A 57,671-nucleotide genomic window follows, 5' to 3' on the forward strand; every position below is an offset into this window, starting at 1 on the left:
GTGGAGGTGCTGGAGGAGATCAGCGCGCGCGGCCTGGTGAGCGCGGGGCCCGCGGGCGCGCTGCGCGTCTACGAGTCCTGGGTGCGCACGGGCAACGACAAGCTGGAGCGCGTGCTGGTGGACGCGGGCTGGATTCCGCGCAAGGGGCCGCTTGCCAACTGACGCCGGGGACTTCCCGCTCGTGGGGCGCCTCCAGGCCCACCTGGAGGCCATCTACGGCTTCCAGTGCGAGGCCCGCGCGGAGGCCTTCGTGGTGGTGGACGCACAGGTCGCCGCGCTCCTGGGCGGCACCGGGCGCGCGCCGGAGGAGCTGCTCGTCATGGAGGCCCGGGGCGATCTGGAGGTGGCGCTCTACCTGGACCCCGGCCTGCGCGAGCGGATGGAGCGCTACGCGGGCAGCCCGCTGGCTTCCGTGCTGGAGGGCGACCTGGACGGCTACTGCCAGGTGACCGAGGGCGTCAGCCACTTCCTCTACGTCGCGCACACGGCGCACTACGAGCGCACGGTGTCGCTCTTGGAGCTGGAGGCCCAGGCGGAGGTGGACAAGTTCGTCGTGTGCCTCATGCACCGCTGGGGCGAGGGCGTGGCCGGGTGGGCGCGGGAGCTGTTGGGGCGCCTCTTCGACCGCGTGGCGTACCAGCCGCTGCTGTCCGTGGAGGAGCGCTGGCGCTACGAGGAGGCGAACCGGCTGTCCCGGCGCTTCTGCGCGCGGCTCATGGGGCACGTCCTGAGCCGGCGGTTGGACCGGCTCCTCGGCGACCTGCGTTATGCCTACCGGTTGGGGGCGGAGGCCAAGCTGCGCCACTTCGCGCACGGCGGTTGAGGGTCCCGGCCGCCGCCTGCATCGGGTAGGGTGGGGGCATGCCGCGCGAGGCGTCCTCAGGAGGCATCGTCATCCGCTTCCAGGACGGGGCCTGGGAGGTCGCCGTCATCCGTCCGCACGGGCGTCACCTCTGGGCGCTGCCCAAGGGCCACGTGGACCCTGGCGAGACGCCGGAGCAGACCGCGCGGCGCGAGGTGAAGGAGGAGACGGGCCTCACCGCCGTGGCGCTGCTCGCGCCCCTGGGGGAGATCCGCTACGTCTACCAGTTCCGGGGGCAGCGCATCTTCAAGCGCGTCCACTTCTTCCTCTTCCGCTACGAGGCGGGGGAATTGGGGCCGCTGCCGGGGCCGCGCGTGGAGGTGGACGAGGTGCGCTGGATGCCGCTCGAGGGGCTGATTCCGGCGCTGGGCTACAAGGGTGAGAAGGCCGTCGCCGGCCGGGCGCTGCGGTGGATGCGCGCCCAGGGCCTGGCGTCCGGGACTCCTCCCCCCGTGGAGGGGAAGGAGCCGGGGTAGAGGCAGAAGGCTACTTCTTGGCTTCCTCGCCCACGTACTTGCCGGACAGCGCCTCGCGCACGTCGCGGTCGAACTTCACGCGCTGGGTGGCGACCTCGCGCAGGGCGAGCACGGGCGGCTTGTTCTTCGAGGTCTCGATGATGGGCCGGGCGCCGGCCATCAGCTGGCGCGCGCGCTTGGCGCCCAGGAGCACCAGCGCGAACCGGTTGTCCACGTAGGGAAGGCAGTCTTCAACGGTAACGCGGGCCATGGAACATCCTTCTTGGCTCTGATGTGAGCCGGTGGAAGCCTCTCAACCTAAAGAGCGGGTCTGGATCAGTCAAGGAAGGATGGCGGGCCGGAAGAGTGCTCGGCAGCCGACCCTCCCACACGCAGGGTGTTGGCTGACGGACGCTCCATTCTCAACTTCCGGAATTCGAGACCGAAGGCCTCAACGGATCAGAAGGGGTGCGTTTTTTCGCGTAGGGAATGGGACGCCAGGGTGGGTCCGAATCGCCCCGTCGCCGGCCGGTTTCCGGGGTAACGGGTTCGCGGGAGGAGGTTCCTCATGAGCGCGGGAGCGTCGTCTGTCACCGGCCGTATCGGGTGGGTAGGGGAGGGGTGGCCGTGGTGAGTGGGCCGGTGCTCGTCACGGGTCCCACGGGCAACGTGGGGCGCGCGGTGGTTCGCGCGCTCCTGGCCGAGGGGGTGGCGGTGCGCGCGGCGGTGAAGTCGCCGGAGCACACGGTGTCACTGCTCAAGGAGATGGACGGGGACGTGATGCCCATGCCGCTGGACTTCCTGCGGCCGGAGACGTTCCTCCCCGCGCTGGAGGGCGTGCGGGGCGTGTTCCTGATGCATCCGCCGGCCATCGCCCACGCGGAAGGCATGCTCAACGCGTTCATCGACGCCGCCGCCACGCAGGGCGTGAAGCAGGTTGTGTTCCTGTCCATGGCGGGCGCGGAGACGCGGGCGTGGGCGCCGCACCACGCGGTGGAGGCGCACCTGATGCGCTCCAACGTCGGGTGGACGCTGCTGCGCCCGGCGTTCTTCGCGCAGAACCTGGGGGACGCGTACCGCGAGGACATCCGTCAGGACGGCCGGCTCTACATGCCCGCGGGCCACGGCAAGGTGGCCTTCGTGGACGTGCGCGACGTGGGCGAGGTGGCGGCGCGGGCGCTGCTGGACACGTCGCTGCGCAACCGCGCCTTCACGCTCACCGGCCTGGAGGCGGTGACGTTCGAGGAGGTCGCGTCCGTTCTATCGGAGGTGCTGGGCCGGCCCATCCGCTACGTGCCCGCGTCGGTGCCCGGCTACGTGCGCCACCTGCACCAGCGCCGGCTGTCCTGGGGCCAGTTGGGCATGCAGACGCTGATGCACGTGGGGCTTCGCTTCGGGAAGGCGGAGCAGGTGGACCCCACGCTCACCAACCTGCTGGGCCGCCCCACGCGCACGGTGCGCCAGTACATCGAGGACCACGCGCCGCTCTGGCGCTGAAGCGCCTCAGGCGTACCAGAGCGCCCAGGCGATGAGCACGACCTGGAGCGGCAGCCGCGCCCAGAGCAGGGCCCGGGGAATCTTCCGGAACTGCTCCGGGTGCTGGGCCATGTACAGGTTCGCGGGGAACACCGCCACGAACAGCGCGACCAGGCCCCAGGCCGCGAGCCGCGTGGTGGCGGGTACCAGCAGGAAGATGCCCAGCAGCACCTCCGCCACGCCGCTGATGAGCACCAGCTCCCGGGGCCGGGGCAGGTACGGCGGCATGATGCGCATGTACATGCGGGGCTTGAGGAAGTGGTTCACCCCCGCGGCGACCATGAACAGCGCGAGCACGTACTGCAGGATGGTTTTGACGTCCATGGCCGGTGGGGCTCCTCGCGCGGCATCGAAGCCCGCGCGAGGCGCCGGAGTCCACGCCTACTTTCCGGCGAACGCCTCTCCGACGATGGCGCGCGCCTCCTGGACGATGGCGTCCAGGTGCGCCTGGTCGCGGAAGCTCTCCGCGTAGATTTTATACACGTCCTCCGTGCCGGACGGACGCGCGGCGAACCAGCCGTTCTCCGTCGTCACCTTGAGGCCGCCCAGGTCCGCGTTGTTGCCCGGCGCGCGCGTGAGGCGCTGGAGGATGGGCTCGCCCGCGAGCGACGTGGCCTTCACCGCGTCCGGCGACAGCTTCTTCAGCGCGGCCTTCTGCGCGGACGTGGCCGGCTGATCGATGCGCGTGTACAGCGGCGCGCCGAACTTCCTGGCCAGGTCCTGGTAGTGCTCGCCGGGGTCCTTGCCCGTGCGCGCCAGGATCTCCGCCGCGAGCAGGTCCAGGATGATGCCGTCCTTGTCCGTGGTCCACACGGTGCCGTCCTTGCGCAGGAAGGACGCGCCCGCGCTCTCCTCGCCGCCGAAGCCCAGCGACCCGTCCAGCAGCCCGTCCACGAACCACTTGAAGCCCACCGGCACCTCCACCACGCGGCGGCCCAGGTCCTTGCCCACGCGGTCGATGAGGCTGCTGCTCACCAGCGTCTTGCCCACCGCCGCGTCCGCCTTCCAGCCCGGGCGGTTGCGGAAGAGGTAGTGGATGGCGACCGCGAGGTAGTGGTTCGGGTTCATCAACCCCATGCTGCGGGTGACGATGCCGTGGCGGTCGGAGTCCGTGTCGTTGCCGAACGCGAGCGCGTACTGGTCCTTGAGCTTCACCAGGTTCGCCATCGCGTACGGCGACGAGCAGTCCATGCGGATCTTCCCGTCATGGTCCGCGGGCATGAAGCCGAAGGTGGGGTCCACGGTGGGGTTCACCACCGTGAGGTCCAGGCCGTACTTCTGGGCAATCGGCGCCCAGTAGTGCAGGTTGGAGCCGCCCAGCGGATCCGCGCCCAGCTTCAGCTTCGCGCCCCGGATGACGTCCAGGTCCACCACGTTCGCCAGGTCCGCCACGTACGGGGTGATGAAGTCATACGCCTTCACCGAGCCGCTCGCGCGCGCCTTCTCGTAGGGGACGCGCTGCACGCCCTTGTTGCCCGCGGCCATCAGTTCATTGGCGCGCTTCTCCACCAGCGACGTGACGTTGGTGTCGGCGGGGCCGCCGTTGGGCGGGTTGTACTTGATGCCGCCGTCCTCCGGCGGGTTGTGGGACGGGGTGATGACGATGCCGTCCGCGAGCCCGCTCGTGCGGCCCCGGTTGTACGTGAGGATGGCGTGGGAGATGACCGGCGTGGGCGTGGCACCGTCCGTGTAGCGGACCTCCACGCCGTGCGCGGCCAGCACCTCCAGCGTGGTGCGCTGGGCGGGCTCGGAGAGGGCGTGCGTGTCCATGCCCAGGAAGAGCGGACCGTCATATCCCTGCTGCTTGCGGTACTCGCACAGGGCCTGCGCCACCGCGAGGATGTGCGCCTCGTTGAAGCTGCGGCGCGCGGCGCTCCCCCGGTGACCGGAGGTGCCGAAGGCCACGCGCTGCTCGGCCACGGACGCGTCGGGCGTGTCGTCGTAGTACTGCGCGCGCAGCTTGTCGGGGTTGATCAGCAGGTCGCGCGAAAGGGGCTTGCCAGCGGAAGGGTGTGCCATGACGGAGGCAACCCTAGCCGCGCGCGCCTTCAGAGGGGAGCCGAAGTCGCGGCCCTGTCGCGCGCCTCACCCGTCCTGACGCGCTCCGTCCAGTAGCGGGCGGGACGCGGGCTGCCGGGATGGGGGCGCGTGTCCGGAAGCCGTCAGCGCGCCACGGCGACGGAGGCCGCGGAGGACGACGCGGGCGGGAGGGCCTCGGGCGCGGGGGGCTCGTTCTCCTGCGGCTGGGCGGCGTGCTCCGGCAGGAACATCAGCAGCACCAGCGCGGGGATGGCCGCCGCGGCGGTGAAGGCGAAGAAGGTGGGCCAGCCCATCCACTCGGCCAGGTAGCCGGACACGGAGCCGATGAGCCGGTTGGCGATGGTGCCCAGCGCGGACAGCAGCGCGTACTGCGTGGCGCTGAAGCTCTTGTGGCACAGCGACATCACGAAGGCCGCGAACGCGGTGACGCCCAGTCCCGTGCACACGTTGTCCACGGCGATGGTGCCCGCGAGCATCGCGTCGTTCTTGCCCACCAGCGCCAGGGCCATGAAGGCCAGGTTGGTGAGGCCCTGCGCGGCGCCGAAGATGAACAGCGCGCGGCGCATGCTGAGCTTCACCATCAGCACGCCGCCCAGCAGGCCACCGCCGATGGTGGCCACCATGCCCAGCGTCTTGCTGAGCGTGCCAATCTCCGTGTTGGAGAAGCCGAGCTCGATGTAGAAGGGCGTCACCATGCTGGCGGCGATGGCGTCCCCCAGCTTGTAGAGCACCAGGAACGCGAGCACCCCCAGCGCGTACTTGCGGCGGAAGTAGTCCACGAAGGGCCGCACCACGGCGTCCGCCAGGTTGCGCGGAGGCCGCACGCTCTCGGGCTCCGGGGCCAGCAGTGTCGCCACCACGCCCACGCCCATGAGCAGGCCCATCACGTAGTACGTCTGGGACCAGCCCAGGTGGTCCGACAGGATGAACGCGAGCCCGCCCGCCACGAGCATGCCCATCCGGTAGCCGGTGACGTACAGCGAGTTGCCCAGCCCGCGCTCCTCCAGGGTGAGGATGTCCGTGCGCCACGCGTCCGCGACGATGTCCTGGCTGGCGGACAGGAACGTCACCACCACCGCCATGCACGCCATGGCCAGTGGAGCGTCCTTCGGATTCACCAGGCCCATGGCGGAGATGGCGCCCATGAGCAGCACCTGGGTGAGGAGCATCCAGCCGCGCCGCCGGCCCAGGAAGGGCAGGGTGTAGCGGTCCATCAGCGGCGCCCACAGCACCTTGAAGGTGTAGGGCAGCGCCACCAGGCTGAAGATGCCAATCGTCTTGAGATTGACCCCCTCGTTCTTCATCCACGCGGACAGCGTGACGCCGGTCAGCCACAGGGGGAGGCCGGACGCGAAGCCGACGGCCATCAGGAGCCAGATGCGCCGGCTCTTCAAGACGGTGAGAAGCGAGGAGTTGGGCATGGGGGCGCGGGAAACAGCCGCCAGCATAGAGAATCCACCCCGCGCGTCACCTTCCAAGGGCCAGGGACTGTCCGCCCGGCTGCTGTCCGGCCCCAAGCTCAGGCGTAGCCCGGGCGGCCTCTTCAGGGTTTCGGGTCCAGCGCGGACACGTCCGGACAGGTGGCGCGGTTGCCCTCGGTGGGGGTGATGAAGTCCCAGTTGCGCTGCATGAAGGTGATGCGCGTCCGGGCGTCCCAGCACTCCGTGTACTGCGCGCCCTTCGCGTCCCCGTCCAGGATGTTGAGCACCAGCACGCCCCGGCCATCCGGCGTCCAGCGCGCCACGATGTCCAGCGTCTCCAGCAGTCCGCCGGGAATCAGGTCCGTCGACGGCAGCCGGAACGCCATCTCCCCCAGGCCCTCGGGCGTCTGACGCGACGCATAGCGGGTGTTGGGCGTCGCCGCGCCCGCGCCGGTGAAGAGCAGCTCCACGCGCGTGGGCAGCGCCTTCGTCTGGTAGTCGATGTCCAGCCGGTCCAGGGTGCTCGCGTCCCCTGTGTCGAAGCCGTGGGTGCGGGCCGCCTCGAGGTCCAGCGCGAGCGTGCCGGTGCCCTTGCGGATGCCACCGTCCGCCCTGAAGGTGCCGGGCAGGTAGGTCCACCACGCGTCCTCGCCGCCGCCCCGGGGACGGAACTGGAGGAGGTACGCGAAGGAGGCGTCCTGGCGCTCCATCACGAAGCGCAGCTCGTGGCCCGGGTGGTCATCGGAAGGGAAGGGGCCCCAGATGCGCCGGTCGGTTTCGCGCGTGGTGGGCGGGGCGTCGCGGAACAGCTCCAGCAGGGCGAGCAGGCCGTCCACGCTGGTGTTGAACCGGGTGCCCGCTTGATAGGCCTGGAGGGCGAGCTCCGACGTGCCGCCCAGCACCAGCGACGCGCTCAGCCGCTGGGTGCGCGTGTCCAGGCCCTGTCCGGAGCGGGCGGTGTCCGGGAGCTTCGCGGCCAGGTCCTCGCGCTGGGGCAGGGCGTTCTGGAACTCCAGGTCGTCGTTGGAGAAGTCGCCGCCGCACGCGACCGCGAGGAGACAGGGGAGGGCCAGGGCAAAGGTTCGCATCACGTGCTCCCTCATGGCTCGTACGTGAGGAGCGCGGCCAGCTCCCAGAACCCCAGGGAGCGCTGCGCGTCGACGGTGTATTGGAGGTACTGCAGGCGGCTGCGCGCGGTGAGGTTCAGCTTGCGCGTGAGCTGGACGCGCGCGCCCGTCGCCAGGCCCGGAGACACCATGGCGAAGCGTTGATCCGGGAACGCCGCGTCGTCGAACTTGCGGCCCATGATGAGGTACGCGACGCGCACGCCCACGAACGGGGCGAAGCGGCCCACGGGCCATTCGGCGGTGAGGCTGGTGCCCACGTTCACCACGGAGTAGCGGTACGTGGGGCCCGCCAGCGTGGGCAATGCCAGCACGCCATTCGTGCCGCCCACCGCCGCGTCGAAGCCCCAGACCCAGTCGCGGCGGAAGTAGTCGTGCAGCTCGGCCTCCGCGCCGAAGAGGGGCACGGAGAGGAAGAGGGACTGGCGCGTCTGGGGGTCGAAGAAGGACTGGAAGCCGCCGGTGAGGCCGAACGTCCACCACGCGCCCTTGTCCAGCATCGCCCCCTTCACGGGGTCGTCGGAGAACGGCGCGTCCTTGAAGCGCGGCTCCTGCAGGATGGTCGTGCGTCCGCGAGCGACCTCGACTTCACCGATGCGCAGCCGGTCGCTGAGCCGGCGTTTCACGCGGTAGGTGCCGGGGGCCAGGGCCACGCGGCGCTCGGTGTCCGCGGCCTTGTCCAGCTCCGCGACCACGAGGCCGCCGGGGTCCACGAAGTAGTAGGAGCCCGCGGGGGCATTGCCGGGGACGACCAGGCCTTCGGCGCTCGCGCGCAGGTCGGTGAGGACCAGGTCGCCGTTGCCCGCGAGGTCGTAGCTGAAAGTCGGATGCTGGGGGCCGGCGCTGCTGTCCGCCGTGTCCGCGACGGTGCGGGCGTAGGCGTGGGAATACGCCTCGAAGAGCGTCACGCGTCCGTCGCCGCTGCGGTCCGCGTCTCCCAGCAGGCCGCTGGCCAGGTGATGGGAGAAGTAGCTGCCGCCCAGCGCGTCTGACTCCTGCGAGTCCTCGTCCGCGGCGCTGGAGGTGAGGATGACGACGCCCCGGGCATCGCGTGCGGCGCCGGACTCCACGTCGAAGGCCGGGGCCTTGCGAGCGCCCTTGGTGCGGGTGAGCGCACCGGAGCGGCACGAGTCGAGGATGGCGATGCGGATGTCCACGGGCGCGTCGGCCAGCCGGCGCTTGAGCGCGTCGAAGGCGAGGCGCGAATCCCCCAGCCGCAGCGCGCCGTCCTTCGCGTGGCCGGAGTAGTAGACGAACAGCGCGGTGCGCTCGCCGCGAGCCTGGGCCGCGCGGGCCCGCTGCTCCAGCTCCGACAGCGCGAGGAGGAAGTCCTTCGCGTCGTCGTCCAGGAGGAGCTTCGCATCAGCGGGGGACACGCCGCCCAGCCGCGTGAGCAGGTCGTGCATCTTGCGCGCATCGTCACGCGCGTAGCTCAGAGGCCGCGTATCCGCGCCGCCCGTGTCGTTGCCCGCGATGAGCGCGAAGCGGTGCAGCGTGTCCGCATGCGCGGCGGCGGAGGCCAGCACCAGCGTGGGAATCGACGCCCGCATCGCCGCGCCCCACGAACGCCCGCACCCTGATGCGCGGACGCCCGCGTAGGCAGGTGCTGCGCACGTAGGCGAGGCACTCCAAGGCGCACGCCGCGCTTCCTGCGTGACGCGCATCAGCACAGCCCGTGCCCACGCCGCCGCGGCGCTCCACGGCGCACGCTGTGCTTCCGGAGTGACACGCGTCAGCACGGCTCGTGCCCACGTCGACGGGGCGTCCCACGACGCGTGCCGCGCTCCCTGCGCGAGGAGGCGCTTGAACGTGGCTCGTGCCCAGGCCGCCACGGGAGCGAGCACCTGTCTCACGGGGCCGTCGCTCATGGCTTCAGCAGCATCCACTGCGTCTGCGCGCCCGCGACATCCAGCGGGGCCATGCGCGTGACGTCCCGGCCCGCCGCATTGAAGGCCTTCCGGGCCGCGTCGCTCAGCGCATCCATGGACACGGGCGCGTCCGTCAACACCAGCACCACGCGCTCCGCACCCGCGCCGGTGAACTCCACGCTCTCCGGCAGCCAGTGCTGCCCGGCACCCGGCTCCACCGCGAGGCTCTCCCCGGACTCCGGATACAGCGGCGTCACCTCGCCCTGCGCATCCACCGACAGCGCCGCCACGTAGCGGTATGCGTCCGCCGTGTAGCCCAGCCGCACGCGCTCACCGGGCTGCAAAGCCTCCGGCGCCTCCGTGCTCGCCACCCGCTGCGGATCCACACCTCCACCGATTCGCAGCTCCGCGCCCGCGCCGCCCTTGAGGCGGTTGCCCGCGACGGGCGGCTGGACCGGATCCGTCCTCCCGCCGGTCTCCAGCAGCGGACGCGCCAGCACCAACACCAGCACGGACGCCGCCACCGCCATCAGCGGCCGGACCCACCGCGTGCTCGTCGCCGGCTCTCTCGCGGCCTGTCTCGCGCGGGTCCGCTCCACGCCGGCCTCGAAATGTTCGAACGGGACCTCCGCCTCGAACGCGGCCTGCGCATCCGCGAAGGACCTCAGCGTCGCGCCACACGCCTCGCACGCCTCCACATGCGCCTGAACGCGGTTCGCTTCCTGGGTGGGCAGTTCGCCAGCGTGCAGGCGGCGCAATGTCCAGCTCGACTCGTGCGCGCTCATCGGACGCTCAGCTCCTCTCCACCCAGCTCCGCGAAATGCTCCAGCCGCTTGCGCACCGTGGGCACCGAACGTCCCAACACCGCGGCCACCTCTTCCAGCGTCATCCCATCCACGTGGTAGTGGATCGCCGCCGCCTGCGTCTCCGCGTCCACCCGGGCCAGCAGCTTGCGCACCAGGTCGCGCGTCTCCATCGCCTCCGCGCCGCCATGGCCCTCGGAACGGGCCGCCTCGTCCCTCGCGAACCACTTCCTCCACGCCGCCCCTTCCGAGCGCAGCTGGTTGAGGCAGTGGTGCGTGGCGATCTTCATCAGCCAGGTCAGCGGAGACGCCTCCGCCCGGAACGACTCCCCGTGCACGAGCGCCCGGGCGAAGACGTCATGCATCGCGTCCTCCGCCCGGCTCGCGTCCTTCAGCAGGTAGCGGCAGCGCTCACGCACGCTGCCGCCATACTTCACATACAGCTCGCGCAGGACGGCCCGCCGGTCCTCATTGGGACGGGGAGGTACCACCTTCAGGGCCAGCGGGGTCGGTCCGGTCACGCGCGGCGCAAGCCTACCGCGACCCGGCTCACAGCGACGAGTACACCGCCGCCGTGAACCCGCCGCAGGCCGCCTCCGCCTCGCCGTAGCCCATGCGCGGGTCCAGGCTGATGCGGAAGTAGGTGCTGAGGAAGTTGCTGTCCCAGCACTCGTTCAGCGTGGCCTCGCCCACCAGGTCGCCGCCCGTCACCTTGATGTCCGAGCGGCCTGCCCCCGTCGCCGTCCAGCGGCTCTTGATGGACAGCTTCTCCAGCTTCGCGCGCAGCGGGTTGCCGTCGTCGATGTCCTCATTCGTCGCGAACTCGAACTCGCCGCCCGCCGTCGCGGACGCCTTGTAGTGGTACGTCCCGTCCACGCGCTTGTTGGGGTCCTTCTCGTCACGCACCTGGTGGAAGTCCGCGTCCACCGTGGCCTCCGCGGAGGCGCTCGGGCGCGAGTAGCGGATCTCCACCGTGCCCACGTTATCGTCGGCGTCCGGCAGGGTGTGCGCCGCGTCCCAGTCGATGAACAGCTCGCCGGAGCCGTAGCCCTTCACGCGCTCGCCGTCCGCGTCCACCGCCACCTGTTGAGCGCCGGACAGCACTGCGCGGAAGGCGCTGTCCTCCTCCGCCTTCGCCTTGCCCTCCAGCACCCAGGAGAACGACGCCTCCCCCGACTTCGTCACCGTCAGCCGCCACGTGGTGGGGCTCAGCGCCTCCGTGCTCGGGCCCCACACCGCCTTGTTCTCCTCCAACGTCGTCGGCGGATACTTGGAGATCTGCTCGATGAGGTTGAGCACCCACAGCGTGCCGCCGTTCACCGCCACCGTCGCGTTCACCGTCGCCTGGTAGTACTCCGCCTTCTGCCCCTGGCCGTACTGCGCGGAAGGTCCAGCCGCCGTCAGGCCCTGGCCGTTCTCCTTCGGCGCCTTCACCTGCGTCATCTCCTTGGACGGCAGGCCCTCACGGAACGTGTCCGCGTCATTGGCCTGGATGTCGTTGCAGCCGACGAACAGCAGGGAGGCACACAGCAAGCTCTTGCGCAGCATGGTCGGGCGTCCTTTCAGGGCCCGTCTTGTGCGGGCCGTGCGGCAGTGAATTCGCCCCTATGGACACAGGCCGACCCAAAAACAGAAAAAGCGCTCGCTTGAGGTGGAAAAGCACAGTGAAACCAGGCGCTTGGCGTCTGGCTGCCTGCTCTCCGGCCGCCCGCGCCCGCCTGCCCGACGGTTGAAATGGGCCATCCCTACCTTTCGCCCATGGAAAAACGACACCCGAACCATCCCGGGGAGATGGGTACGGACGCCACGCTGGCCGAGCGGGAGCGTGCGCCGGACGAGATCAACGCCCGCGCCAGAGCCGTCGGTCTGCTGCATGAGGCCGGGGTGCCGTTCGTGGTGGGCGGGGCGTATGCCTACGCCACCTATACCGGCATCTACCGCGACACCAAGGACCTGGACCTGTTCCCGCGCAAGCAGGACGCCATCCGCGCCCTGGAGGTGCTGGAGAAGGATGGCTGGCGCACGGAGCGGCCCGACGAGGTCTGGCTCTACAAGGCGTACAAGGGCGACTACTTCGTCGACTTCATCTTCTCTTCCGGCAACGGCGTGGCGACGGTGGATGACGAGTGGTTCACCAACGCCAAGAAGGCCACCATCTTCGGCTACGAGTGCCTCATCGCGCCCGCCGAGGAGATGATCTGGTCCAAGGCCTTCGTCACCGAGCGCGAGCGCTATGACGGCGCGGACATCAACCACCTCATCCTCAAGGCGGGGCGGGAGATGGACTGGGACCGCATCCTCCGGCGCTTCGACCGCTACTGGGAGGTGCTGCTCAGCCACCTGATGATGTTCCGCTTCGCGTATCCGAGCGAGCGCGACATCGTGCCCAACTACGTGATGACGGAGTTGATGAGCCGCACGCTCCAGACGGTGCGCGACGGCAGCTGGGACGAGAAGCTGTGCCGGGGCAACCTGGTGTCCAAGGTGAACTATCACGTGGACATCCACCACTGGGGCTTTGGGGACGGCAGGGCGTGGGACGAACAGGACAGACCCGAGGGGGGAACCCGTGGCGCGAGATCCGAGCTCGAAGATTCGGCTGGCAGCGGTCGGTGACCTGCACTGCCGGGAGGACCAGCACGGGCGCTTCCGGCAGCTCGTCAAACAGGTGAATGCCTCGGCGGACCTGCTGCTCCTATGCGGGGATTTGACGGACCGCGGGATGATTGAAGAGGGCAAGGTGCTGGCCGAGGAGCTCTCGGCCTTGCGCGTCCCGTGCGCCGCGGTGCTGGGCAATCACGACTACGAGCACGGGCAGGTGAAGGACATCTGCTCGGAGCTCTCCAAGGTCGGCGTGCACATCCTCGACGGGGACCACTTCATCTTCGAGAAGGTGCTGGGCGTCGCGGGGGTGAAGGGCTTCGGAGGCGGCTTCGGCAACGCCACGTTGCAGGCGTTCGGCGAGGGGCAGACGAAGTCCTTCGTGCAGGAGGCCGTCACCGAGTCGCTCAAGCTGGAGGCCGCGCTCAGCCACCTGGACACGCCGAAGAAGGTCGTGATCATGCACTACGCCCCCATCCCGGAGACGCTGGAGGGGGAGAACATCGAGATCCGTCCCTTCCTGGGGACGAGCCGTCTGTCGATGCCCATCGACCACTACGGCGCGGCCTACGTCTTCCACGGCCACGCGCACCACGGCGCGCGAGAGGGCAAGACGAAGAGCGGCATCCCGGTGTTCAACGTGGCCATGCCGCTGCTCACCAAGTTCACGCCCGAGCAGCGCTTCGCCCTGATGGAGGTGTAGCGCTACCTCAGGGCGCGGGAGCTCCGGCGTCCGTCGCCTCCTGGAGGTCCGAGGCGCGAGTGGGCAGGTCCGCCACCGCGCCCATGGACACCTCCACCAGGTCCGGCCCGGAGCCCCGTGCGTAGAGCCGGTCCTCCGTGTCCGGCACGGCGTCACCCAGCGACAGCCGCGCCAGCTCGCGTCCGTCCGCGTCGCGCAGCACGACGCCTCGCGACGCGTCGCTGATGCCATAGCGCTCCCAACGCTTCACCTTCGCCTCACCGAACGCGGTGGCCTTCAGCGCCTCCAGCCGGCCCAGCAGCTTCAGCACGCGGAAGTGCTGCGCGCGGCCACCGCCGGGCCCCTCCACCTGCCATGCGTCGCTGTTGCCCTCGCCGCGCGTCACCACCACGGGAGCGGCCTTGCCACCGGGGAGGAACTCCAGGCGCCGCACGGCGTCGCGCGGGAACGACAGCACACGGCGGTCCTTCAACTCCTGCGCGCCCACGTCCAGCGTCGTCAGCGCGCGGGGCTCCACCTCCGCCAGCGTGGATCGAGAACCCTGTTCGCGAAGGGCATGAACGACGGTCGCCCCGTCGCGAGTCACCTGCGCCAGCCTGACGCGGATGGGCTCGCCCGTGGCAGGCACGAAGCGCGCGTCCACGATGGGCGTGTCCAGGCCCAGAGTCTTCCGGTTGGCGGCGGTGTCCTGAGGGAAGGACAGGGCCTGATGGCCTTCGAATGCCTTGAGCAGGTCCGTCAGCCGGCTGGCGTTCGCGCGGGTGGGCTCTGGCTTCTCCATCCGCCACGACTTGCCGTCCGCTTCGCGCGTCAGCGTGTACGCGTGGTCCTTCGCCTTCACTTCAATGGACTGGAGCGACGCGACGTCCAGCGGCCCCAGGAACTCCTTGGCGCGAAGCTCGAACGGGCCCTTGTCCAGTGAGTACCGCACGGCACCGTCCGCCGCGTACACGGTCGCGTCGCCTTCACGGCGCACGTAGACGGAACCATCGAAGGGGTTCTCATCGCCACCGGCCAACGTCACGGTGCGCTGGCGGGACGGATCCTCCGCGCCTTCACCGTTGGCGTCCGGGAGGAAGGCCCGCGCCGTGACGGTGAACGCCGGGGACGTGAGCCCGTACTTCTTCAGGTCCGCGTCCGTTGGCGAGGCATTCACGGTGGACTTGAACTTCGCCGAGGTGAGCTGCTGCACCAGGGCCTCCACCGCGTACGGATCCGCCTTCGCCTCCACGGGAGAGACAATCCGCCAGCCCTCCTGTGTCCGCTCCAGCTCCGTGGTGGCACCGCGAGCCTTCACCGTCAGGTGCGTGAAGACGGGCGTCGGATCCGGAGTCGCGCCACGTCGTGGCTCCGCGGGCTCCGTCGCGAAGAGCTTCGGCGGGGGAGGGGGCTTCTCCTCGTCGCGCGAACACCCCACGGCCAGGAGCCCCCACATCACGACGGTGGAAATCCTCACCGGTTCCTCCGCGACAACCAGACCGCGAGTCCCACGCCCAGCAGCGACAGTGGCAGCAGGTCAGTGGACACGAAGCGCAGGGTCCGCAACTGGTCCTCGCCAAGCTCCAGCGTGGAGGTCTCACGGTCGGGAGGGCGCAGGGTGATCTTCTCCGCCTGATGGGACGCCCAGCCCAGGGCGTTCATCACCAGGTTGCGGTTGGCCTCGTAGCCCCAGTTCGGATCCAGCAGCAGCTCCGAATCGCCCACGGCCACCAGCCGCGCCTCGTCGTAGCGCTTGTTCTCCGCCGCGCGCGTATCCCGGGAGGCGGCGGCCACCAGCGTGAGCTGCCCCATCTTCTCGCCACTGGAGGGCGTGGTGTCCTCCAGGGGCCGCGACTCCACCCACGCATAGGGGGAGCTCAGCAGCACGGGCTCCACCCTCACGCCGGGCAGCAGGAAGCCCTCGCGGACGAGCGTGAAGCTGCGCGGCGTGGGGAGCTGGATGTTGAAGCCGCGCTCCTGCAACGGACGCGTGATGGGGTGCTTGCCGTAGAAGTTCGACACGAGGACGAACGGGTTGCCCGAGTTGAACTGCGGGTCCGCCGCCACGCCCTCATCCACCTGCACGCCGTAGTCCGCGAGGAACAGGCCCAGCCCGTCGTCCGTGTTCGCGTCGGTGAAGTAGAGCAGCCTGCCGCCTTCGCCCAGGTAGGTGCGCAGCGCCGCCACCTCCGGCGCCGTATACGCCTGCTTCGCGCCCGCGATGATCACCAGGCCCGCGTCGCGAGGCACCTCCTTCCGGCCCAGGAGGTTGAGCGGTTCGGGGCGGTAGCCCTCGCGCAGCAGCTGGCGCCGCAGCTCCGTCAGCCCCTCTCCGGCCGTCTCCAGCGACCACTCGCCATGGCCTTCGAGGACGTACACCTTCTGCGCGCCCGTCGCGCTCAGTTGCAGCAGGGCGTTGGTCAGCTCCTGTTCGGCGGGGACGGGCAGGGTGGTGTGGGGCGCGGCAGCTCCTTCGCCACGGGAGACGACGACCAGCGTCTGCCCATCCTTGAGCTGGTACTTCGCGGCCAGGGCCGGCTCGCGGCGCGGATCCACGAAGGCGTAGTCGAAGGCCTCCGGTGCCGCCTCGTGGTAGCGGCGGAACAGCTCCTCCAACTCGCCATAGGACGAATGGGTGGGCGGGATGAGCGCCAGCGCGTGCGCCTTCTCCTTCAGCCCCGCGAGCGTCTGCACCGTCTGCGGCGCGAGCGAGAAGATGCGCTCCTGCGTCAGGTCCCAGCGCTTGTTCTTCCGGAACGCGAGCACGTTGAGCGCCACCAGCACGCCCAGCACCACCAGCAGGGAGAGCACGGAGGACGCGAGGAATCGCCCCGTGCGGCGGGTGCTCGCGCGCCCCAGCTCCTGCCGGTGCGTGACGACGTAGACCGCGAGCATCGCCGCGCCCAGCACCGCCTTGCCCGCGGCGAGCGCCACGCTGCCGGAGGTGAGGAACAGCGTGAAGGGGCTGGACGCGAGCAGCAGCAGGCCGAAGGCCCCCAGCACCCGGGTGACGTGGGTCGCTCTCATGGTCATGCGTAGCGCTGCGCTTCCACCGCGCGGTGGGTGAGCAGCAGCGAGAACAGGATGACGGACGCGAAGAACACCAGCGCCTGCGCCTCCAGGACGCCCTGGATCATCCCCTGCAACTGCGTGTCGAAGGACAGATAGGACAGGAACGAACGCAGCGGCTCCGCGGTGGACTGGGCCACGCCCCGCAGCATCATCCACGGCAGCAGCACGGTGAAGGTGAGGAACGCCGCCAGCATCTGGCTCTCCGTCAGCGCGGAGATGAACAACCCCACCGCCATGCACGTCGCGCCCCACAGCAGCACGGCGCCGTAGCCCAGCAGCACCGTGGGCCACTCCAGCGCGGAGCCGGACGGGCCCGTGCCCACCACGGACAGCATCACCGGGAACACCAGCGTCAGTCCCAGCGTGACGAAGATGAGGCCCAGGCCGCCCAGGTACTTGCCCAGCACGATGTCCACCGGCCGCACCGGCGTCGTGAGCAGCAGCGCGAACGTCTTCTGGCGCTTCTCCTCCGCGAACAGCCGCATGGACAGGAAGGGCGCGACGAAGAGCGTGAGGATCAACACCACGCCCCACAACTGCACCACCACGCCGTCCGTGAGATTGCGGTAGACGATGGAGTCCGGCGGCAGCTTGCTCCAGCCGTGCTCGCGCGCCAGGGCCTGCACCTGCTGGAACTGCTCCAGCAGGCTGACGAAGAAGAACGACGAGAGCGCCGCCATCGCCGTGAACACGGCGTAGGTCCACGGGGTGGTGAAGGCGACGGCCAGCTCCTTGCGGGCAATGGCCAGGGCGGTGCGCATGCGCTTGAGGTTCCTGTTCAGGCGGCGGTCAGCTTGATGAAGACTTCTTCCAGCGACGCGTGCTCGGCCTGGCCATGGGCCTTCGCCAGTTGGTCGATGGCGTCATGGGCCACCACGCGGCCCTGGTGGAGGATGAGGACCTTCTCGCACGTCACCGTGACCTCCGGGAGGATGTGCGTGGACAACAGCACCGTGTGCTTCCCCGCAAGGCTCCGGATCAACGTGCGCAGGTCCGCGCGCTGCGTGGGGTCCAGGCCTTCGGTGGGCTCGTCCAGGATGAGCACCGGCGGCGAACCGATGAGCGCCTGCGCGATGCCCACGCGCTGCTGGTAGCCCTTGGACAGGTTCTGGAGCACGCGGCCCATCACGTCGCTCACTCCGGTGAGCCCCGCCACCCGCTCCACCTCCGCCTTCACCGCGCGGCCGGGCACCTGCTTGAGCGCCGCGACGAACGCCAGGTAGCCGTGCACCGTCAGCTCCGGATACAGCGGCGGCGTCTCCGGCAGGTAACCGATGCGCCGTTTGACCTCCATGGGGTGCGTGGACACGTCGAAGCCCGCCACCTTCGCGCTGCCCCCGGACGGAGGCAGGAAGCCGGTGAGGATCTTCATCGTGGTGGACTTGCCCGCGCCGTTGGGGCCCAGGAAGCCCAAGAGCTCGCCCTCACCGACCGTGAAGGACAGGTCCTCGATGGCCACGCGATCGCGGTAGCGCCGGGTGAGGTTGCGCACCTCGATGATGGGCTTCTCGGTGATTGGCATGCGCGGGGGCGAACTCTACACTGCCCCGGAAGCGAGGCGTGGATGCCAATCGTGGTGCAGAAGTACGGCGGCTCATCGGTCGCTGACGCGGAGAAGCTCGGCAAGGTCGCGCGGCGCGTGAAGCAGAAGCGGGACGCGGGCTATCAGGTGGTCGTCGTCGTGAGCGCCATGGGCGACACCACGGATGACCTGCTGTCCCTGGCCAAGAGCGTGTCCCAGGACCCGCCCCGGCGTGAGCTGGACATGCTCCTCACCTGCGGCGAGCGCATCTCCATGGCGCTGCTGTCCATGGCGCTCCAGGAGCAGGGCGTCCCGGCCATCAGCTTCACCGGAAGCCAGAGCGGCATCATCACCAACGACGCGCACGCCCAGGCGCGCATCGTGGAGGTGCGGCCCTACCGCATCCAGGATGAGCTCGCGCACGGCAAGGTCGTCATCGTCGCGGGCTACCAGGGCGTCTCCTACAAGAAGGAGGTCACGACGCTGGGACGCGGCGGTTCCGACACCACCGCGGTCGCGCTGGCGGCGGCGCTGGACGCGGAGGCGTGTGAAATCTATTCGGACGTGGACGGCGTCTTCAGCGCGGATCCGCGCGTGGTGCCGGACGCGCGCAAGCTGGAGTCGCTGAGCTACGACGAGATGCAGGAGCTGGCGAGCGCCGGCGCCAAGGTGCTCAACGCCCAGGCCGTGGAGTGGGCCAAGGCGCGCGGCATCACCATCCTCGCGCGCACCGCGCACGGCCAGGGCACCGGAACCAGCGTGCAGGAGCTCGCCGTGCCCACCGACAGCCGCGTCAAGGGCGTGACGGCGGACTCGGAGATGGCCGTGCTCGTCGCCCACGCCAGCGTGCCCCTCCAGGAGCTGCTCGAGTTCCTGGACGCGCGCGCCGTCCGGGGCCGCACACTTGCCCATGACGGGTTGCCGGGCGCGCCGGGGCGCACCTACCTGGCGGTGCCGCTCGCGGACATCCATGGCCCGGAGGCGCTCCAGCGCGAGCTGGCCACGCGCTTTGGCGCGGGCGTGGACTGGCAGGACGGCTGGGGCACGGTCACCTGTGTGGGCGTGGGCCTCAACGCGGACTGGGTGCCGCTGCGCAAGGCCCTCTCCGCCGCGGAAGCCCTGAACGCACGGGTCCATGCGGTGAGCACCTCGCCACTTCAGGTGACCCTGCTGGTGGACAAGGCGCATCTGAAGACCCTCACGGCCCGGTTGCATCGCGAACTGCTCGGTAGCTGACACGCGCCTCGCCCGCGCAACCTCCGTTGATCCGGGGAGTTGCGGTCCGCCCCTGGGGACGAGTCGACATCCTCCGTCGAACTTTCTTACTCAGTGGGGGCAGGGCGCTTCCCTCTGAGAAGTCGATGCCTACCCTCCTCGCCTGAACACCTTGGAGGGGTGGCATGGAACACGGGCGTCGCTGGATGGGACTGGGGGTGGTGCTGGCGCTCCTGGTGACGGGGGCCTCGGGGTGCAAGGACTCCGGTCCGGCACCTGGCACGCCTCCCCCTGGCGACCGCCATGATGAGCCGCCGCTGAACAACGACGACGCGGGCGTCATCGGTCCGGACGGCGGCATCGTCGTTCCCGAATATGACGCGGGCACTCCGGAAGAGGAGCCGGACGCGGGCACGCTGCCCGACGGCGGCAGCGCGCTGCCCGAGCGCGACCCGGACGCCGTCCACAAGGAGAACCAGAAGAAGGGCACCACGGGCTGGCGCATCGACAAGAACGCCAACAGCCGTGAAATCGAAGGCTACCCCCTCAAGGCCACCCTGACGCAGGGCGAGTCGCTGCGCGTGGCGGTGTCCCTCTCAGAGGAGCGCAAGTTCAGCTGGTTCGTCTACCGCCTGGGCTACTACGGCGGCGTGGGCGCCCGCGAGGTCGCGCGCGGCGGCCCGGTGCAGGGCACGCGGCAGGCGGACTGTCCGGCGGATCCGACGACGGGCGTCATCGCCTGTTCCTGGTCGCCCACGCTGGAGATCCCCATCGGCGAGAACTGGGTGCGCGGCGTGTACGTGGTGAAGCTCGTGCGCGACGACCGGCCGTCACGCTACGTGCCCTTCTTCGTGCGGGACGCCAACCCGCGCGCGGAGGTCGCGGTGCTCATGCCCACCGCCAACTGGGCGGCGTACAACACCTGGGGCGGCACCAGCCTCTACGATGATCAGAAGGGCGTGATGAAGGCGCACGGCGTCTCGCGCGCCTTCCAGTCCTCCTACGACCGGCCCTACTACCGGGGCCAGGGCTCCGGGCACCTGATGCTGGACGACCTGAGCCTAGTGACGTGGCTGGAGTCGCAGGACCTGGACGTAGGCTACTTCACCGACGAGGACATGGACGAGAGCTACGACTTCCTGCGTGGCGCGAAGGTGTTCATCATGTCCGGGCACGACGAGTACTGGTCCTCCAGGCAGCGCGACCACGCGGACCGCGCGCTGTCCGAAGGGCGGTCCATCATCAACCTGGGCGCGAACAACGCGTACTGGCAGGTGCGGATGGAGCCCTCCGCGGACGGCCGGCCGCGCCGCATCGTCACCTGCTACAAGGGCGCGCCCGAGGATCCGTACAAGGACCAGAGCAGGACGGTGAAGTTCCGCGACCTGCCCGCGCCCCGTCCGGAGAACGCGCTCTTGGGCGTGCAGTTCGCCGCGCGCTGGCACCAGTGGCCCTTCCCGACCGTCATCACCAACCCGGAGCACTGGGTCTTCAACGGCACGGGCTTCAAGGCCGGTGACACGCTGTGGATGGCGAACGGCTACGAGGTGGATCAACTGGTGTCCAATGGCCGCCAGCCGGCCGGCGTGGAGGTGCTCGCGGAGTCGCCCTCGCTGTCGCTCCAGGGCGGCTTCGGCTTCGCTCACATGGTGGTGCGCAAGCAGGGGGACGCGTACGTCTTCTCCGCGGGCGGCATCGACTTCGTGCAGAAGCTGGCCGGGGTGGCGGACCGCGTGGCGGATCCGCGCGCGGGCCGCATCGTGGCCAACGTGCTCTACAAGGCGCTGGGCCGGAAGCTGCCGGGCGACCTGGTGAAGTTCCAGCCCCCGGCGGCACCCACGCCGATGGGGCCGTTCGCCGCGTCCGTGACGACGGTGGCGGGGCAGCCCGGCAAGCGCTGCCAGTCGGGCGCGAAGGTGGCGCCGGACGAACTGGGCGCACCGCTCGCGGTCGCCGTGCTGCCGGATGGCGGCTGGGCGGTGGCGGACTCGCTGGGCAACACCGTGAAGCGCGTGTCTCCGGACGGGAAGATCCACACGCTGCTCACCGGCCTCTACGGCCCCATGGGCATCGCCGCGGACGCGCTGGGCAACATCTACGTGTCCGACACCGAGAACGCGCTCATCCGGCGCATCTCGCCGGAGGGCAAGTCGGAGGTCTTCGCGGGCACCTCGTGGGGCTATCTGGATGGCCCCGCGCTGTCGGCGGCCTTCAACCAGCCGGCGGGCCTGTCGTTCACGCCGGACGGCACGGCGCTGCTGGTGGCGGACCTGAACAACAGCGTCATCCGCCGCATCGACATGGTGACGCCCGGCAACCCGGTGACGACGCTCCAGGGTGACTGGCTCTACCGTCCCTCCGCGGTGGTCCAGGCGGTGGACGGCACCACCTACGTCGTGGAGAGCGGCATGGCGCGCGTGGTGCGCATGCGTGACGGCGTCACCACCGTGGTGGCGGGCTCCACGCCCGGCTTCCGCGACGGCGACCCGAAGGAGGGCCAGATGCTGCCGTACCTGGGCCTGGCGCTGCTGCCGGACGGCTCGCTCGCCATCTCCGACCCCGGCAACTACCGCGTGCGCCGGCTGACCTTCAGCGCGTCCGGCGAGCCGGAGAAGCTGACCACGCTCGCGGGCAGTGGCCGCTATGGCGCGGATGACGGCACGGGCAGGGAGGCCCAGCTGGTGCTGCCCGCCGGGCTCGCGGTGGGGCCGGATGGCACCCTCTACGTCGCGGACGCGGGCAACTCGCTGGTGCGCGCCATCAAGCGCTGATCACCGGCCCGGGTTGCGCATGCCGCCCATGGGCGGCGGCGCGTCCATCTCCTGCCGCGTGCGCCGCCGGTCCGGGGTGTCGCGCGGCAGCTCCACGAAGGTGCACATCTCGCAGAGGCGGCTGTAGATGCGCTCGCCCACGCGCTCGCGCAGCAGCTCCGCGTCCTTCATGGCGGAGCGGGCGTCGTCGGTGGTGCGGTAGCCCGAAGGCGCGCTGCTCCGCGCGCCCTTGCGCTCCGGCTCCAGCGAGTAGTTCGTGGCGAAGAGCGTCGTGCGCCCCGCGTTGTAGCGCCGGGCGATGAGCTCATCGAGCGTCTCCATCTCGAAGGGGCTGCCGCGCCCCTTGCCCAGCTCGTCGATGGCGAGGACCTCCACCTCCGACAGCGGGCCGATGATCTCTCCGCCGCTCTTGCCGTCCTGGAAGCCGCGCCGGATGGTCGCGTAGAGGAGGGAGATTTCGACGTAGCGGGTCCTCACGCCCATCTCCAGCACCAGGTGCCCGAGCGTCGCGGCGATGAGGTGCGTCTTGCCCGTGCCCACCGGCCCGCTCAACACGAAGCCCTTGTTCGTCGCGCCCTTCACGTACTGATTGGCGAAGTGCATCGCCACGCCGCGGCCGCGGTCCTGCGCTTCGTTGAAGGGCCGGTAGTTGTCGAACGACGCGTGCGCCATGACGCCCGGCATCTGCACGTCGTTGTAGAGGGCCACGCGCGTGCGCCGGAGCGTGCACACGCACGGCTCCAGGACCTCATACGTCCGGGGGCCCACCTTCGCGCTGAAGGTGCCTTCCTTCTGCACCAGCCTGTGCCCGCGTCCACCGCACATCGGGCAGTCCACCGAGCACGGACACACCCGCGCGGTCGCGAGCTCTCCGCGCCGCTCGATGAGGTAGGTCCGCCCGCCGCACTGCCCACACGCCTCGCCGTTCGCCTTGGCAGCCATCGGGCCAGCCATAACACCGTCCCCCCTGGCCGTCAGCCCGCTGAACCTTCGTTCAGGCTTGCGAGGGGAGGACAACCCTTCAGGTTTCCTTCATGGCCAGCCGCCGTCTGACGGCCGCCTGGAGCCTGAAGCGCCGGGACACACGCCGCGCGCGGGCCGTCATCAGCTGTTGTTCACCGGTGCGCGCATCCCGCCACACCGTGCGTCGCTCCGCGAAGGGCAGGGCGCGCAAGAGCGCCAGCAGCGCCCAGGCCTCCTGCTGATCCATGGCCGCGGGCTCGCGCGGCACGCACGCGAGCACCGTGTCCAACAGCCGGTGCACCCGTGGCGCCAGCGCGGCTTCACGCTCCGTCAGTGCCCGCAGCGCCGAGCACAGCCTCGCGTGCCGGACCTCCTCCCACGAACGGGCAGGGCGCTTCTTCGAGGAGGCCGGAGGGGCTTCCTCTCCCTGGCCTGCGGACAGGTCGCGGTACTTGCGGATCTCCGTCTCCACCTGGCGCCGGCACGCTCTGAGTGAACGCAGCACCGGCTCGCCGGGCCGCGCGTCCCACAGCGCCTTCTCCGCCGAGCGCGAGATGCCACGCGCCACGACCTCGAAGGGCACGCCCTCCCTCGCCCACGCGGTGACGAGCTCGGTGTCCAGCGCGGACAACATCAGGCCCGCGCCGCGCACCGCGAGGAAGTAGTCCTGCACCAGCTCCTCGAAGCTGGCGCTCTCCGGCAGAAGACTCATGATCCGACAACCACTCCAGGCAGGGCGGCCAGACGAACAGCCGCCAGCTTCCCATACCTGTTGGGGCCTGCCGTGCAACCTTCCTGTCGCTGTCTGGAGCGGTGTCGGCGGACAGCGAAATTGAAGTTTTCCCGCTTGCTATCCGACGGACCGGACGTCCCGTCGTCTGAGTTGACCCGCCTTGCGCAAACCGCGCATAGTACGGGTCCCCTCATGGAAATTCCCGAAGATTCCCGGACACTTGCCAAGCAAGCAGGCATCCGCGGACACCGGTTACCCGCTCCTAGGAAGACCATGCGCCGCTCGCTACTCGTTTGCCTCGTTCTCCTGACTTCCATGGCTTCGGCCCAGGAGAAGAAAGCACTGCGCGACGCTGACCTGGGCAAGAAGTCCACCACCACCGTGGACAAGTCCCTCGCAGGCGACATCACGCGCCCGAAGGAAGCCCAGCAGGCCGCTCCCGCGCTTCAATATGATCAGTTCCGCCTGGGCGTGGAAGTGCAGGTCGCTTCCAAGCGCCGCGAACAGATCGAATCGCTGAAGAAGATCATCTCGCTGTCTCCTGATCAGAAGGAGGCCCCCAGCCTGCTGTTCCGACTGGGCGAGCTCTACTGGGAGGAGTCGAAGTTCTTCTTCTTCGAAGCCAACCGGAAGGACGACGAGCTCATCGTCGCCATGAACCGCAACGACGCCGCGGGCCAGCAGAAGGCCAAGGCGGAGAAGGCGGAGCTGATGGCGAAGGTGAAGGAGAACGGCAAGTACGCCGTCGAGCAGTACACGAAGATCGTCCAGGAGTACCCGAAGTTCGAGCGCACGGACGAAGTGCTCTTCTTCCTCGGCCAGTACCTGATGGAGGACGGCCAGGACAAGAAGGCGCTCGTCGCGTTCAAGCGCCTGGTGGAGAAGTACCCGCAGTCCAAGTACATCCCGGACGCGTACTTCGCCTTCGGCGAGTACTACTTCAACAACTCCAAGGGCAAGCGCCCGGAGCTGGAGAAGGCGCTCGCGGCCTACAAGAAGGCCGCTGAGTACCCGGAGAACCAGGTCTACGCCTTCGCCCTCTACAAGCAGGGCTGGTGCTACTTCAACATGGGCGAGTACGAGTCCGCGAAGGACAAGTACAAGACCGTGGTCCTCTACGGTGAGCTGGCCGGCGCCGGCGCCGTGGAGAAGGACGGCAAGGCCAAGGCGAAGGGCTCGCTGGTGCGTGAGGCGCGCAACGACTACGTGCGCGCCTATGCCCGCGAGGGTGATGTGACGCAGGCCCGCGCGGACTTCGGCAAGGTCGCCACCAATCCGGAAGACCGCTTCGCGATGATGAAGCAGCTCGCGAACCTGTACTACGGCGACGGCAAGGACCGCGAAGCGGCCATCACCTTCAACGCGCTGATCAAGGAGAAGCCGCTGTCTCCGGAGGCCCCCGGCTTCCAGGGCAAGATCGTCGACTGCATCCTGCGCATGGGCAACAAGGAGCGCACCGTGGCCCAGGTGCGCCGGCTCGTGAAGATCATGAAGGACGTCGAGTCCTCCGGCGTCATCAAGGACGACAAGGACAAGAAGGCGCTCGCGGAGGCGAAGGAGCTGTCCGAGCGCACGCTCTCCAACCTCGCCGTCACCTGGCACAACGAGGGCAAGAAGACGCGCAGCGAGGAGACCTTCAAGTACGCGGACGCCGTGTACAGCGACTACCTCACGCTCTTCCCGGAGAACCCCAAGGCGTACGACCTGCGCTTCTTCTGGGCGGAGCTCCTCAACGACAACCTCCAGAACTTCGAGAAGGCCGCCGCCAACTACACGCTCGTCGTCCTCCAGGACGCCAAGGTGCTGGAGGCCAAGGACGACAAGGGCAAGCCCAAGCCGGGCAAGCCGGGCAAGTGGCTGACCAACGCCTCCTACAACGCCGTGCTCGCCTATGACGAAGTCGTCAAGGCGGCCGAGGCGCGCGGCGAGGCCAAGTCCGAGTCCGCCGGCACGGACATCCAGAAGAAGATCGCCATCCCCACGCTGAAGAAGTCGCTGCTCGACGCGTGCGAGCGCTACCTCAAGTACGTCCCCAAGGGCGACAAGCGCGTGGAGATCGCCTTCAAGGCGGCGAACATCTACTACCGCCACAACCACTTCGACGAAGCCGTGCTGCGCTTCTCCGAAATCGCGCTCGGCTACCCCGAGTACAAGTTCGAGGACGGGCAGCGCGCGGCCGAGATCGCCGCCAACCTCATCCTCGACTCGTACAACCTGCTGGGCGACTTCGCGAAGGTCAACGAGTGGGCCCGCCGCTTCTACGCCAACGACAAGCTGGCCACCGGCAAGTTCCGCGACGACCTGGCGAAGCTGATCGAGCAGTCGTCGTTCAAGCTGGTCAGCCAGCTTGAGGAGAAGAAGGAGTTCTCCAAGGCGGCCGAGGCGTACCTGAACTTCGTCCACGACTTCCCGCAGACGGAGATCGCGGACCTGGCGCTCTACAACGCGTCCGTCGACTACTACAAGGCGAAGAGCCTGGATAAGGCCATCGAGGTCCGCAAGCGCCTGTTCGCGGAATACCCCCGGTCCAAGTACGTGCCGGACTCCATCTACGCGAACGCGGAGGCGCTGGAGGCCATCGGTGACTTCGAGGAGGCCGCGGGCACCTACGAGCTCTACGTGCGCGGCTACGAGCGCAACCTGAACGACAAGGGCGGCGCCCCGGCGGCGAAGGCCAAGGCGAAGAGCAAGGCCAGGGGCAAGGCGAAGCAGGCCTCCAACGACGACGGCCCCGCGAAGCCCGCGGTGGTGCAGAAGTGGGACGAGTCCAAGGCGCAGATCGCCCTGTTCAACGCGGCCACCTACCGCGAGGGCCTGGGCCAGCTGAAGGCCGCGCTCAAGAACCGCGAGCACTACATCGAGCTGTGGCCCAAGTCGAAGGACGCGGAGGCCGCGTTCCTGTCCGTCGTGGACCTGCACGTGAAGCAGGGCGCGTACATGAAGGCCATCAAGCTCTTGGAGGAGTACGAGCGCGACAACATGCGCTCCCAGAGCAAGTTCCTCATGGCCGAGGGCCGCATCGTCGACATCTACACGAAGATGCGGAAGACGAACGACGTGCGCCGCATGAACAAGCGCATCTTCGAGTACTTCGACCAGCTGCCCCGCCGTCAGCAGACCGCGCTGGAGAAGCCGGCGCTCGCCGCCGCCGCGCAGGCGAACCTGCTGGCCATCGAGCCGGACTGGAACGAGTTCAAGCGCCTGAAGCTGTACTGGGGCGTGCCGCCGTCGCCGGAGCGCTTCAAGGGCTCGCTGGCCGACAAGGGCCGCGCGCTGGAGGTGGTGCAGAAGAAGTACGTGCAGACCGTGGCCCTGGGCGCCCCGGAGCCCGCCATCTGCGCGCTGCAGCGCATTGGCCTCGCGTATGACCACATGGCGGAGCTCGTCGTGAACGCGCCCATGCCGCGCGGCCTGGACGAGGAGTCGCAGCAGGCCCTGCGCGACGAGTTCGCCAACCAGGTCCAGCCGCTCAAGGACAAGGCCACGGAGGCCTTCTCCAGCGCGGTGGCCAAGAGCCGCGAGCTGGGCGTGTTCAACGACTGCGCCGCGGCGAGCCTGAAGATCCTCCGCACCACCTACGCCCCGGACCGCTACCCGGAGGTGCTGGAGGAGAAGCTCGCGCTGAAGAACAAGGAACTGGTGCTGGGCGGCGACCTGCTGGCCGCCGTGCAGGACATCCCGCCCCCGGTCACCAAGGTGGAACCGGAGAAGCAGGCCAAGAGCGAGGCGCTCAACGAGGACCTGTCCGCGCTGACGAACGCGCTTCGCCAGCAGACCGAGTCCGAGGTCGCCAAGCCCGCCGCCGCGTCCAAGGACGGCGCCCCCAAGAAGACCGTTGATGATCAGGAGCCGGAGGACTTCCTCTAATGAATCGCCGCATGCACCCGTTCCGCCCCCTCCTGCTGGCCACGCTGGCGCTGACCGCTGTCGGCTGCTCCACCACGCAGACCAACACCCCGGCGCCCGTCGCCAAGCCCGTGGCCGCCCCCACGGGCCCGGTCTCCATCTCCAACCGCGCCATGCTGCTGTTCGATGACGCGACGAAGTCCTTCGACGCGCAGAAGAAGGCGAAGGCCTTCGACTACCCGTCGCTGGAGCGCAAGTTCAAGGCCGCCCTGGAGGCGGACCAGAACCTGGCGGAGGCCGAGTACAACCTGGGCGTCATCGCCGAGCGCATGGGCAAGCCCGACGAGGCCAAGGCCCGCTACGCGGCCGCGCTCACCAAGAAGCCGTCCCTGCGCCAGGCCTCCGACAACCTGGCCATCATGAAGCAGAACGGCGGCGACGTGGCCGGCGCCGTGGCGCTCTACCAGGACGTGCTCACGCGCTACCCGGACGACGCGGGCTCGCGCGCGCGGCTGGCGGAGATCTACCGGCAGAACAACGACCACGACAAGGCGATGGAGCTGTCTCGCGCCGCGCTCATGCGCGACCCGATGAACACCAACGCCCTCAAGGTGATGATCCGCAGCTACCTGGACCGCAAGCAGCTGGCCATGGCGAAGCTCGTCGCGCTGCGCGCGGTGAAGCTGGACGGCACGGATCCGGAGCTGCACCAGGCCGTGGGCCTCATCCTCCTGAAGGAGGGCGACAACGAGGGCGCGCGCCTGCAGTTCAAGAGCGCCCTGGAAGCGAAGGCGGACTACGTGCCCGCGCACGTGGAGCTGGCCCAGCTGGCGCTCAACGCGGAGGACTTCCCCGGAGCGGAGGAGCACCTGCGCCGCATCCTGCAGTCGGACGGCAAGAACGCCGCCGCGCACGTGGACCTGGGCATCGCGCTCAAGGGCCAGGGCCAGTACGACAAGGCCATGCAGGAGTACGACGAGGCGGAGAAGCTCAACCCCGACCTGGGCGCCACGTACCTCAACCGCGGCATCATCCTGCACAAGGTGAAGGACGCCCCCGAGCGCGCGGTGGAGCTCTACAAGAAGTACGTCGCGCTCGCCGGCGGCGAGGTCGCGCTCAACGCCGAATCGCCCGTCTTCGGCCTCATGCGCGAGGCGGAGAGCATCGTGCAGGCCAAGCGCGAGGCGCAGGCCGCGGAGGCCCAGGCCAAGCAGATGGAGGCGCTCCAGGCCCAGCAGCAGGCCGCGATGAAGGCCGAAGAGGCGAAGCAGAAGGGCCAGCCGCCCCCGGGTGGAGCGACGCCCGCGTCCGGCACCGGCACCGCCCCGCAGGCCACGCCGGCCTCGGGCACGGGCGCGCAGCAGCCGGCCGCCACCCCGGCGGGTGGCACGCAGACGGCCCCTGCCCAGAAGAATGCAGCACCGGCGGACTCCGACGAGCCCACGGACGACCTGCTGTGATGTGGGAGACGCCCGCCAGTGGCTTCACGCTGGCGGCGCGGCTCGGGAAGATGCGAACCTTGTGAGCCCCTCGCTTTTCCAGGCGGGGGCCCACCATGCGGAAACACCAGTGGGCCTTGGGAAGGCCCCACGTGGAGGCAGGATGCGGAAGTGGCTGATGCTGTGCGTGACGTTGTCGGTGGCCCCGGCCTTCGCCCAGGACGAGGGCGGCGGAGCGCGGGGTGGTGAGGGTGGCGGCGCCAAGATGCAGAAGACGACCAGCGTCGACTTCGAGGACGACACCATCGAGGGTGACCTCACGAAGCCGGATGGCGAGTACGTCGAGGCGCGCAAGACCGTGAAGCACTCCAACCTCATCCGCATCCGCGAAGACTTCGAGGACAAGGTGATGCAGTCCGTGGGCGAGCTGTAATCCCCCCACCACGGATTGAACCGGCGGCGGGAACCTTCCGCCGGCACCGTTGTCCAAGAGCGCCAAAGCCTACCGGGAGCCCTCCATGGCCGTACCCCTGACACTCAAGGTCTTCAAGGGCGACACGCTGGTCGCCTCCAAGGACTACGAGCGCGACATCATCAAGATTGGTCGTCTTTCCTCCGCGCATCTGTGCCTGGAGGACGACAAGGTCAGCCGCATCCACTCCGTCATCGAAGTTGCCGCCGACGGCTCCATGTCCATCATCGACATGGGCAGCGTCGAGGGCACCTACGTCAACGGCAAGCGCGTCAACAAGGGGCAGGTCTCCTTCGGTGACGAGGTCCGCGTGGGTGGCACCACCATCCGCCTGGAGAACCCGGCCGCGGTCGCCGCGGTGAACCTGGCCGCCGCCGTCGCGCAGGCGGACGCGCCCACGGACAAGAACCCCACCGTCGCGCCGGTGGCCCCCGCCGCCGCCATCGCGCAGGCCGTGGCCGCGCCGGTCGCCGCGCCCGCTCCCGTGGCCGCCGCGCCCGCGCCCGCCGCGAAGCCCGCGCCCGCCGCGATGGACGCGTCCGTCGCGCCCACGCAGAAGAACGCCGTGGCGCCCGCGCGGGCTCCCAAGGCCCCCGTGCAGGAAGAGGAGCACGAGGAGCAGGAAGCCGCGCCGCGCGTGCGCACCGTGCGCAAGACCAAGTCCAACGGCCCGCAGGGTGTGTCGCTGCGCCTGCTCTGGGGTGACCAGCGCGTGGGCGAGTTCTTCGTGCCCCCCGGCGCGAAGAAGGGCTTCACGGTGGGCAGCGCCAAGGGCGTGGACTTCGTGATGGGCGACTCCAAGCTGGGCGCCCCCTCGTTCGAAGTGCTGCGCACCGACGGCCAGTCCTTCACCGTGCGCTTCGCGCGCAAGATGAAGGGCGAGCTCACCCGCAAGGGCGAGACGCTGGACCTGGAAGCGGTGATGGAGTCCGGCAAGGCCTCCCAGGACGGCGACGCCTACGGCCTCACGCTGGAAGCGGACGACTTCGTCTGGGTGGACCTGGGCGGCCTCACGCTGGAGGCGCAGTTCCAGCCGGTGCCCAAGCGCGTCGCCGTGCCCATCGGCGAGAACATCGACTACACGGCGCTCAACATCTTCCTGGTGATGTTCTTCATCGGCACCGCGTTCGTCATCCACTCCATGAACCAGAGTGGGGAAGGGGACGAGTACGCGGATGAGCTCGCGGGCAACGACGCGCGCATCGCGAAGCTGATCATCAAGCCTCCGGAGACCCAGAAGAACAAGTTCCTGGAGAAGCTGAACCAGCAGAAGGAGAAGAAGTCGGGCGAGATGGCCCAGAAGCAGCGCGGCGACGAAGGTCAGATGGGCAAGAAGGACGCGCCCAAGGCCAACAACCGCACCGCGCCCAAGGGCGACCCGAACAAGAAGGACGAGGCGCGCGCCCTCACCGCGAAGATCTTCGGCGGCGGCAAGGGCGGCATTTCCACCATCTTCGGCAAGGCGGACCTGGGCGGCGAGCTCAAGAGCGCCATGGGCAACATGTTCGGCGCCAAGGCAGGCGACGCGGGCGGCTTTGGCGGCATGGGTCTGCGCGGCAGCGGCGGTGGTGGCGGTGGCACCGGTGACAGCATCGGCATCGGCGGCATCGGCACCAAGGGCCGTGGCGGCGGCAGCGGCAGCTATGGCACCGGCGTGGGCACGCTCGGCGGCAAGCAGAGCGTGGACGTGGGCATCACCTCGTCGGATCCGGAGGTCATGGGCTCGCTGGACAAGGAGCTCATCCGCCAGGTCATCCAGCGCAACCGCGGGCAGATCCGCTACTGCTACGAGAGCCTGCTCAACCGCTTCCCCAAGCTGGGCGGCAAGGTCTCCGTGAAGTTCGTCATCAGCGCCAACGGCTCGGTGGCCACGTCCAACGTCGCGCAGTCCACGGCGGGCAACTCGGACCTGGAGACCTGCGTGGCCGGCCGCGTGCGCACCTGGAAGTTCCCGGAGCCCAAGGGTGGAGGCTCCGTGATCGTCACCTACCCGTTCATCTTCAAGCAGGCCGGTGACTGACGTAGAATCAACACATCCGTAATCAGCGCGGGCGGTCCTGGTTCCAGGGCTGCCCGCTTCTTCACTTCAACCTCCCGCCCCCGCGGGAGGACTGCCCCCCACCAGGCCGCCCTCCATGCAGAAAGTCCTTGCTCCTCTTGCCCTGAGCGCCGCGCTCCTCCTTCCCGCGATGGCGGGCGCCCAGGACACCCCCAGCGCCGGTTCCGCGATGCAGGACCGTCCCGCGGTGACCTTCAACGAGGTCGAGCGCGGTGTGTACTTCGGCGTGTACGGCGGTCCCTCGTGGATCACCAACCCGCCCGCGGACTCCGGCCCGCGCCCCTTCTCCTCTGGCCAGATGGCCCAGGTGGAGCTGGGCGTGGACCTGGGCGAGCGCCTGTCGCTGGGCGTCTTCTTCATGGGCTCCGCCAACCGCGCGGGCTCGGAATACGTCGGCTACTCGCAGGGCGCCGCGTCCGGCGACTTCACCATGCTGGTGCCTGGCGCCGTGCTGCGCGCCCGCCTGGTGGGCTTCGCCGACAGCCAGGAGGTCAAGCGCACCTGGATCTACGCCCGCGTCGGCGCGGGCTACGCGATGTTCTCTCCCAAGAAGCTCCTCCCCGAATCCGACATTCTTGTGTTTGCCGGGCCCGGAGTGGAGTACTACACGCGGCTGCGCCACTTCTCGGTGGGGCTGGAGGTCGTGGGGAACTACCTCGCCTCCAAGGGCGCCTTCGGGTTCGCGGTGGCGCCCAACATTCGCTACGCGTTCTAGCGGGAGATTCACGTGGCTCAGGAGAATGGAAGCGGTGGATCGCGTCCGGGTGGACGCGGTCCGAACGGGGGCGCGCCGGGCCAGGGGCCCCGTCGTGACGGACCGGGAGGCTTCGGCGGTCGTGGCGGTCCTGGCGGTGGCCGGGGTGAAGGGCGCGGCCGGGGTGAAGGCCGTGGCCGTGATCGCGACGCCGGCCCGGTGGGGCCCGGCCAGCGTGTCATCGCCGAGCTGAGCGTCCTGGAGAAGGCGCTCTCGAAGAACGACTTCTCGGCGGAGAAGGGTCCGCTGGAGGCCATCGTCCGCTCGCTGCGGACCATGAACCTCAAGTCGCTCGAGGACCTGGACCTCAACACGCGCGGCCGCCTCATCACCACGCTCCTGCGCGTGCAGCGTCAGTCCAAGCCGGCCCTGCCGGAAGCGGGCGCGGAAGCCGCGGCGCCGGAGGCAGGCGCCTCCACCGAAGCCGCGCCCACGGAGGCTCCGGCCGCCGAGGGTGCTGCTCCGGCCGAGGGTGCCGCGCCGGCCGAAGGGAGCGCGCCCGCCGAGGCCGCCCCCGCGAAGCCGGCGGTGGACCCCGCGAAGGAGAAGTTCGACGGCTGGGTGGACGTGATGTCCCTGGTGGGCCGGGTCTGGCGCGCCGCGGGCGACGCGGACCGTTCCCAGGCGGCCTTCGCGCTCAGCGGCCGTGAGCCGACGCCGGAGCCCGCGGCCCCGGCCCGTGAGGAGCGCGCCGAGCGTCCTCCCCGCGGTGACCGTCCGGAGCGCGGCGAGCGCCGTGACCGGGGCGAGCGCCCCGAGCGTGGCGACCGTCCTCCTCGCGGCGAGCGTCCGGAGCGCGGCGCGGCCGGTGAGCGGCGCGAGCGTCCTCCCCGGGGCGAGCGCCCCGAGCGTGGCGAGCGTCCTCCGCGCGGTGAGCGCCCCGAGCGCGCGCCGATGCCGGAGCTGACGGGCGACTGGAAGGAGCAGGCGACCCAGCTGGAAGGCATGGGCCGTACCCGCGACGCCGCGCGCCTGCACGAGCGCAACAACAGCTTCACGGAGGCCACCCGGCTGTTCGAGGCGGGCGGTGACCTGAAGAGCGCGCTGCGCACGGCGCTGTCCGGCCAGGACAACGACGCGGCCCGTCGCCTCGTGGGCACGCTGCCCGCGGAGCAGATTGGCCCCACGCTGGAGAAGGCCGGCGCGTACGAACTGCTCATGGAGCACTACGTCGCCAAGGCCGACTTCGAGAACGTCGCCCGCCTCTACGAGCGCGCGCGGCAGTTCGACCAGGCGGCCCTCGCGTACGAGCGCGCGAACAAGCTGACCCTGGCGCGCAAGGCGTACGAGCGCGCCCGGGACCTGGCGAGCGCCAACCGCATCCGCGGCCTGGAGGTGAAGGCCCTGGTGGAGCGCGGCGACCGTCTGGGCGCGGCGACCCTGCTGGTGGCCGTGGGCCAGCGGCGCGAGGCGGTGGAGGTGCTGAGCCCCCTGCCTCCTCCGAAGGCGTTCCACTTCATGCAGCGGCTCACCCTGGAGGACGAGGCCAAGGAGCTCGCGCAGCGCGAGCTGGCCCGCGCCGAACAGGAGCAGAAGCCCGCCGGACGCGCCCGGTGGCTGGAGCTGCTGGGTGACATCTCCGCCGCCGCGGAGACGTGGACGCAGGCGGGCCGCAAGGACAAGGCGCTGCCCCTCTACGAGAAGCTCGGTGGGGAGCACCTGCCCCGCGCCGCGCAGCTCGCGGAGGAGCTGCAGCAGCGTGACAAGGCCATCGCCCTGTACACGCAGCTCAACGACAGCGCCGGTCTGGAGCGCGCGAAGGCCCTCCCCGAGGCCCCCGCGACGCCTCCCGCGGACAGCAAGGCGGACGCTGGTGACGACGCCGAATCCGCGGCGGCGCCGACGGAAAATGCTTCCTCGGCTGGCGAGCAAGAAAGCCAATAATTCCCGCCGGTTGACAGGTTTTGCATGATTGCCCGGGGGCGCCCGCGGCCGGTACACTCCGGCGGCTGGCGCCCTCGTTTCATTCCCCCTTTGGCCAACGAGCATCATGGAACAGCCTTCCGCCCCTGCGCGTCCCACGCTGCGTGTGACCGACGACCGCTCCTTCGTTGAAACCGAAGCGGCCCTGGAGAAGACGGGCCGTGTCGAGGAGCTGATCCGCCTCTACGAGGGGCGCTCGCGGGACGTTCCCACCGAGGAGGCCGCGCGCCTCCTGTGCCGCGCGGCGGAGCTGGCCCACGAGCGTCAGCGCAACGCGCAGCGCGCGGAGGATCTGCTCAAGCGCGCGCTGCTGGTCGCCAAGGACCCGATGCCCGCGCTGCGCGGTCTCAAGCGACTGCATGAGATCCGCCAGGACTCATCGTCGTTGGTGGACGTGCTGGAGCGGCTGGGCGCCGCGACGCAGGGCGAGGAGAGCGCGGGCCACTACCTGAAGGCCGCGGACCTCTACGAGCAGAAGCTCTTCCGCCGCGACCGCGCGGTGCTGTGCCTGCAGCGCGCGGCGCGGGTGAAGCCGGACCGCGCGACGTTCCGGCGCGTGCGTCAGCTGCTTCTGTCCGAGGAGCGCTTCCAGCCTGCGTTCGAGGCGCTGCAGCGCGAGCGCGCCGCGTTGGGCGACGCGGGCATGGCGGAGGAGTACGCCGCGCTCGCGGAGCGGCTGGTGGACGACCCCACCGAGCACGCGCTGGCGCAGCAGGTGCTGGACGTGGCGCGGGAGCTGGATCCGCAGAACGCGCGAGCCGATAAGGCCATCCGCGCGATGCAGCGCTTCGAGCAGGTGTGGCGCGACAAGGTCCGCATGCTGCGCGGCATGTCGCTGGAGGAGCGCGACCGCAAGAGCGCCGCGCGCCTGTCGCTGCTCGTGGCGAAGCTGTTCGCCTGGTACGACCCGGGCTCCGCCGGCAAGGTGAAGGAGGCGTTGGATCGCTGCTTCCTCCTGTGGCCGGGCATGCCGGAGGCGCTCACGCTCATCGAGCGGATGGCGGGGCGCGCGGGCGACTACGGACCGGCGCTCGCGCAGCTGGAGGCGATGGCGGGCGAGGCGCGTGACCGCACGGCGCAGGTGGACCTGTGGCTGCGCGTGGGCACGCTGAAGCTGGGCCGGATGAACGACGCGGCCGGAGCGCTGGCCGCCTTCGAGAAGGCCGTGGCGGCGGATGCGTCGCGCGCGGACGCGGCCAGCCTCGCGGCGGAGCTGATGCTGGGCCAGGAGCGCTACGCGGACGCGGTGGCCACGCTGGAGCGCTACCTGGGCACGGTGAAGGACCGCGCGCAGCAGGCCAGCCTGCGTCTGCGCCTGGCGGACCTGTGCATGCAGCAACTGCAGGACGCGGACGCGGCGCGCGCGCACCTTGAGGCGGCGCTCAAGCTGGAGCCCACCAACGCGCTCGCGGCCTTCCAGCTGTCGCGCCTGCTGGCGGAGGACGAGAAGCTGGACGAGGTGCTGCCGCTCCTGGAGTTGGCCATGCTCGCCCCGCGTCCGCGCGCCGAGCGCGTGGCGTTCTGCGAAGCGCTGGCGCTGATGTTCGAGGAGCAGGAGAACGAGCGAGGCGCCTTCGAGGTGCTGGCGCGCGCGCTGGAGCTGGAGCCGGGACGGCCGCTGCTGCTCAACACGGTGGTGGAGCACGCGGAGAAGGCCAACGCGCAGCCGGCGCTGGCGCACGCGCTCTTGCGCGCGGCGCAGGGGGCGACGCCTCCGGCCGTGGCGGTGGCGCTGTGGCGGCATCTGGCGCAGCTGCTCCAGGGCCCGCTGGCGGACCCCGTGCGGGCGGAGGCCGCGTGGCGCGAGGTGCTCGCGCGCGCGCCGGGTGACACCGCGGCGAGCGAGGCGGTGAAGTCGCTGCAGGCGGCCGCGGCGCTGGCGGATGATCCGAAGACGCGGCTGGAGACGGACATCGCCCGGCGCGAGGCGGCGGGTGCCTCGCCCGTGGAGCTGGAGCCGCTCGTGCGTCAGTGGGTGCAGCTGGCGCCCGAGGACACGCAGGCGGTGCAGCGGCTCCAGGCGCTGTGCGTGGCGCTGTCGAAGTTCGAGGAGGCGGCGGCGCTGGCGGGGAAGCTGGCGACGCTCTCCGAGACGCAGCTTGAGCGCAACGAGTGGACCGCGCGGCAGGCGAAGCTGTACGCGGAGCGGCTGAACCGCCAGGAGGACGCGGCGGACCTGTTCCTTGCTCTGCTGGCGGAGAACGTGTCCACGGGCGTGGTGGTGGGCGGCCTGGAGCGGCTGGCGGCCGGAGGCGTGCGCACGGCCGCGCTGACCGAGGCCCTGGCGAACCACTACGGCCGCACGGGTGACCACCAGCGGCAGGTGGCGGCGCTCCAGCAGCAGCTGGAGTCCACGACGGACGCGCCCACGCGCAAGCGGCTGCTGACGGTGCTGGCCGGCATCCATGAGAAGCAGCTCGCGGACAGCCGCGCGGCGTTCGACACGCGGCTGCGCATGGTGCGCGAGGAGCCGAAGGACGAGGCGGGACGTTCGGAGACGGCGCGCCTGGCGCGAGACCTGTCCGCGCACGCGGAGCTGGGCCGGGTGCTGCGCACGCTCGCCACCGAGTCCGAGGACCCCGTCCTCGCCGTGCAGCTGCTCTCCGAGGCGTCGATGCTGGCGGAAGAGGGCGGGATGGCGGCGGAGGCCATCACGGCGCTGGAGGCCGCGCTGTCGCGCTCGCCCGAGTCGCCGCAGGTGCTCCAGCGCCTCGTGCGGCTGTACGGGCGCGCGGGCCGCTCCGCGGACGCGGAGACGCTGCTGCGCAAGCGCATCCACGCCACGCGCGGGCCGGAGCGGTTGGACCTGCTCCTGCGGCTGGTGGACCTGAACGTGGAGCTGGGCCGTCCGCAGCAGGCCGCCGAAGCGCTCCAGTCCGCCATCTCGCATGGTGGCGAGGAGGGCCGGCACCTGCCGCGCCTCGCGGAGCTCTACGAGAAGGCTGGCATGCAGCGCGAGCTGGGGGACACCCTGGCGCGGATGATCGGCCTGGCGGAGACGGCCGGTGACGCGGACCACGTGTCCCGGCTGAAGCTGCGCCGTGCGCAGCTGCTGCAGGGCTCGCAGGACGGCAGCGCGGAGGCGGTGCAGAGCTACGCGGACCTCTTGCGGCAGCGTCCGTCGGATCCGGACGCGCTCTCGGCGCTGGAGGCGATGCTGGCCTCGGGCCCGTCGCGCGAGGCGGCGGCGCGCGCGCTGATTCCGGCGTACGAGCGCACGAAGGAACACCGCAAGCTGGTGGCCACGCTGGACGTCCTCGCGGAGGTCGCGCGCGACGATGCCGGCCGGGTGCAGGCGCTGCGTCACGCGGCCCAGGTGCACCTGGCGCACCTGCGGCAGCCGGAGCTGGCGTTCGCGTCGCTCGCGAGGGCGATGCGCCTGGCCCCGGCGGACGGAGGCCTGCGGGCCGCCGCGCGTCAGGCCGCGGAGGACGCGGACGCGCTCGACAGCTTCGCGGAGATCCTCTCCGAGCTGACGGAGGAGGGCGACGTGGGCCCCGCGCGCGCGGCGCTGCTGCGCGAGCTGGCGGAGGTGCAGGAGAAGAAGCTCGACGACCGGCCCGGCGCGGTGAAGGCGCTGCGCGCGCTGTTGGAGCTGGAGCCGGGCAACCTCGACAGCCTGCGGGCGTTGCAGCGGTTGCACCGCGCGGGCGAGGAGTGGGCGGCGCTGGCGGAGGTGCTGGAGAAGCTGGCGGCGGCCATCCAGGAGCCCGCGGATCAGCTCGTGTGCCTGCGCGAGGCCGCGCTGCTGCACGAGGCGAAGCTCACCGACAAGGAGAGCGCGGCGTCCGCGTGGCGCGCCATCGCGGAGCGCGACCCGGCGCAGCGCGAGGCCGCCACTGCGTTGGATCGCCTCTACACGGACCTCAACCGTCCCAAGGACCTGGCGTGGACGCTCACGCTGCGGCGCAACCAGGAGGGCCAGAGCCCGCAGGGGCGTGAGGTGTCCTTCCGCCTGGCGGAGCTGCTGCGCACGGTGCTGGACGACGCCAACGCGGCGCTGGGCCTCTACAAGCGCATCCTCACCGAGGACCCGGGCCACCCGGGCGCGAGGGCCGCGCTGGAGGCCTGGGTAAAGGCGTCCGTGCCCATGAGCGGCGCGGCGCTGGAGGTGCTGGACAAGGTGCTCGCGCAGGTGGGCGACCATGCCCGCCGCGTGGCGCTGCGCGAGACGCGGATGGAGTCCGCGCTCACGGTGGAGAAGATCATCCTCGCCGGAGAGGTCCGCCGCATCTACGAGCGCGACATGCAGCAGCCGTCGCTCGCGTTCATGTCGGCGGTGAAGGCGTTCGCCAACGACCTGGACCGCGAAGGCGTGCGCCCGGACCTGGAGCGGCTGGCCCGCGAGACGGGCAGCCACGAGGTGCTGGCGGAGATCTACGAGAGCACCGCGGTGGAGCTCACCGCGGGAGACCCGGCCACGCTGGACCTGCTGCGCCGCGCGGCGGAGCTGCGTGAGAGCCTGGATCAGCCCGAGGAGGCCACGCGCCTCTGGAAGAACCTGCTGGCGGACGCGCCGCAGGACCGCCAGGCGCTGGAGGCGCTGTCCCGGCTCTACGAGAAGGGACAGAACGCCAAGAGCCTGTCGGAGGTCTACGCCCGTCAGGCGCAGCTCTCCACCGACCCGGAGGCGCGGCTGGGCCTCTTGCTCAAGGCCGGCGAGGCCTACGCGAGCGCGGGCGAGGACGCGAAGGCCATCGAAGTGCTCCGCTCCGCGTTGGCCATCCGCAAGGTGCCCGAGGGGCTTCTGGCGCTGGACAAGCTGTACGCGAAGACGCGCCACTTCGTGGAGCAGGCGGACGTGCTGGAGCAGCTCTCCGAGCTCGCGCCGGACGAGCCCGGGCGCCGCGCGTACCTGCTGCGCCGCGCGCAGCTGCTGGAGAAGGAGGTCGGCCCCACCGAAGCGCTGCCGGTGTACCGCCGGCTGCTGGAGCTGTCGCCGGGCGACGGACAGGTGGTGGCGGGCCTGGAGCGCCTGCTCGCGCACGACGGGCCCCGCCTGGAGGCGGCGCGGTTGCTGGAGCCCGTCTACCGCGGGCTCAACGACACGCGGAAGCTGGTGGACGTGCTGGAGGTGCTCCTGCCGGGCGTTCCGCCGGAGCAGCGCCTGGAGCGGCTGCAGGAGATCGCCGTCCTGCGCGAGGGCCTGGGCCAGACGTCGCTGGCCTTCGTCGCGCGTCTGCGTGCGTTCAACGAGCTGCCCGCGGAAGCCGGCGTGCGCGACGAGCTGGAGCGGCTCGCGGCGGACTCGGGCTCCTTCGAGGAGGTGGCGGCGGCCTACGAGGATCAGCTGGAGCGCGACCCCGCGGAGCCCCTGGCGGGCGACCTGTGGCGGCGCCTGGCGTCCATCTACGACAACCGCCTGAAGCGCTACGATCTGGCGGTGCGCGCCCTGGAGCAGGTGAGCCGGCGCGACCCGATGAACAAGCCGGTGCTGGAGGCCATCGCCCGCGTGCACCGCCGCACGGGCGCGAACCGGGAGCTGGCGCTCGTCATGCGCCGGCAGGTGGCCGCGGAGACGAATCCGTCCTCGCAGATCAACCTGCTCTTCGAGCTGGCGCACCTGGCCGAGGAGACGCTGGCGGACAAGTCGCTGGCGGCGCAGGCGTACCGCGAGGTGCTGGAGCGCCGGCCGGAGAACGCCAACGCGCTGAAGCTGCTGGGCCGCGTGCTCGCGGACATGGAGCGCTGGGCGGAGCTCGCGCAGCACGTCGAGCGTGAAATCCAGATGGCGGACGCGCGCGACGCGCAGGAAGAGGCATCCGACCTGCGCGTACGCCTGGGCCGGCTGAAGGTGTCGCGCCTGGATGATCCGCGCGGCGCGCTGGAGCTGTACCAGGCGGTGCTCGCGCGGCGCGCGGGCCACCCGGGCGCGGTGGGGGCGCTGGAGGAGCTGGCGCGTTCGGAGAGCCCGCTGCGAGGCGCGGCGGCGAGCGCCCTGGAGCCCGTCTTCGCGTCGGTGGGCAACCACCTGAAGCAGGTGGAGATGCTGGAGTCGCGCGCCTCCGCGGAGCCCGTGCCGCAGGAGCGGGCCGCGCTCTTGCGCCGCATCGCGGAGATCTACGCCACCGCGTTGGAGAACGCGGAGATGGGGTTCCTCTCCGCCACGCGCGCGCTGCGCGAGCTGCCGGAGGATCCGCGCTCGCTGGAGCTGTGCATCCAACTGGTGGACAAGGCGGAGGCGCCCGAGGAGCTGTGCGCGGTGCTGACCGAGGTGGCCCCCAAGGCCAGCGACGCGGCCCGCGCGGAGCTGTACCGCGCGCTCGCCCGGATGCAGGTGGACCTGGGTGAGCCGGCGGAGGCGCTCCAGTCGTGGAAGCGCGTGCTGGAGCTCAAGCCCACGGACACCGAGGCGCTGGATGGCACCGCGCGGCTGGTGGCCTCGCAGGGCCGTCCCTCGGAGCTGCTGGAGGTGCTGCGCCGTCAGCTCGCGCTGTCGGAGGAGCCGGCGCGGCGCGCGGCGGTGCTCCACCAGATTGGCGCGTTGCAGGAGGAGCAGCTCAAGGATCCGCTGGGCGCGCTGGCCACGTTCCGGCGCCTCCTGGAGCTTCAGCCGGACGACGCGGTCGCGCTCGCGCGCATGGACAGCCTCTGCCAGAAGCAGGAGCGCTGGCCGGAGCTCGCGGACGTCCTCGCGCGGCGCATCGCGTTGATGCCGCCGGAGGAGGGCCTGGAGCTGAAGTTCCGCCTGGCGACGGTGCGCGAGTCCAAGTTGCTCGACAAGGCGGGCGCGCTTTCGCTGTTCGGCGAGGTGCTGTCCATGCAGCCCAACCACCCGGGCGCGGTGGGCCGCATGGAAGCCATCGTGGCGCGCGAGCCGCAGAACCTGCTCGCGGTGGAGACGCTGCTGCGCGCCTTCCGCGCGAGCGGCGACGTCACGCGGCTGGCGCAGTTGATTGAAACGCGCGTGGGCGTGTCGCCGGACGCCATCGAGCGCAAGCAGTTGCTCGGCGAGCTGGCCACGCTGCGCGAGACGCAGGGCGAGGGCGAGCTGGCCTTCCTCGCGCTCTACCGCGGCTTCAAGGAAGACCCGAACGACAGCGAGGTCCGCCGCCGCCTGGAGAACGCCACCGACGTCGCGGGCAGCTACGACGAGCTGGTGGTGCTCTACGAAGAGGCCCTGCCGCGCATCGCCGAGGCCGCCGACGCGGCCCAGGTGTGCCTCAAGCTGGGCCAGGTGCTGGAGACGCGCCTGCGCGACCCGGACCGCGCGGTGTCCTACTTCGAGCGCGCGCGCACGCTGCACACGTCCGTGCAGCAGAGCTCGCTCGTCGCGTTGGACCGCCTCTACCTGCACCTGGAGGCGTGGCCGGAGCTGGCCGGCGTGCTGGAGGCGCTGGCCACCGGAGCGACGCAAGCCGCGGACAAGATCGGCTTCCTCTTCCGCCTGGGGCAGCTCTACCAGGAGCGGATGGACAGCCCGGACCGCGCCGCGGGGGCCTACGAGGCCATCCTCGCGCTGGATCCGTCGCACCTTGCCTCGGCGCGGCTCCTGGAGGGCATCTACGAGGGCGCGGGCGCCTCCGAGAAGCTCTACGCCATCCTGAAGCTCCAGGCGGACAAGGTCACCGGCAGCGAGCGGGACCGCGTCCTGGGCAAGATGGCGCAGGTGTCGGCCGAGGGGCTGTCGGACCTGGGCCGCTCCATCGACCTGTACCGCGAGCTGCTGGCGAAGAACCCGCGCAACGAGCAGGTCTTCAACGCGCTGGAGTCGCTGTACGAGCGCGCGGACCGTCCGCAGGAGCTGCGCGAGATGCTCGAGGGCCGCCTGGCCATCACGCTGGATCCGCGTGAGGTGGTGCGCCTCAACGAGCGCCTGGGCCGAGTGGTGTACCGCCTGCTCAAGCAGCCGGAAGCGGCGGTGCCGTACTTCAAGGCGGCGCTGGACCGCGACGCGCGCCACCGCGGCGTGCTGGACACGCTGCGCGAGCTGTACGACGAGACCGGCCAGCGCGAGGAGCTGGTGGGCGTGCTGCGCCGCCTCATCCCGCTGCAGGACAGCAGCGACGGCGTGAAGGCGCTCCGCCTGCGGATGGCGGAGGTGCTCGCGGGCATGGGCCGGCGCGAGGAGTCGCTGGACGCGGCCCGCCGCGCGCTGGAGGTCGAGCCGCACGCCGTTGCCGACCTGGAGCGCGTGTACGCGCTGTCCGTGTCGCTGCGCGCGTGGAACGACGCCGTGCGCGCCCTGGAACTCAAGGTCCAGGTGCACCTGGCGTCCGAGGAGCGCGACCCGGCCATCGCCGCGTACTTCACGGTCGCGGACCTGTGGGAAGGGCAGGGCGGCAAGCCCGAGCTGTCCGCCGGCGCGCTGGAGAAGGTGCTGGAGCTCGACCCCGCCAACCGCACCGCCTACGAGCGCGTGTGCACGCTGTACCGCGCGAACAACGACTGGCGCGCCTACGCCACGGTGATGGACCGCTACATGCCCCACCTCGTCACCGACGAGGAGAAGATGGCGGCGCTGCGGGAGATCGCCCGGGTTCAGGAGGAGCGCCTGGGCCAGAAGGACGTGGCCTTCCTGGCGCTCTGCCGCGCGCTGCAACTGGACGCGGCCGAGGACGCGCTGCGCGAAGAGGTGGAGCGCCTCGCGGACGAGACGGGCAGCCACGAGGAGCTGGCGGCGGTCTACGAGGAGGTCGCGGACGAGCTGCCCCGTGGCCCGCTCGCGGAGCGAATCTACGCCACGCTCGCGCGCATCCACGACTCGCGGCTGGATGATCCGCAGGCCGCGGAGGCCGCGTTCCGCAAGATCCTCGAGTTCGACCCCACCAACGCCACTGCGCTGGACGGGCTGGCGGCGGTGTTCCAGCGGCGCGGCCGCGACCGCGAGTACGTCGTCGCGCTCGAGCAGAAGCTGGAGGCGGCGGGCTCCATCGAGGCGCGCAAGGGCATCCTCAAGGAGATCGCCCGCGTCTGGGACGAGACGCTGGACGACCCCACGGAGGCCGCCAGCGCCCTGTTGCGCGCGCTGGAGCTGGAGCCGGACCTGGAGACGCTCGGCGTCCTCACGAACCTCTACCGTCGCGGCAACGCGTTCCGCGACGTGGCCACCACGCTGCTGCGGGCCCGCGACCTCGCGGCGTCCAACGAGGAGCGTGCGCGCATCCAGGTGGAGGTGGCGACCGTCTACGAGCGCGACCTCAAGGACGACGAGTCCGCGGTCTCCGCGTTCCGGATGGCGCTGGAGTTCGACCCCTACAACCGCGAGGCGCTGGAGGCGCTGGAGCGGCTGCACACGCGGTTGGATCAGCCGGCGGACCTGCTCGCCATCTACGAGCGGATGCTGGAGCTGTCGCAGGACTACCGCGAGAAGGTCCGCGTCCTCTTCCGCAGCGCGACCATCTGGGAGGACACGTACCAGAACCCGGCCAACGCCGACGCGTGCGTGGAGGGCGTGCTCTCCATCGACCCGCAGAACGCGCAGGCCATCAAGTCCCTCATCCGCCTGCGCCGCGCGCAGTCCCGGTGGGAGGACCTCATCCTCGCGTACGAGCGGCAGCTCGCGCTCGCCACCAGCCCGCAGGAGCAGGCGGAGCTGTACGTGGAGATCGGCAACGTCCAGTACCAGAACCTGAAGGCCGTGGACCGCGCGGTGAACAGCTACCACGCGGCGCTCGCCACGGACCCCGAGTCCCGTCCCGCGCTGCACGCCCTGGGCAAGCTCTACGAGCGCAGCGGCAACTGGCCCTTCGCGCTGGAGATGCTCCAGAAGGAAGCGCAGGTCGTGGGCAGTGACCCGGCGGCGGTGGAGCTGTGGCACCGCCTGGGGAAGATCAACGAGGACATGCTCGCGGACATGTCGAGCGCGCGGAACGCGTACCAGCAGGCGCTCGCCATCGACCCGGGCCACCTGCCCACCATCCGCGCCCTCAAGGGCATCCAGGAGCAGGAGCAGGACTGGAGCGGCTACGAGCAGACGCTGCTGCAGGAGGCGCAGCAGACGGATGATCCGGCCGCCAAGGGCAAGGCCCTGCTGGACGTCGCGCGCTACCACGCGGAGACGCGCGAGGACCGCGACACGGCCACGCCCTACTGGGAGGAGACGCTCAAGCACATCCCGGACAGCCTGGAGGCGGCGCGCCCGCTGGCGGACGTCTACATCGCGCGCGAGGACTGGTCGTCCGCGGAGCGGATGCTGGACATCGTCACGCGCAAGATGGCGGAGAAGGCCATGGCGGAGAAGGACCCCGCCATCGCGCAGGACCTCTGCCGCCAGCTCTACCGGCTGGGCTACGTGACGGAGAAGCTGGGCCGCCGCGACAAGGCCCTGTCCTCGTACGAGAAGGCCTACGGCCTGGACGCCACGTACCTGCCCGCGCTCGAGGGCTACGGCAACCTGCTGGTGCAGGCGAAGCGGTACGAGGACGCGCTCAAGGTCTTCCAGACCATCCTCATCCACCACCGCGAGGAGCTGACGGACCTGGAGGTCGTGGAGGTCTACTGGCAGCTGGGTGACGTGCACGCCGCGCTCGGCCAGACGGACCGTGCGCAGAACCACTTCGAGAAGGCGCTCGCCATCGACCCGCAGCACGAGCAGACGCTGCGCGCGCTGGTGACGCTGATGGACAAGGCGGGCAACTACGACAAGTCCGCGGAGCTGCGCCAGGAGCTCGTCAACAGCCTGGAGGGCGAGGCCAAGGTCAAGGTCTACCTGGAGCTGGGCCGCATCGCGCGCGACGAGTTGCACGACCCGTACATGGCCATCGACGCGTTCACCGGCGCCCTCAAGACGCAGCCGGACGCGCCGGAGGTGATGGACGCGCTCTACCGGCTGCTGCGCGAGACGCGTCAGGGCCAGAAGGCCGCGGACGTGCTGGGCCGCATGCTGGCGCTGCCCGCGCTCGCGCTGGAGCCGCACAAGGCCAAGCGCGTGTGGTTCGCGCTCGGTGAGATCCGCCGCGACGAGCTGAAGGACGTGGAGGGCGCGACGCAGGCCTTCAACGCCGCGCTCGACCTGGACCACCGCTTCGTGGAGGCCTTCAGCGCGCTGGAGGCGATGCTCGGCGGCGCGCGCCAGTGGAAGGTGCTGGAGGAGAACTACACGCGCATGCTCGCGCGTCTGCCCAAGACGCCGGACACGCACCCGGCGCGCATGACGCTGTGGCGCGCGCTGGGCGACCTGTACCTCCAGGTGCTCAAGCACCCGGAAGGCGCGGTGGCCGCCTACGGCGTCGCTGCGAAGGGCCTGCCGGACGACGCCTCCATGCAGGAGACGTTCGCGGAGGTCGCGGGCCAGATGCCGGGCCGCGAGGAAGAGGCCATCGTGGCGCTGCGCCGCGCGCTGCCGAACACGCAGAACCCGCGCAAGGTGGTGGGCCACCTGGTGCGGTTGTCCGCCGTGCGCAAGGACTACGACACCGCGTGGCTCGCCGCGCAGGCGGTGTCGGGCCTCCTGGGTGAAGCGGGCGAGGACGAGCAGGAGATCCTCACCAAGCTGGGGCCCTACGCGAAGAAGAAGGAGTTGGCGCAGCGTCCGCTGACGGATCGGCTGTGGCAGACCGCGCTCTTCCACCCGAAGGTGCGCGGCCCGCTGTCGGAGCTGTTGGGCCTGCTCTTCGAGAAGGCGGGACACCTGTACGCGGTGCCCTTCCCGCAGTACCAGCTGGTGCCCAAGCGCCACCGCATCGACGTGGCGACGGCGCAGGAGTACCACGTCAATCACTACCGCTACGTCGCGCGGCTCTTCGGCATGGAGGCGGTGGAGCTGTACTCGCCCTTCCTCGTGGCCACGCGCGAGCGCCTGGCGAAGCGCTCCAACGAGCCGGCCCCCGAGCCGCTCGTGAACGTGGATCTGCTCCAGACGCATCCCGCGTGTGTGCGTGTGGGCGGCAAGTACTTCGCGGAGCAGGGGCAGAAGGAGGTGTACTACCTCCTGGGTCGCACCCTGGCCCTGGCGCGTCCGGAGCTGGCGTTCAGCCAGCGCGTGGCGCCCGAGCGGCTGGAGGCCGTGGTGCAGGCGGCGCTCAGCCTGGTGGTGGGCAACGTGCGCTACACGGTGGATCCGCGGCTGGTGGACGTGGAGCGGCAGCTGCTCCAGAAGAGCCTGAGCGAGCCGGACCGGGCCGCCCTGGCGAAGGTGGCGAGGGCCTACCTGCCCACGGCGACGCCGCAGGATGTGCGCACGTGGCTGGAGGGCGCGGAGCTCACGGCGTCGCGCGCGGGCCTCTTCGCCGCGGGCGAACTGGAGCCCGTGCGCCGTATGGTGCAGGGCGAGACGGGGTCCGCCTTCCGCGTCGCCCCGCGCACCAAGCTGCGGGAGTTGCTGGTGTTCGCGACCTCCGAGGACCTGCACGAGCTGCGTGTGGCCGTTGGCACACACGTCGAGGTCCAGGTGCGAAAGTAGGGCCCTCAGACCGCAACGAGGGTTCACGCGTTGAAAGCAGGCGGGCGTTCAAGGCAGGTGTCCTTGATCTCCGCCTGCGGCCACTTCTACGATTCAGACGGGATTTCGCCCGTCATTTCTGAGGCTTACGGGAACGATGCGTTTCGTCTGCGACAGCTGCCGCGCGCAGTACATGATCAGCGACGACAAGGTTGGCCCCAAGGGGGTCAAACTTCGTTGCAAGAAGTGTGGTCACACCATCCTGGTGAGGCCCGCCGGTGCATCGGCGGCGAAGGAGGGCGGGGCGGAGGCCTCCGCGTCCACCGAGACCAAGAGCAGCGCGGATGCGAACGCGCCACGCATCGTGGAGTCGTCCGGCACGGGGCTGCCCGCCACGCTGGGCACGCCGCCGGAGGGTGGCCTCTTCACGGACGTGGAAGAGGATGAAATCGGCGCCGTCTTCGACCAGGTCCTGAGCACGGGGTCGCAGAAGCTCAAGGCCGCGGAGGCGGAAGCGGAGGCCAAGGCCGCGAAGGCGGAGGCCGTGCGCAAGCTCGCCGAGGCCGAAGCCGCCGAGCCGACCGCGGAGGAGAAGGCCGCCACCGCGTCGCACGAGTGGTACGTCGCCATCGACGAGAAGCAGGTGGGCCCCTGGACGGTGGAGAAGGTGAAGGACGCCTGGGACCGCGGCGAGGTGGGCCCGGACAACCTCTGCTGGCGTTCGGGCTTCAGCGACTGGATTCCCCTGTCGGAGACGGCGGAGCTGGCGTCGGTGCTGGCGCCGCGCCCGGCCAAGCCGGTCATCGTCGCGCCCGCGCCGGTGTCCACGTCGTCGCCCACGCTTCCCGCCGGTCCGGTGGAGTCCGCCTTCAGCGCGGGCGCCTCCCGTCCGGGCGCGGGTGGCAACTCGGCCGTCGCCGAGGAGCCGGTGGGCTGGAAGCCTTCGGCCGCGAGCGTGCTGGCCTCGCTGGTGAAGGAGGAGAACGACGCCCTCAGCAAGCCGCCGCCGCGTCCGGCGCCATCGCTGGATCGCGAGCCTCTGTCGCAGTCGCGCCTCCTGGACGTGCCCGTGCCGCCGCCGGAGCCGGTGTCCTCTCCGGCGATGCCCGGAGCCATGATGGCCGCCGCGCCGGGCATGGCCGCGCCCCAGCCCTACGCGCAGCCGCAGCCGCAGGGCTACGCGCCGCAGCCGCCGGTGCAGCAGCAGTACGCGCCGCAGCCGCAGGGCTATGCGCCGCAGCAGCCCCAGATGCCGTACGGGCAGCAGCCGCAGGGCTATCCGCCTCCGGGGTATCCGGCGGCCTATCCTCCGCCCGCGGCGGCACCTACGGGCGGCAAGGGCCGCACGGGGATGATGGTCGCGGTGACGGCGGGCGTGCTGGTGATGGCGGGCGCCGCGGTCGTCTTCGTCGCGCGCGGCAATTCGTCCGAGCGTCCCGCGGAGCAGCCGGTCCAGGTCGCCGCCGCGCCGACCCCCAAGGCGGAGATGCCGCCCATGCCGCCGCCTCCCGCGGCGGTGCAGACGCCTCCTCCTGCGGCGGTGCAGCCCGCGGCGACGCCGCCTGCCGGAACGCCCGCGGAAGGCACCGCGGCGGCCGCTGCCGCGGGGACGCCTGCCGCTGCTGGCACTCCGGCCGCGGGGGCAACGCCTCCTGCCGCCACGCCCGCCGTGGCCACGGCTCCGGCCGCCACGCCGACGCCTCCTCCCGCGGCGGAGGTGAAGCCTGCCTCCACCACGCAGCCCAACATGGGGACGGCGGTGGCGCGCGTGGATCCGCGCAACCATCGCAAGTCGGGGTCCAGCGGGAGCCGAGGCTCCTCACGGGATGACGACGAGGGCGATGCGATCACCGTGTCGAAGCCTTCCTCTTCTTCATCGTCTTCGTCGTCGAGCTCCGGTGGCGGGGATGACGACTTCGACGAGCTGTTCGGCACGAAGAAGACGCCGGCCGCGAAGCCCTCGAGCAAGCCGACGGCGACGGCGTACATCCCGCCTGAGCCGGGCGGCGGCACGCTGGATCGCCTGCAGCAGTCGGACATCATGCAGGTGGTGCTGAACAACAAGCCGGCCATCGTGAAGTGCGTGAACGAGCAGAAGCAGAAGGACCCTTCGCTCAGCGGCAAGCTGGTGATGCGCTGGACGGTCCAGACGAGTGGCAAGACGAGCAACGTGTCGTGCCGCACGGATGAGTTCCGCTCGAGCTACATGGCCACGTGCATCACGGGGCTCATCAAGAGCTGGTCGTTCCCGAAGCACCAGAAGCAGGGCGAGCCCATCGACTTCCCGTTCACGTTCTGAAATCCAGCAGCGACATCGCCGTCACATATGACGGCGATGTCGCTGTGACGTGCGTCAGGATTGTGCGCTTTCGTGAACAGTGAATTTCCTCGGGTGGGAGCCGTGGGAAGGTCGGTCAACACTCGTTGACACGTCTGGAGCGAGAGGACTAAAGCCCGCTCGACTTCAAACCCCGGTGTCTGGAGTCAGGTGGCCGGAGACACCGGGCGACGTACCCCATCCAGGAGGATGTTCCGAATGCAGCTGCGTAAGATGATGGTGATGCTCGCCGCTTTGAGCTCGATGGCCCTGACGGCCTGTGGCGATGACACGACGACGGTCGAGTCCTGTACGTCGGACACCGACTGCTCCTCCGGTTTCTGCAACACGGCCGGCGGCGTGTGCATGGACACCTGCGAGAGCGGCTCGGACTGCCCGGACACCGAGAAGAACTGCGCGCCGCTCGCGGGTTCGTCCAACACGCAGAAGGTCTGCCAGTGCCAGACCAACCAGCTGTGCAACACGGACGACTCCACCAGCCTGGTCTGCGGCACCGTGTCCAAGCGCTGCGAGGAGCCCGGCTCCACCCCCACGGGCTGCACCAAGGACGCTGACTGCGGCTCCGGCAACACCTGCAACACCACGACGGGCGTGTGCAGCCCTGCCGCGACGACCTGCACCGGTGAGGGCAAGGCCACCTGCGCGTACGGCTCGGCCTGCTACAGCGGCACCTGCTCGGCGCCCCCGACCCCGACCTGCGAGAACTACCAGAACTTCGGCAACAAGGCCGCGCTGGGCACCACGGGCCCGATCATCTTCAAGGTCGCGACCGGCACCGCCACCACGGACACGACGTTCTGCGGCACCACCTCGACCAAGCGCGTGAAGATCACCATCTCCGCGTACTCCGACACGGCCTGGCCCGCGACGTCCGCCGGTCTGAACGGGTTCCTCTACGTCCTCGTGAACGGCAATACCCAGGCTCCGTCGATCAGCTCCTCCACGGGCAACTACACGGTCACGGGGAACCGCGCGGACATCGTCGCCAACATCTGCGTGCTGCCGTCGTCCAACACGACCTCCCTGGGCTACTACTTCACGGGTGGCAACTTCGCCTGCCACCAGGCCAACTACTAAGGCCTGGATGACGGGTCCCTGATGTATCCAGGGGACACGATCCACTGAAGTCCTTGGAGCCCCGCCCAGGAATCACGGGGCGGGGCTCTTCGTTTCTCCCGCGGTCTGGACATCCTGGGGTTGGGTGTGGGCTTCAAAGCGCGAGGATGTCCCGTGAATTTCAGTCGGTTTTTCTCCGTCCTGTCTGGTGCGCGCTGGGGCGTTCCGGCGACTTCAAAAGGAGACTCCATGCAGTCCAAGAAGCTGATGCGGATGTTCACCCTGGGCCTGGCTCTCGCATCTCCTGTGGCTTTCGCGGGAGACACCACGACGCAGCTGGCGTGTCCGGAAGGAACCAAGCAGGCCGGCTCCAAGGCGGACGGGCTGTTCTGCCGTAAGCCCGAACTGGCCGGTGGAAACCTCGTCGCGCACGGCCCCTACCGCTCGTTCCATGCGAATGGAAAGAAGGCGGCGGTGGGCCAGTACTTGAACGGCCACAAGACGGGAACCTGGTTCTTCTACGACGAGGCTGGCAACGAGTACGACAAGATTGAGTTCCGCGAGAGCAACTACCACGGCACGCGGACGCTCTCCTTCGCGAGCGGCAAGCCCCAGTTCATCGAGCACTACCAGAACGGCCTAAAGGATGGCGTGTTTCAGGAGCTGAGCGAGGACGGCAAGGTCGTCCGTGAGAGCCGCTTCGAGAAGGGCAAGGAAGTCGCCGCCAAGTAGCCAGGCAGACGTGGTCAGGAGGGCCCCAGCCTGCTTTCCAGGCCGGGGCCCTTCGTATTGCGGGGCTTTCCCTTGGCGCTCCAGCCAGATAGGAACAACGCTGTGAAGGCCCCCTCTCTCGTTCCAGTCCTCTCCGCTGTCCCTGTCCGCACGGTGTCGGAGATGGGATTGCGTGAACTTGAGCGCATCCGGCTCATCCTGAGGGGTGGGTCGGTCATCGACTGGCGGCGCATGCACTTCCAGACGCGGGATGAGGTGGACCGGTTCCTGCGCCTCTGCCAGTTGGACGTGTCGCGGCCCTATGACGACGCCTGGGGCCGGACGGTGCTCGCGGATGCCGTGGAGTACCTGCGCAAGACCTTCGACTACCGGGTCGCGGACGCGGTGACCCAGCCGGAAGAGCTTCATGACCTCTTCCTCTTTGCTTCGGGGGCGAAAGGCCTTGCTCGCTACCGACGGATCGCCTGCATCGTCTTGAAGGTGATGCACGTCATCCAGCACATCGAAGGGCGCGACCTGCTCTTCCGGCTGGCCGCCTCCGAGGCCGAACTGGCGGAGATGGTCACGGAGAAGGTGCTGGGCGTTGCTCGTGAGATGAAGGAGATGGGCTTGCCCATCGTGGAGTTCGCCCACTCCATCAAGACGCGGGACTCCCTGGTCACCAAGCTGATCGCGAAGAAGGAGACCGTGGCGGCGCAGGTCTATGACCGCACGCGCTTTCGCGTCATCACCCGCAAGCGGGAGGACCTGCTGCCGGTCCTCTACTTCCTGACGCAGCGTCTGTTCCCCTTCAACTTCGTCGTCCCGGGGCAGACGGAGAACTCGCTGCTGCCGTTCAAGGGGCTGCTGGAGGAGAACCCTCACTTCGAGCAGTTCATCCCCCAGCTCCACCTGGACCGGGACTTCGAGGACCGCGAGGACCGGACTGGGAACGCCTTCTCTGGGGATTCCTACCGGGTCCTCAACTTCGTCGTGGACCTCCCCCTGCGGATGGACCCCTACCTGCCCCTGCCCGAAAGTGATACCCGCCCGCGAAAGGGACGGGTCACCTTCGCGCTTGTCGAGTTTCAAATGGCGGATGAGGAGACGGCCCGCCGCAATGAGCTCGGGGACAACGCTCACGAAAGCTACAAGCGCCGGCAGAAGCGGCGTGTCCTCAACCGCCTGAGCCGCGGGCTGGTAGTTCCGAAACGTCAGGGGTGAGCAGCCATCGCATGAAGGACGCCGCTCGCTGACTGGGCATTGCTGGCGAAGATAAGAATCTCTACGCCATGAGCGGCTCGGCCGTGGCCCAGCTCAAGCATTGCGGTGATGCTTACAGGGCTGTAGCGCAAACTTCATTGCCGCCGCTAAAAAAGAAACCGGCAGTATAGCTTGTCAGTGCAGACGGAATGCAGAGATTCACGTCGAAGGTGATGTGTTTACTGTCGTTTGTGGTCACGAGGTTCTGAATGGCTGATGCCTTGAATTCATTCCCTGAAGGAGGAACGAAGTAGAATCGGCCAAAAAGCTCCTCTATCGAAGTCGGAAGGTCCGCGTTCGGGGCATAGGCTTTGAACTGGAATGTCACTCGCGTTACCCACGTGTTGCCGCAGAAGGTGAAATCGGGCGCAGATCTGATCGTTCGGATCTCATAAATGACTGGCCCTGTAGACGTATTGGCATCCCATGATGTGCCGTGAATGAGGAAGTTGTCACAAGCGGAACTTGGAACCGACGAGCAGCGGCCCGTGGTGGGCTGACAATAATCGCCGTAGTTACAGCCAGCTGGTTGATAGGCACCTTTGTGGCAGAGTTCGCCAAGGGCAGATGTCTGAACGGCACTTTCCGGCTGGATTGATGCTTCGTCTGTGGGGAGGACAGAGCCGCAGGCGGAAAATGCGAGGGCCGCTGCGAGGATTTTGATCGAGAGTGCTTGGTTGCTTGTCATGGGAGATTTGAAGGGTTGAGTGGTGCGCGAGGGTTTGAGGGCGTCACTGCCATTGCCGTACTGGTGGTCTTCTGCGGCCGAGGCTAGTTGTTGAGCCGGGAGATGTAGACGTTGGTCGAGACTGCGTCCTCTTCAAGCCATGCAATCAGGGGGTGTCCATTGGCATCCATTGCAACAGAAGGTTTGAATGCGGGCGTACCTGTTGTAGTCAGTGCATTGAGCGGCTGGGGAATGAGTTGCCAGGCCCCGGAAATCCAGCGACTGACGAGGACACTTCTTTCGGCGCCCACAATGCCACTCCATGCCAAGACATAAGGGCTTCCTGTTCTCATGGAGAGGTCGGGATCCATGTTTCCGGTGGATGTTACGCTGATGGATTCGGGGGAAGTCCACTTTGTCCCTTCCCACCGCGCCCATTGAATCCGCCCATCCGATGCCGGATTCGAAGCAGACTCAGCCCACGCGACCCAGGGACGGCCATTGCTGTCGACTGCGATGGATGGGGTCCAGGATGCGTTTCCAATGACGCCTCCTCCCATCGGATTGGATTCATTCTCGGCGACACCAATGACGACCCGACCGTCATAAGCGCTCGTGTCCAGGATGCTATACGAGACGTAGATGCTGCTCGTGGAAGCAGCAGTGGAAAACGAGTAGACGCGGGGCGATTCCGGGGGACGCGGGATGACCGTGCGCGTCCACGACTGTCCCCCTGGGCTGAGTTGATAGTGGCCAATCTCCGCGATGCCTTCGTCGCCATTGAGAGCGTAGAGGTGAATCGCTCCGTTCATTTCCGCCGCGAGAGAAGGCGCCGATATTTCGAAGTCGCCAGAGTGTGGGGGAATGGATGGGAGGGATTCCCAGCCCGTTCCTGTCCACCGGCGTGCAAAGAGAGAGACGTTCTCTCTAGAGCCAGACTCCTCATGCCATGCGACTACCGGTCGGTTCGCGGAATCAATGAGGAGCGTAGGCTGCGTTGCGTCCGTCCCTGCACCCGCCAGGCCACTCAATCCGCCGCCCAGCACGGACCAGTCAGTCCCTGTCCAACGAGCCACATGGATGTTCTTGCTCGTCCCGTCTGACTCTGCCCAGACGATCACGGGCTGCGCATTGCGATCCATCTTCAGGACGACGCCTTCAGCAGAGGTCTTGCCTCCGACCGCGCTGATCGCTCCGCCCAAGGGCAGCCACGTCGGCACGGAGAAGGTCCATGCCGGGGCGTTGACCAAGCTGTTCCCCGCCAGATCCGTGAGAACACTCGTAGCGGCAGTGAGGTCGACCTGGACAGTGCTTGGTGCGGTCAGGGGGCTCAGCGGCGTTACGCTGAGCGTCTTGCCGTCCGCTGCGAGCGCCACGGACTTCGCGATGGCATCCCCGGTACCCGTCTTGAGCCCCACCGACGCCTCCGTCACCGAGAGCGAACTCATGGGCTCACTGAAGGTGACCTGGATGGCGTCGTGAACGCCCACGGTCGCCGCGTCCCTGGCCGGCAGGAAGGACGCCACCGTGGGCGCGGTCCGGTCCACGATGACCATTCGTGCCGCGCTGATGAAAGCTGCACCACCGCGGGTCGCGCGGATGGACAGTTGGTAGGTGCCCTCGGCTTCCTGGGTGGTGTCCCAGGTGAACGAATAGGGGCTCCCCGTAGGCTTCACGAGCACCGTGGTGTCCTTCAGGATCTCCACGTTGTCCGCCGCGCCTCCTTCCACCGTGAACTGCAGGAGCAGGGGGCCTCGCGTGTACGCCTTCCCGGGCGTGGGCACGACCCAGTTCACCACCAGGTCCCCGGGCTTTCCGACCGTCACCGTCAGCGTGGCCTGCTTCGTGACCGAGCCGCTCTTGCCCTGGAGCGTCAGCGTGTAGGCCCCGGGCACCGTGCCCGCTCCCACGCGGATGCTCAGGGTCGCGCGCGTTTCTCCCTGGGGGAGGGTGAACGACTGAAGCTCGATGCCCGTGGGCGGAGAGACGAGGCTCCAGGTGACGGCGCCTCCCGTGGATTCGGTCCAGGCGAGCCGGACATCGCAATCCAGGCTTCCTCCCGGGAGGACCTGCTCCTGTGCAGGAGTCGCCGTGAAGGTGAAGTCCGCGTCGGGGTCCGTTCGCGGATCCTCCTTGGGCGGGTCCTCCAGCGGGGGAACGTCGATGCATGCGGGGCTCAGGCCGATGCAGCTCAACAACACCAGGTGTTTCAGGTTGGGCATGGGGGCGTGTTCAGCAAGGTCGGGACCAGTCGGTCCCGAGGAAGAACACTGCCATGCCCATCCGGGGAACAGGACAGGCGTCCGGCCCTGGAAACACGTCTGCCCGCCGCCCCCGGGTTTCGGTGGGGACGCGCGGGCAGGGGGACTTCCGAAGGCCGCGAACTACTTCTTCTTGCGGTTCTTCTTCTTGTTCTCCTTCTCCTTCTTGCGCCGCTCCTTGATGGCGTCGCGGTCGTCCGGCTTGCTCACGGACGGGGGCGCGTAGCCCATCAGGCGGGCCTTCGCCATCGCGGCCTGGCCCATGGGCGGCGTGTAGCCGGGGGCGATCTGCGGCAGCTGCATGGGCATGCCGCCCATGCCTCCCATCCCCATCCCCGCCATCGCCTTCTCCAGCGCCTTCGGGTCCTTCCCGAGCATGCTGCCCAGGTCCATGTTCTTCATCTGGCTCAGCTGCCCCAACTGCTTGAAGCCGGGGATGCGGCCCAGCAGGCCCGGGTTCTGGCCGATGGTGCCCATCACCTGCTGCATCATCCCGAACTTCTGCAGCAGCTCGCGCACCTCCTCCGGCTTGCGGCCACTGCCCTTGGAGATGCGGTTGATGCGGCTGGCGTTGATGATGTCCGGACGCAGGCGCTCTTTCTGCGTCATCGAGTCGTACATCGCCTCGATCTTGGTGAGCTCCTTCTCGTCCGGGTTCAGGTGCTCGGTGAGGTCGCCGAAGAGGGGGAACTTCTCCAGCAGGTCCTTCAGCGGGCCCATCTTGCGGACCATGCGGATCTGCTCGACGAAGTCCTTCATCGAGAACTGGCCGGAGAGCAGCTTGCGCGCGTCGTCCTCGGCCTTCTTCTCGTCGACGACCTTCTCGAAGTCCTTCATCAGGCCGACGATGTCGCCGAAGCCCAGGATGCGGCCCGCGAGGCCTTCCGGACGGAACTCCTCCAGCTTGTCCATCGACTCGCCCATGCCGAGGAACTTGATGGGCTTGCCCGTCACCTCCTTGATGGACAGCGCCGCGCCGCCGCGCGCGTCACCGTCCAGCTTCGTCAGGATGAAGCCGTCCAGCGTCAGGCGCCGGTCGAACTCGGCCGCCGTGCGCACCGAGTCCTGGCCGATCATCGCGTCGCACACGAGCAGGATGGTGTCCGGCTGCACGTTGGACTTGATGGACTCCAGCTCCGTCATCAGCGTCTCGTCGATGGCGAGCCGGCCCGCCGTGTCGATGAGCACCACGTCGCACTTCTGCTCGCGCGCGGCCGCGTAGCCCCGCTTCGCCAGCTCGGGCGGCTGCACGCCGGGCTCGTGGTAGACGGGGACCTTCAGCCGCTCGCCCAGGACCTTGAGCTGATCCACGGCGGCCGGGCGGTAGATGTCCGCAGCGACCAGCAGGGGCTTGCGCCCCTCCGCGAGGAGCCGGCTGGCGAGCTTGCCCGTGGTCGTCGTCTTACCGGAGCCCTGGAGGCCCACCATCATGATGCCGGACAGCTGGCCCTTGGGCTTCAGGTGGAGGCTCGTGTCCACCGGGCCCATCAGGGCCTCCAGCTCGTCGTGGCAGATCTTGATGAAGTGGTCCATCGCGCTGACCTTGCGCTTCTGGCCCCCCGCGTCCGTGACGGACGTCTGCACGACTTCGCCCACGGCCTTCTCGCGGACGCGGGCGACGAACTTCTTCACCACGTCGAAGGCGACGTCGGCCTCCAGCAGGGAGACGCGGATGTCTCGCAGCGACTCGTCCACCAGCTCGGGGGTGAGTTCGCTCTTGCCGGCGAGGCGGTTCTTGGCGGCCCGGAAGCCCTTGGTGACGGTCTCAAGCATGGGGGGCGCTTTATAACAGCGTCCCGCCGGATGCGACGGTCACGGAAGCCCCGGCCGTCCAGCAGTGGAGGAATCGAGGGACTTTCCCCACCACCCGGGATGCCACCGCCCCGGGAGCCCCTCCCCGGAAGGCCCTTCCACCCCCCTCCTGGGGCCCGGTCCGCCGCCGTTCAGGCCCGGGAATCGGCTCCGGGTTCGGGCAGTCCGTCCGGCCGCCCGAGCGCCGTGGACAGCGCCGTCAGCACCACGCGCGATTTGAGGAGCATCTCCTCCAGTTCGGCCGCCGGGTCCGAGAGCGCCACGATGGCTCCGCCCGTCCCGATGCTCACCTCGCCGGGCCGGACCACCGCCGTGCGGATGACGATGTTCAGGTCCGCCGCGCCGGTGGCGGAGAGGTACCCGATGGCGCCCGAGTACACCCCCCGGGCCTCCCCCTCCAGCCGGTCGATGAGCTCCATCGTGCGCTCCTTGGGGTCCCCGTCATGGAGCCCCCCGGGAAGGCGGCGCGCACCGCGTCCACGGCGGTGAGCCCCGGGCGCAGGTGGCCCCGGATGGTGCTCACCAGTTGGTGCACCGTGGCATAGGACTCCACGTGCATGAGCCGGGGGACGTGGACCGAGCCCACCTCGCACACGCGCCCGAGGTCATTGCGCACGAGGTCCACGATCATCAGGTTCTCCGCCCGGTCCTTCTCCTGGGAGCCCAGTTGTTGGCGCAGCCGGTCGTCCTCGTCCGGGGTGGCTCCGCGGCGCAGGGTGCCCTTGATGGGCTTCGACTCAACCCAGCGCTCGGCGTCCACGCGCAGGAAGCGCTCGGGGGAGGAGCAGGCGATGCCCAGCGGGCCCATCCGGAGGTAGGCGGCGTAGGGGGCGGGGTTCAGCCGGCGCAGGCTTCGGTACAGGTCCAGGGGCTCGACGTGCGTCCGGGCGAGGAGCTTGTTCGTGAGGCAGACCTCGTAGGTCTCGCCTTCGTGGAGCTGTTCCAGGCAATGCTGAATGTCGGCCAGGTAGGTCTGGCGGTCGCGGGCGAGGTGGACAGGGAAGGGGGCTCCAGGGCCTGGATCGAGGGGTGCCAGAGGGGGCAGGGCGCGCAGGCTGGATTCCGTGGCGTCGAACCAAG

38 protein-coding genes and 1 pseudogene (2 of these 39 only partly in view) are annotated in these 57,671 nt (G+C 69.5%); 20 read left to right on the plus strand and 19 right to left on the minus strand.

Annotated elements, in window-relative coordinates:
• The 3 genes in view from ACX114_RS12595 to ACX114_RS12605 are tightly spaced (at most 38 nt apart) and all read left to right on the plus strand, a layout consistent with a single transcriptional unit that may run on beyond the window.
• Positions 1 to 162 carry the final stretch of a hypothetical protein gene (locus tag ACX114_RS12595; protein WP_120621900.1) on the plus strand. It extends 438 nt beyond the left edge of the window, so 162 of the gene's 600 nt are visible here — the last part of the coding sequence; the start codon falls outside the window, past its left edge; its stop codon occupies positions 160 to 162.
• Positions 152 to 823: a hypothetical protein gene (locus tag ACX114_RS12600; RefSeq protein ID WP_459297905.1), complete on the plus strand. Its 672-nt coding sequence runs from the start codon at positions 152 to 154 to the stop codon at positions 821 to 823. The genes ACX114_RS12595 and ACX114_RS12600 overlap by 11 nt, the downstream gene beginning before the upstream one ends.
• Before the next feature lie 38 nt (positions 824 to 861).
• The gene (locus ACX114_RS12605; protein WP_459297907.1) at positions 862 to 1,338 is read left to right on the plus strand and encodes an NUDIX hydrolase; all 477 of its coding nucleotides are present in this window, start codon (positions 862 to 864) and stop codon (positions 1,336 to 1,338) included.
• 10 nt (positions 1,339 to 1,348) lie between these two features.
• Here the strand turns inward: ACX114_RS12605 and rpoZ are convergent, their stop codons facing one another.
• The gene (gene rpoZ / locus ACX114_RS12610) at positions 1,349 to 1,588 is read right to left on the minus strand and encodes a DNA-directed RNA polymerase subunit omega (RefSeq protein ID WP_014395366.1); all 240 of its coding nucleotides are present in this window, start codon (positions 1,586 to 1,588) and stop codon (positions 1,349 to 1,351) included.
• Positions 1,589 to 1,938: 350 nt separating this feature from the next.
• Between rpoZ and ACX114_RS12615 the strand changes: the two genes are divergently transcribed.
• Positions 1,939 to 2,814 carry an SDR family oxidoreductase gene (locus tag ACX114_RS12615; RefSeq protein WP_459297909.1) on the plus strand — a complete coding sequence of 292 codons (876 nt, stop codon included), beginning with the start codon at positions 1,939 to 1,941 and terminating at the stop codon, positions 2,812 to 2,814.
• A 6-nt stretch (positions 2,815 to 2,820) separates the two neighbouring features.
• Here the strand turns inward: ACX114_RS12615 and ACX114_RS12620 are convergent, their stop codons facing one another.
• The 8 genes from ACX114_RS12620 to ACX114_RS12655 form a co-directional block, all read right to left on the minus strand.
• Positions 2,821 to 3,177 (minus strand): DoxX family protein, encoded by a 357-nt coding sequence (locus ACX114_RS12620; RefSeq protein ID WP_459297911.1) that lies wholly within the window; start codon positions 3,175 to 3,177, stop codon positions 2,821 to 2,823.
• A 57-nt stretch (positions 3,178 to 3,234) separates the two neighbouring features.
• Entirely contained in the window at positions 3,235 to 4,872 is a 1,638-nt protein-coding gene (gene pgm, locus ACX114_RS12625) for a phosphoglucomutase (alpha-D-glucose-1,6-bisphosphate-dependent) (RefSeq protein WP_459297913.1), read from the minus strand.
• Positions 4,873 to 5,015: 143 nt separating this feature from the next.
• Positions 5,016 to 6,314, minus strand: coding sequence for an AmpG family muropeptide MFS transporter (locus tag ACX114_RS12630; RefSeq protein WP_459297915.1), 1,299 nt, complete (start codon positions 6,312 to 6,314; stop codon positions 5,016 to 5,018).
• A gap of 122 nt (positions 6,315 to 6,436) precedes the next feature.
• Positions 6,437 to 7,402 (minus strand): hypothetical protein, encoded by a 966-nt coding sequence (locus tag ACX114_RS12635; RefSeq protein ID WP_459297917.1) that lies wholly within the window; start codon positions 7,400 to 7,402, stop codon positions 6,437 to 6,439.
• Positions 7,403 to 7,413: 11 nt separating this feature from the next.
• The gene (locus ACX114_RS12640; RefSeq protein ID WP_459297919.1) at positions 7,414 to 8,988 is read right to left on the minus strand and encodes a caspase family protein; all 1,575 of its coding nucleotides are present in this window, start codon (positions 8,986 to 8,988) and stop codon (positions 7,414 to 7,416) included.
• Positions 8,989 to 9,302: 314 nt separating this feature from the next.
• On the minus strand, positions 9,303 to 10,091 hold the full coding sequence (locus ACX114_RS12645; RefSeq protein ID WP_459297921.1) for an ACP synthase: 789 nt from the start codon (positions 10,089 to 10,091) through the stop codon (positions 9,303 to 9,305).
• Positions 10,088 to 10,630: an RNA polymerase sigma factor gene (locus ACX114_RS12650; protein WP_014395374.1), complete on the minus strand. Its 543-nt coding sequence runs from the start codon at positions 10,628 to 10,630 to the stop codon at positions 10,088 to 10,090. Before ACX114_RS12650 ends, ACX114_RS12645 begins: the two co-directional genes overlap by 4 nt.
• 28 nt (positions 10,631 to 10,658) lie before the next feature.
• Positions 10,659 to 11,657, minus strand: coding sequence for a hypothetical protein (locus ACX114_RS12655; RefSeq protein ID WP_459297924.1), 999 nt, complete (start codon positions 11,655 to 11,657; stop codon positions 10,659 to 10,661).
• 243 nt (positions 11,658 to 11,900) lie between these two features.
• Here ACX114_RS12655 and ACX114_RS12660 point away from each other — a divergent pair, with 243 nt between their 5' ends.
• Together ACX114_RS12660 and ACX114_RS12665 are read left to right on the plus strand one after the other, a co-directional pair.
• Complete coding sequence (locus ACX114_RS12660; protein WP_459297926.1) at positions 11,901 to 12,725, plus strand: nucleotidyltransferase; 825 nt, start codon at positions 11,901 to 11,903, stop codon at positions 12,723 to 12,725.
• On the plus strand, positions 12,709 to 13,413 hold the full coding sequence (locus tag ACX114_RS12665; protein ID WP_459300142.1) for a metallophosphoesterase family protein: 705 nt from the start codon (positions 12,709 to 12,711) through the stop codon (positions 13,411 to 13,413). Before ACX114_RS12660 ends, ACX114_RS12665 begins: the two co-directional genes overlap by 17 nt.
• Before the next feature lie 7 nt (positions 13,414 to 13,420).
• On the opposite strand, the gene ACX114_RS12670 is transcribed toward ACX114_RS12665, so the two are convergent.
• Genes ACX114_RS12670 through ACX114_RS12685 form a run of 4 tightly spaced genes read right to left on the minus strand, consistent with a single transcriptional unit; the run spans position 13,421 to position 17,986 of the window.
• Complete coding sequence (locus ACX114_RS12670) at positions 13,421 to 14,848, minus strand: DUF4340 domain-containing protein (protein WP_459300144.1); 1,428 nt, start codon at positions 14,846 to 14,848, stop codon at positions 13,421 to 13,423.
• A 17-nt stretch (positions 14,849 to 14,865) separates the two neighbouring features.
• Positions 14,866 to 16,419 (minus strand): GldG family protein, encoded by a 1,554-nt coding sequence (locus ACX114_RS12675; protein ID WP_459300146.1) that lies wholly within the window; start codon positions 16,417 to 16,419, stop codon positions 14,866 to 14,868.
• Between the two features lie 2 nt (positions 16,420 to 16,421).
• Complete coding sequence (locus tag ACX114_RS12680) at positions 16,422 to 17,225, minus strand: ABC transporter permease (protein ID WP_459297928.1); 804 nt, start codon at positions 17,223 to 17,225, stop codon at positions 16,422 to 16,424.
• Between the two features lie 17 nt (positions 17,226 to 17,242).
• Entirely contained in the window at positions 17,243 to 17,986 is a 744-nt protein-coding gene (locus ACX114_RS12685) for an ABC transporter ATP-binding protein (protein WP_459297930.1), read from the minus strand.
• A 42-nt stretch (positions 17,987 to 18,028) separates the two neighbouring features.
• Between ACX114_RS12685 and ACX114_RS12690 the strand changes: the two genes are divergently transcribed.
• Both ACX114_RS12690 and ACX114_RS12695 read left to right on the plus strand, forming a co-directional pair.
• Entirely contained in the window at positions 18,029 to 19,222 is a 1,194-nt protein-coding gene (locus ACX114_RS12690; protein ID WP_459297932.1) for an aspartate kinase, read from the plus strand.
• Between the two features lie 164 nt (positions 19,223 to 19,386).
• Positions 19,387 to 21,972 carry a N,N-dimethylformamidase beta subunit family domain-containing protein gene (locus ACX114_RS12695; protein ID WP_459297934.1) on the plus strand — a complete coding sequence of 862 codons (2,586 nt, stop codon included), beginning with the start codon at positions 19,387 to 19,389 and terminating at the stop codon, positions 21,970 to 21,972.
• Here the strand turns inward: ACX114_RS12695 and ACX114_RS12700 are convergent, their stop codons facing one another.
• Entirely contained in the window at positions 21,973 to 22,914 is a 942-nt protein-coding gene (locus ACX114_RS12700; protein WP_459297936.1) for an ATP-binding protein, read from the minus strand.
• A gap of 79 nt (positions 22,915 to 22,993) precedes the next feature.
• A complete protein-coding gene (locus ACX114_RS12705) occupies positions 22,994 to 23,647 on the minus strand; it encodes a hypothetical protein (RefSeq protein ID WP_459297938.1) in 654 nt (217 codons plus the stop codon).
• 294 nt (positions 23,648 to 23,941) lie between these two features.
• On the opposite strand from ACX114_RS12705, the gene ACX114_RS12710 reads away from it, so the two are divergent.
• The 12 genes from ACX114_RS12710 (at position 23,942) to ACX114_RS12765 (ending at position 51,812) form a co-directional block, all read left to right on the plus strand.
• Positions 23,942 to 27,535, plus strand: a complete 3,594-nt coding sequence (locus ACX114_RS12710) for a tetratricopeptide repeat protein (protein ID WP_459297940.1) — start codon at positions 23,942 to 23,944, stop codon at positions 27,533 to 27,535.
• Positions 27,535 to 28,974, plus strand: coding sequence for an adventurous gliding motility TPR repeat lipoprotein GltE (gene gltE, locus ACX114_RS12715; protein WP_459297942.1), 1,440 nt, complete (start codon positions 27,535 to 27,537; stop codon positions 28,972 to 28,974). The genes ACX114_RS12710 and gltE overlap by 1 nt, the downstream gene beginning before the upstream one ends.
• A gap of 142 nt (positions 28,975 to 29,116) precedes the next feature.
• The gene (cglF, locus tag ACX114_RS12720; protein ID WP_120525394.1) at positions 29,117 to 29,386 is read left to right on the plus strand and encodes an adventurous gliding motility protein CglF; all 270 of its coding nucleotides are present in this window, start codon (positions 29,117 to 29,119) and stop codon (positions 29,384 to 29,386) included.
• Positions 29,387 to 29,471: 85 nt separating this feature from the next.
• Positions 29,472 to 31,445, plus strand: coding sequence for an adventurous gliding motility protein GltG (gene gltG, locus ACX114_RS12725; RefSeq protein ID WP_459297945.1), 1,974 nt, complete (start codon positions 29,472 to 29,474; stop codon positions 31,443 to 31,445).
• Between the two features lie 115 nt (positions 31,446 to 31,560).
• Positions 31,561 to 32,199, plus strand: coding sequence for an adventurous gliding motility protein CglE (gene cglE, locus ACX114_RS12730; protein ID WP_459297947.1), 639 nt, complete (start codon positions 31,561 to 31,563; stop codon positions 32,197 to 32,199).
• 34 nt (positions 32,200 to 32,233) lie between these two features.
• Positions 32,234 to 32,431, plus strand: a complete 198-nt coding sequence (locus ACX114_RS12735; RefSeq protein WP_199738633.1) for a hypothetical protein — start codon at positions 32,234 to 32,236, stop codon at positions 32,429 to 32,431.
• A complete protein-coding gene (locus ACX114_RS12740; RefSeq protein WP_459297949.1) occupies positions 32,398 to 34,122 on the plus strand; it encodes a tetratricopeptide repeat protein in 1,725 nt (574 codons plus the stop codon). Before ACX114_RS12735 ends, ACX114_RS12740 begins: the two co-directional genes overlap by 34 nt.
• A gap of 106 nt (positions 34,123 to 34,228) precedes the next feature.
• The gene (locus ACX114_RS12745) at positions 34,229 to 46,504 is read left to right on the plus strand and encodes a tetratricopeptide repeat protein (protein WP_459297951.1); all 12,276 of its coding nucleotides are present in this window, start codon (positions 34,229 to 34,231) and stop codon (positions 46,502 to 46,504) included.
• Between the two features lie 136 nt (positions 46,505 to 46,640).
• Complete coding sequence (gltJ, locus tag ACX114_RS12750; protein ID WP_459297953.1) at positions 46,641 to 48,782, plus strand: adventurous gliding motility protein GltJ; 2,142 nt, start codon at positions 46,641 to 46,643, stop codon at positions 48,780 to 48,782.
• A 237-nt stretch (positions 48,783 to 49,019) separates the two neighbouring features.
• Positions 49,020 to 49,898 carry a DUF1190 domain-containing protein gene (locus tag ACX114_RS12755; RefSeq protein WP_459297955.1) on the plus strand — a complete coding sequence of 293 codons (879 nt, stop codon included), beginning with the start codon at positions 49,020 to 49,022 and terminating at the stop codon, positions 49,896 to 49,898.
• Between the two features lie 228 nt (positions 49,899 to 50,126).
• Positions 50,127 to 50,609: a toxin-antitoxin system YwqK family antitoxin gene (locus ACX114_RS12760; protein ID WP_459297957.1), complete on the plus strand. Its 483-nt coding sequence runs from the start codon at positions 50,127 to 50,129 to the stop codon at positions 50,607 to 50,609.
• A 102-nt stretch (positions 50,610 to 50,711) separates the two neighbouring features.
• Positions 50,712 to 51,812: a TIGR04552 family protein gene (locus tag ACX114_RS12765; RefSeq protein ID WP_459297959.1), complete on the plus strand. Its 1,101-nt coding sequence runs from the start codon at positions 50,712 to 50,714 to the stop codon at positions 51,810 to 51,812.
• Between the two features lie 112 nt (positions 51,813 to 51,924).
• On the opposite strand, the gene ACX114_RS12770 is transcribed toward ACX114_RS12765, so the two are convergent.
• The 4 genes and pseudogenes from ACX114_RS12770 to pabB form a co-directional block, all read right to left on the minus strand.
• A complete protein-coding gene (locus ACX114_RS12770; RefSeq protein ID WP_459297961.1) occupies positions 51,925 to 52,539 on the minus strand; it encodes a hypothetical protein in 615 nt (204 codons plus the stop codon).
• Between the two features lie 83 nt (positions 52,540 to 52,622).
• On the minus strand, positions 52,623 to 54,740 hold the full coding sequence (locus ACX114_RS12775) for an Ig-like domain-containing protein (RefSeq protein ID WP_459297963.1): 2,118 nt from the start codon (positions 54,738 to 54,740) through the stop codon (positions 52,623 to 52,625).
• A 162-nt stretch (positions 54,741 to 54,902) separates the two neighbouring features.
• Positions 54,903 to 56,552 (minus strand): signal recognition particle protein, encoded by a 1,650-nt coding sequence (ffh, locus tag ACX114_RS12780; protein WP_459297965.1) that lies wholly within the window; start codon positions 56,550 to 56,552, stop codon positions 54,903 to 54,905.
• A 170-nt stretch (positions 56,553 to 56,722) separates the two neighbouring features.
• Positions 56,723 to 57,671: pseudogene (gene pabB / locus ACX114_RS12785) on the minus strand (aminodeoxychorismate synthase component I) (it continues 1,191 nt past the right edge of the window).

This window comes from Corallococcus sp. M7 (assembly GCF_054512695.1).

Bases quoted from the DNA above. Each gene is read 5' to 3' on its own strand.
- ACX114_RS12775 (WP_459297963.1), bottom strand. From the start codon at position 54,740: ATGCCCAACCTGAAACACCTGGTGTTGTTGAGCTGCATCGGCCTGAGC.
- ACX114_RS12605 (WP_459297907.1), top strand. From the start codon at position 862: ATGCCGCGCGAGGCGTCCTCAGGAGGCATCGTCATCCGCTTCCAGGAC.
- ACX114_RS12760 (WP_459297957.1), top strand. From the start codon at position 50,127: ATGCAGTCCAAGAAGCTGATGCGGATGTTCACCCTGGGCCTGGCTCTC.
- cglE (WP_459297947.1), top strand. From the start codon at position 31,561: ATGCAGAAAGTCCTTGCTCCTCTTGCCCTGAGCGCCGCGCTCCTCCTT.
- ACX114_RS12630 (WP_459297915.1), bottom strand. From the start codon at position 6,314: ATGCCCAACTCCTCGCTTCTCACCGTCTTGAAGAGCCGGCGCATCTGG.
- pgm (WP_459297913.1), bottom strand. From the start codon at position 4,872: ATGGCACACCCTTCCGCTGGCAAGCCCCTTTCGCGCGACCTGCTGATC.
- gltJ (WP_459297953.1), top strand. From the start codon at position 46,641: ATGCGTTTCGTCTGCGACAGCTGCCGCGCGCAGTACATGATCAGCGAC.
- ACX114_RS12690 (WP_459297932.1), top strand. From the start codon at position 18,029: ATGCCAATCGTGGTGCAGAAGTACGGCGGCTCATCGGTCGCTGACGCG.
- ACX114_RS12695 (WP_459297934.1), top strand. From the start codon at position 19,387: ATGGAACACGGGCGTCGCTGGATGGGACTGGGGGTGGTGCTGGCGCTC.
- ACX114_RS12710 (WP_459297940.1), top strand. From the start codon at position 23,942: ATGCGCCGCTCGCTACTCGTTTGCCTCGTTCTCCTGACTTCCATGGCT.
- ACX114_RS12645 (WP_459297921.1), bottom strand. From the start codon at position 10,091: ATGAGCGCGCACGAGTCGAGCTGGACATTGCGCCGCCTGCACGCTGGC.
- ACX114_RS12655 (WP_459297924.1), bottom strand. From the start codon at position 11,657: ATGCTGCGCAAGAGCTTGCTGTGTGCCTCCCTGCTGTTCGTCGGCTGC.
- ACX114_RS12675 (WP_459300146.1), bottom strand. From the start codon at position 16,419: ATGAGAGCGACCCACGTCACCCGGGTGCTGGGGGCCTTCGGCCTGCTG.
- rpoZ (WP_014395366.1), bottom strand. From the start codon at position 1,588: ATGGCCCGCGTTACCGTTGAAGACTGCCTTCCCTACGTGGACAACCGG.
- ACX114_RS12620 (WP_459297911.1), bottom strand. From the start codon at position 3,177: ATGGACGTCAAAACCATCCTGCAGTACGTGCTCGCGCTGTTCATGGTC.
- ACX114_RS12700 (WP_459297936.1), bottom strand. From the start codon at position 22,914: ATGGCTGCCAAGGCGAACGGCGAGGCGTGTGGGCAGTGCGGCGGGCGG.
- ffh (WP_459297965.1), bottom strand. From the start codon at position 56,552: ATGCTTGAGACCGTCACCAAGGGCTTCCGGGCCGCCAAGAACCGCCTC.
- gltE (WP_459297942.1), top strand. From the start codon at position 27,535: ATGAATCGCCGCATGCACCCGTTCCGCCCCCTCCTGCTGGCCACGCTG.
- ACX114_RS12670 (WP_459300144.1), bottom strand. From the start codon at position 14,848: ATGTGGGGGCTCCTGGCCGTGGGGTGTTCGCGCGACGAGGAGAAGCCC.
- gltG (WP_459297945.1), top strand. From the start codon at position 29,472: ATGGCCGTACCCCTGACACTCAAGGTCTTCAAGGGCGACACGCTGGTC.
- ACX114_RS12640 (WP_459297919.1), bottom strand. From the start codon at position 8,988: ATGCGGGCGTCGATTCCCACGCTGGTGCTGGCCTCCGCCGCCGCGCAT.
- ACX114_RS12685 (WP_459297930.1), bottom strand. From the start codon at position 17,986: ATGCCAATCACCGAGAAGCCCATCATCGAGGTGCGCAACCTCACCCGG.
- ACX114_RS12755 (WP_459297955.1), top strand. From the start codon at position 49,020: ATGCAGCTGCGTAAGATGATGGTGATGCTCGCCGCTTTGAGCTCGATG.
- ACX114_RS12660 (WP_459297926.1), top strand. From the start codon at position 11,901: ATGGGTACGGACGCCACGCTGGCCGAGCGGGAGCGTGCGCCGGACGAG.
- ACX114_RS12770 (WP_459297961.1), bottom strand. From the start codon at position 52,539: ATGACAAGCAACCAAGCACTCTCGATCAAAATCCTCGCAGCGGCCCTC.
- ACX114_RS12635 (WP_459297917.1), bottom strand. From the start codon at position 7,402: ATGCGAACCTTTGCCCTGGCCCTCCCCTGTCTCCTCGCGGTCGCGTGC.
- ACX114_RS12745 (WP_459297951.1), top strand. From the start codon at position 34,229: ATGGAACAGCCTTCCGCCCCTGCGCGTCCCACGCTGCGTGTGACCGAC.
- ACX114_RS12705 (WP_459297938.1), bottom strand. From the start codon at position 23,647: ATGAGTCTTCTGCCGGAGAGCGCCAGCTTCGAGGAGCTGGTGCAGGAC.
- ACX114_RS12680 (WP_459297928.1), bottom strand. From the start codon at position 17,225: ATGCGCACCGCCCTGGCCATTGCCCGCAAGGAGCTGGCCGTCGCCTTC.
- cglF (WP_120525394.1), top strand. From the start codon at position 29,117: ATGCGGAAGTGGCTGATGCTGTGCGTGACGTTGTCGGTGGCCCCGGCC.